Annotated in this window: 47 protein-coding genes and 5 tRNA genes (1 of these 52 cut by a window edge); 21 read left to right on the top strand and 31 right to left on the bottom strand. The window is 64.0% G+C overall.

The window, feature by feature from the left end:
* Positions 1-141, bottom strand: partial view of a TetR/AcrR family transcriptional regulator gene (locus ACT7DK_RS00735; protein WP_445395350.1) — the 5' end (the start) only. It extends 426 nt beyond the left edge of the window; 141 of the gene's 567 nt are visible here — the first part of the coding sequence; the start codon lies at positions 139-141; its stop codon lies off the left edge, out of view.
* Positions 142-370: 229 nt separating this feature from the next.
* Between ACT7DK_RS00735 and ACT7DK_RS00740 the strand changes: the two genes are divergently transcribed.
* The 5 genes from ACT7DK_RS00740 to ACT7DK_RS00760 all read left to right on the top strand — a co-directional run bounded on the left by ACT7DK_RS00740 (position 371) and on the right by ACT7DK_RS00760 (position 884).
* A tRNA-Arg gene (locus ACT7DK_RS00740) sits at positions 371-447 on the top strand.
* Between the two features lie 21 nt (positions 448-468).
* Positions 469-544, top strand: a tRNA-His gene (locus tag ACT7DK_RS00745).
* A gap of 33 nt (positions 545-577) precedes the next feature.
* Positions 578-663, top strand: a tRNA-Leu gene (locus ACT7DK_RS00750).
* A gap of 17 nt (positions 664-680) precedes the next feature.
* Positions 681-757 (top strand) — tRNA-Pro (locus tag ACT7DK_RS00755).
* A gap of 35 nt (positions 758-792) precedes the next feature.
* Positions 793-884, top strand: a tRNA-OTHER gene (locus tag ACT7DK_RS00760).
* Positions 885-1,050: 166 nt separating this feature from the next.
* On the opposite strand, the gene ACT7DK_RS00765 is transcribed toward ACT7DK_RS00760, so the two are convergent.
* Both ACT7DK_RS00765 and ACT7DK_RS00770 read right to left on the bottom strand, forming a co-directional pair.
* Positions 1,051-1,821, bottom strand: a complete 771-nt coding sequence (locus ACT7DK_RS00765; protein ID WP_445395352.1) for an amidohydrolase — start codon at positions 1,819-1,821, stop codon at positions 1,051-1,053.
* Positions 1,809-2,954, bottom strand: a complete 1,146-nt coding sequence (locus ACT7DK_RS00770; RefSeq protein WP_445395354.1) for a pyridoxal phosphate-dependent aminotransferase — start codon at positions 2,952-2,954, stop codon at positions 1,809-1,811. The genes ACT7DK_RS00765 and ACT7DK_RS00770 overlap by 13 nt, the downstream gene beginning before the upstream one ends.
* A 208-nt stretch (positions 2,955-3,162) precedes the next feature.
* Between ACT7DK_RS00770 and ACT7DK_RS00775 the strand changes: the two genes are divergently transcribed.
* On the top strand, positions 3,163-4,020 hold the full coding sequence (locus tag ACT7DK_RS00775; protein WP_445395356.1) for an IclR family transcriptional regulator: 858 nt from the start codon (positions 3,163-3,165) through the stop codon (positions 4,018-4,020).
* A 71-nt stretch (positions 4,021-4,091) separates the two neighbouring features.
* Here the strand turns inward: ACT7DK_RS00775 and ACT7DK_RS00780 are convergent, their stop codons facing one another.
* From ACT7DK_RS00780 to ACT7DK_RS00825, 10 genes are all read right to left on the bottom strand, one after another.
* The gene (locus tag ACT7DK_RS00780) at positions 4,092-5,330 is read right to left on the bottom strand and encodes a saccharopine dehydrogenase family protein (protein WP_445395358.1); all 1,239 of its coding nucleotides are present in this window, start codon (positions 5,328-5,330) and stop codon (positions 4,092-4,094) included.
* A 52-nt stretch (positions 5,331-5,382) separates the two neighbouring features.
* Positions 5,383-6,486, bottom strand: coding sequence for a carboxynorspermidine decarboxylase (locus ACT7DK_RS00785; protein WP_445395360.1), 1,104 nt, complete (start codon positions 6,484-6,486; stop codon positions 5,383-5,385).
* Between the two features lie 245 nt (positions 6,487-6,731).
* Positions 6,732-8,174 carry a YfcC family protein gene (locus ACT7DK_RS00790; protein WP_445395362.1) on the bottom strand — a complete coding sequence of 481 codons (1,443 nt, stop codon included), beginning with the start codon at positions 8,172-8,174 and terminating at the stop codon, positions 6,732-6,734.
* Positions 8,175-8,910: 736 nt separating this feature from the next.
* Positions 8,911-9,411: an ureidoglycolate lyase gene (locus ACT7DK_RS00795; RefSeq protein ID WP_445395364.1), complete on the bottom strand. Its 501-nt coding sequence runs from the start codon at positions 9,409-9,411 to the stop codon at positions 8,911-8,913.
* A gap of 185 nt (positions 9,412-9,596) precedes the next feature.
* Positions 9,597-10,865, bottom strand: a complete 1,269-nt coding sequence (locus tag ACT7DK_RS00800) for a glycerate kinase type-2 family protein (protein ID WP_445395366.1) — start codon at positions 10,863-10,865, stop codon at positions 9,597-9,599.
* Positions 10,866-11,045: 180 nt separating this feature from the next.
* A complete protein-coding gene (gene glxR, locus ACT7DK_RS00805; RefSeq protein WP_445395368.1) occupies positions 11,046-11,933 on the bottom strand; it encodes a 2-hydroxy-3-oxopropionate reductase in 888 nt (295 codons plus the stop codon).
* 62 nt (positions 11,934-11,995) lie between these two features.
* Complete coding sequence (gene hyi / locus ACT7DK_RS00810) at positions 11,996-12,778, bottom strand: hydroxypyruvate isomerase (RefSeq protein ID WP_445395370.1); 783 nt, start codon at positions 12,776-12,778, stop codon at positions 11,996-11,998.
* 72 nt (positions 12,779-12,850) lie between these two features.
* A complete protein-coding gene (gene gcl, locus ACT7DK_RS00815; protein ID WP_445395372.1) occupies positions 12,851-14,626 on the bottom strand; it encodes a glyoxylate carboligase in 1,776 nt (591 codons plus the stop codon).
* A gap of 457 nt (positions 14,627-15,083) precedes the next feature.
* Positions 15,084-15,665: a TSCPD domain-containing protein gene (locus ACT7DK_RS00820; protein ID WP_445395374.1), complete on the bottom strand. Its 582-nt coding sequence runs from the start codon at positions 15,663-15,665 to the stop codon at positions 15,084-15,086.
* A gap of 11 nt (positions 15,666-15,676) precedes the next feature.
* Positions 15,677-17,833 carry an adenosylcobalamin-dependent ribonucleoside-diphosphate reductase gene (locus ACT7DK_RS00825; RefSeq protein WP_445395376.1) on the bottom strand — a complete coding sequence of 719 codons (2,157 nt, stop codon included), beginning with the start codon at positions 17,831-17,833 and terminating at the stop codon, positions 15,677-15,679.
* A gap of 237 nt (positions 17,834-18,070) precedes the next feature.
* Here ACT7DK_RS00825 and phaP point away from each other — a divergent pair, with 237 nt between their 5' ends.
* Positions 18,071-18,709: a TIGR01841 family phasin gene (phaP, locus tag ACT7DK_RS00830; RefSeq protein WP_445395378.1), complete on the top strand. Its 639-nt coding sequence runs from the start codon at positions 18,071-18,073 to the stop codon at positions 18,707-18,709.
* Between the two features lie 51 nt (positions 18,710-18,760).
* On the opposite strand, the gene phaR is transcribed toward phaP, so the two are convergent.
* Positions 18,761-19,285 (bottom strand): polyhydroxyalkanoate synthesis repressor PhaR, encoded by a 525-nt coding sequence (gene phaR / locus ACT7DK_RS00835; protein ID WP_445395380.1) that lies wholly within the window; start codon positions 19,283-19,285, stop codon positions 18,761-18,763.
* 217 nt (positions 19,286-19,502) lie between these two features.
* The gene (locus ACT7DK_RS00840) at positions 19,503-19,985 is read right to left on the bottom strand and encodes a cupin domain-containing protein (RefSeq protein WP_445395382.1); all 483 of its coding nucleotides are present in this window, start codon (positions 19,983-19,985) and stop codon (positions 19,503-19,505) included.
* Between the two features lie 138 nt (positions 19,986-20,123).
* Here ACT7DK_RS00840 and ACT7DK_RS00845 point away from each other — a divergent pair, with 138 nt between their 5' ends.
* Complete coding sequence (locus ACT7DK_RS00845) at positions 20,124-20,606, top strand: FKBP-type peptidyl-prolyl cis-trans isomerase (RefSeq protein WP_445395384.1); 483 nt, start codon at positions 20,124-20,126, stop codon at positions 20,604-20,606.
* Positions 20,607-20,684: 78 nt separating this feature from the next.
* On the opposite strand, the gene ACT7DK_RS00850 is transcribed toward ACT7DK_RS00845, so the two are convergent.
* The 8 genes from ACT7DK_RS00850 to gorA form a co-directional block, all read right to left on the bottom strand.
* Positions 20,685-20,963 carry a DUF2218 domain-containing protein gene (locus tag ACT7DK_RS00850; protein WP_445395386.1) on the bottom strand — a complete coding sequence of 93 codons (279 nt, stop codon included), beginning with the start codon at positions 20,961-20,963 and terminating at the stop codon, positions 20,685-20,687.
* Positions 20,956-21,753, bottom strand: coding sequence for an ABC transporter ATP-binding protein (locus ACT7DK_RS00855; protein ID WP_445395388.1), 798 nt, complete (start codon positions 21,751-21,753; stop codon positions 20,956-20,958). Before ACT7DK_RS00855 ends, ACT7DK_RS00850 begins: the two co-directional genes overlap by 8 nt.
* A complete protein-coding gene (locus ACT7DK_RS00860; RefSeq protein WP_445395390.1) occupies positions 21,754-22,833 on the bottom strand; it encodes a FecCD family ABC transporter permease in 1,080 nt (359 codons plus the stop codon).
* Positions 22,834-22,836: 3 nt separating this feature from the next.
* Complete coding sequence (locus ACT7DK_RS00865) at positions 22,837-23,979, bottom strand: ABC transporter substrate-binding protein (RefSeq protein WP_445395392.1); 1,143 nt, start codon at positions 23,977-23,979, stop codon at positions 22,837-22,839.
* 57 nt (positions 23,980-24,036) lie between these two features.
* The gene (locus ACT7DK_RS00870; protein WP_445395394.1) at positions 24,037-25,968 is read right to left on the bottom strand and encodes a TonB-dependent receptor domain-containing protein; all 1,932 of its coding nucleotides are present in this window, start codon (positions 25,966-25,968) and stop codon (positions 24,037-24,039) included.
* Positions 25,969-26,061: 93 nt separating this feature from the next.
* Positions 26,062-27,408, bottom strand: a complete 1,347-nt coding sequence (locus tag ACT7DK_RS00875) for a histidine kinase sensor domain-containing protein (RefSeq protein ID WP_445395396.1) — start codon at positions 27,406-27,408, stop codon at positions 26,062-26,064.
* On the bottom strand, positions 27,405-28,097 hold the full coding sequence (locus ACT7DK_RS00880) for a response regulator transcription factor (RefSeq protein ID WP_445395398.1): 693 nt from the start codon (positions 28,095-28,097) through the stop codon (positions 27,405-27,407). The genes ACT7DK_RS00875 and ACT7DK_RS00880 overlap by 4 nt, the downstream gene beginning before the upstream one ends.
* Before the next feature lie 191 nt (positions 28,098-28,288).
* The gene (gene gorA / locus ACT7DK_RS00885; protein WP_445395400.1) at positions 28,289-29,641 is read right to left on the bottom strand and encodes a glutathione-disulfide reductase; all 1,353 of its coding nucleotides are present in this window, start codon (positions 29,639-29,641) and stop codon (positions 28,289-28,291) included.
* Positions 29,642-29,861: 220 nt separating this feature from the next.
* Here gorA and prlC point away from each other — a divergent pair, with 220 nt between their 5' ends.
* The 4 genes from prlC (at position 29,862) to ACT7DK_RS00905 (ending at position 36,124) form a co-directional block, all read left to right on the top strand.
* Positions 29,862-31,904, top strand: coding sequence for an oligopeptidase A (gene prlC, locus ACT7DK_RS00890; RefSeq protein ID WP_445395402.1), 2,043 nt, complete (start codon positions 29,862-29,864; stop codon positions 31,902-31,904).
* 116 nt (positions 31,905-32,020) lie between these two features.
* The gene (locus tag ACT7DK_RS00895) at positions 32,021-34,417 is read left to right on the top strand and encodes a putative bifunctional diguanylate cyclase/phosphodiesterase (RefSeq protein ID WP_445395404.1); all 2,397 of its coding nucleotides are present in this window, start codon (positions 32,021-32,023) and stop codon (positions 34,415-34,417) included.
* Positions 34,386-35,144, top strand: a complete 759-nt coding sequence (locus ACT7DK_RS00900; protein ID WP_445395406.1) for a class I SAM-dependent methyltransferase — start codon at positions 34,386-34,388, stop codon at positions 35,142-35,144. Before ACT7DK_RS00895 ends, ACT7DK_RS00900 begins: the two co-directional genes overlap by 32 nt.
* A 104-nt stretch (positions 35,145-35,248) precedes the next feature.
* A complete protein-coding gene (locus tag ACT7DK_RS00905; RefSeq protein WP_445395408.1) occupies positions 35,249-36,124 on the top strand; it encodes an MBL fold metallo-hydrolase in 876 nt (291 codons plus the stop codon).
* 15 nt (positions 36,125-36,139) lie between these two features.
* Here ACT7DK_RS00905 and ACT7DK_RS00910 read toward each other — a convergent pair whose 3' ends face one another.
* From ACT7DK_RS00910 to ACT7DK_RS00925, 4 genes are all read right to left on the bottom strand, one after another.
* Entirely contained in the window at positions 36,140-38,053 is a 1,914-nt protein-coding gene (locus tag ACT7DK_RS00910) for a methyl-accepting chemotaxis protein (RefSeq protein ID WP_445395410.1), read from the bottom strand.
* A 57-nt stretch (positions 38,054-38,110) separates the two neighbouring features.
* Complete coding sequence (locus tag ACT7DK_RS00915) at positions 38,111-39,112, bottom strand: CobW family GTP-binding protein (protein WP_445395412.1); 1,002 nt, start codon at positions 39,110-39,112, stop codon at positions 38,111-38,113.
* 347 nt (positions 39,113-39,459) lie between these two features.
* Positions 39,460-40,434 (bottom strand): acrylyl-CoA reductase (NADPH), encoded by a 975-nt coding sequence (acuI, locus tag ACT7DK_RS00920; RefSeq protein WP_445395414.1) that lies wholly within the window; start codon positions 40,432-40,434, stop codon positions 39,460-39,462.
* Positions 40,435-40,537: 103 nt separating this feature from the next.
* Positions 40,538-41,401, bottom strand: coding sequence for a carboxylate/amino acid/amine transporter (locus ACT7DK_RS00925; protein WP_445395416.1), 864 nt, complete (start codon positions 41,399-41,401; stop codon positions 40,538-40,540).
* Between the two features lie 465 nt (positions 41,402-41,866).
* On the opposite strand from ACT7DK_RS00925, the gene ACT7DK_RS00930 reads away from it, so the two are divergent.
* Positions 41,867-42,790 (top strand): LysR family transcriptional regulator, encoded by a 924-nt coding sequence (locus ACT7DK_RS00930; RefSeq protein WP_445395418.1) that lies wholly within the window; start codon positions 41,867-41,869, stop codon positions 42,788-42,790.
* A 392-nt stretch (positions 42,791-43,182) separates the two neighbouring features.
* Here ACT7DK_RS00930 and ACT7DK_RS00935 read toward each other — a convergent pair whose 3' ends face one another.
* Positions 43,183-43,623, bottom strand: a complete 441-nt coding sequence (locus ACT7DK_RS00935) for a universal stress protein (RefSeq protein ID WP_094041396.1) — start codon at positions 43,621-43,623, stop codon at positions 43,183-43,185.
* Between the two features lie 136 nt (positions 43,624-43,759).
* Positions 43,760-44,932: a methyltransferase gene (locus ACT7DK_RS00940; RefSeq protein ID WP_445395421.1), complete on the bottom strand. Its 1,173-nt coding sequence runs from the start codon at positions 44,930-44,932 to the stop codon at positions 43,760-43,762.
* Between the two features lie 95 nt (positions 44,933-45,027).
* Between ACT7DK_RS00940 and ACT7DK_RS00945 the strand changes: the two genes are divergently transcribed.
* Complete coding sequence (locus tag ACT7DK_RS00945) at positions 45,028-46,200, top strand: NAD(P)/FAD-dependent oxidoreductase (RefSeq protein WP_445395423.1); 1,173 nt, start codon at positions 45,028-45,030, stop codon at positions 46,198-46,200.
* A 136-nt stretch (positions 46,201-46,336) separates the two neighbouring features.
* On the opposite strand, the gene ACT7DK_RS00950 is transcribed toward ACT7DK_RS00945, so the two are convergent.
* Together ACT7DK_RS00950 and ACT7DK_RS00955 are read right to left on the bottom strand one after the other, a co-directional pair.
* Positions 46,337-47,493, bottom strand: a protein-coding gene (locus tag ACT7DK_RS00950; RefSeq protein WP_445395425.1) for an IS3 family transposase whose coding sequence is annotated in 2 segments (ribosomal slippage) — positions 46,337-47,226 and positions 47,226-47,493 — 1,158 coding nt in all. Because the reading frame shifts where the segments join, the coding sequence is not laid out codon by codon here.
* A 73-nt stretch (positions 47,494-47,566) separates the two neighbouring features.
* The gene (locus ACT7DK_RS00955) at positions 47,567-47,830 is read right to left on the bottom strand and encodes a transposase (protein ID WP_001446199.1); all 264 of its coding nucleotides are present in this window, start codon (positions 47,828-47,830) and stop codon (positions 47,567-47,569) included.
* Between the two features lie 504 nt (positions 47,831-48,334).
* On the opposite strand from ACT7DK_RS00955, the gene ACT7DK_RS00960 reads away from it, so the two are divergent.
* The 7 genes from ACT7DK_RS00960 to ACT7DK_RS00990 all read left to right on the top strand — a co-directional run bounded on the left by ACT7DK_RS00960 (position 48,335) and on the right by ACT7DK_RS00990 (position 56,860).
* Positions 48,335-48,616, top strand: a complete 282-nt coding sequence (locus ACT7DK_RS00960; protein ID WP_049420578.1) for a helix-turn-helix domain-containing protein — start codon at positions 48,335-48,337, stop codon at positions 48,614-48,616.
* A gap of 35 nt (positions 48,617-48,651) precedes the next feature.
* Entirely contained in the window at positions 48,652-49,221 is a 570-nt protein-coding gene (locus ACT7DK_RS00965) for an Hsp20/alpha crystallin family protein (protein WP_445395430.1), read from the top strand.
* 95 nt (positions 49,222-49,316) lie between these two features.
* The gene (clpK, locus tag ACT7DK_RS00970; protein WP_445395432.1) at positions 49,317-52,166 is read left to right on the top strand and encodes a heat shock survival AAA family ATPase ClpK; all 2,850 of its coding nucleotides are present in this window, start codon (positions 49,317-49,319) and stop codon (positions 52,164-52,166) included.
* 17 nt (positions 52,167-52,183) lie between these two features.
* Complete coding sequence (locus tag ACT7DK_RS00975; RefSeq protein ID WP_445395434.1) at positions 52,184-52,633, top strand: hypothetical protein; 450 nt, start codon at positions 52,184-52,186, stop codon at positions 52,631-52,633.
* The gene (locus ACT7DK_RS00980; RefSeq protein ID WP_445395436.1) at positions 52,630-55,233 is read left to right on the top strand and encodes an EAL domain-containing protein; all 2,604 of its coding nucleotides are present in this window, start codon (positions 52,630-52,632) and stop codon (positions 55,231-55,233) included. The genes ACT7DK_RS00975 and ACT7DK_RS00980 overlap by 4 nt, the downstream gene beginning before the upstream one ends.
* 219 nt (positions 55,234-55,452) lie before the next feature.
* Entirely contained in the window at positions 55,453-55,917 is a 465-nt protein-coding gene (locus tag ACT7DK_RS00985; protein WP_445402243.1) for a phosphate-starvation-inducible PsiE family protein, read from the top strand.
* Complete coding sequence (locus ACT7DK_RS00990) at positions 55,895-56,860, top strand: zinc metalloprotease HtpX (protein ID WP_445395438.1); 966 nt, start codon at positions 55,895-55,897, stop codon at positions 56,858-56,860. Before ACT7DK_RS00985 ends, ACT7DK_RS00990 begins: the two co-directional genes overlap by 23 nt.
* Positions 56,861-56,956 lie beyond the last annotated feature (96 nt).

Consider the following 56,956-nt stretch of genomic DNA (forward strand, 5'->3'; position numbering starts at 1 on the left):
CTTGCTGGCGAAGTAGCGATAGATGGTGCCGGTGGCCACCTCGGCGTGCTTGGCCACCAGGTGCATCGACATGCCCTGGAATCCGTAGTGGGCGATCAGGGTCTCTGCCGCATTCAGTATGCGTTCACGTTTATCCGACATAAGGTTCAGGATTGTCCGGTTCCGTTTGCTCATGAATGAACGTTCATTCATTTTGGGGGATTGTAGGTCTTTCCCGCCATAAGTCAATTGCTCCGCCTTGGGCCTTGCGCAAGTTTAGCCAAAAAAAGCAGCACTCTGATGACAAAAGCGGCAGGTGATACTTTATTATAAAAAAATGCTGGACAAGGCAGGGGGGAGAATCTTAGTATTCGCTCCGTCCAAATACAGAGCGCCCGTAGCTCAGCTGGATAGAGCGCTGCCCTCCGGAGGCAGAGGTCACAGGTTCGAATCCTGTCGGGCGCGCCATCTGGTAATGGACAAAATGTGGTGACCGTAGCTCAGTTGGTAGAGTCCCGGATTGTGATTCCGGTTGTCGCGGGTTCGAGCCCCGTCGGTCACCCCAGTTTCAGGCCAAGGCCTGGAAGCAGTAAACAATGCGAGGGTGGCGGAATTGGTAGACGCGCTAGCTTCAGGTGTTAGTGTCCTTCGGACGTGGGGGTTCAAGTCCCCCCCTTCGCACCACTGCTTCACAAACAACACGGCGTTTAGCGCAGCCTGGTAGCGCATCTGGTTTGGGACCAGAGGGTCGCAGGTTCGAATCCTGCAACGCCGACCATTATTGAGCCGACTTTAAGTCGGTTTTTTTGTTTCCGGCGTTTAGCGCAGCCTGGTAGCGCATCCGTGTTTTGAATATGAGCGGGACCGGAGGGTTTTCTCAGGTTCGAATCCTGCAACGCCGACCATTATTGAGCCGACTTTAAGTCGGTTTTTTTGTTTCCGGCGCCGCCAAGAATAAAACGAGGCCGCAACCGACGCTGTCGGTTGCGGCCTTTGTCGTTATGGGCGCGCCCGGCGACCGGGCTTCCCGGCCTGGGCCCGGCTCTCTTGCCATCCATCGCCTCAGCGGCGCTACTCGAGCCGGAAGTCGTCCGCGTCCATCCAGGCCGGAAAGCGCTCCCGGTAGTCGCGCAACTCGGCCAGGCTGAGGCCGGCCTGCAACACGGCGGCCTGGTGGTCGCCGGCCTTGTCCAGCACCTCGCCCTGGGGGGAGAGGATCAGGCTGTTGCCGCTGTAGCTCAGGCCGTTGGGATCCTGGCCGACCCGGTTGCAGCCGGCCACGAAGGCCTGGTTCTCGATGGCGCGGGCGGTAAGCAGGGCGGTCCAGTGCCGGGCCCGGGGCGCCGGCCAGTTGGCCACATAGAGCGCCAGATCGTAGTCGTTGCGGTTGCGCGACCACACCGGAAAGCGCAGGTCGTAGCAGACTTGCGGCAGTATCCGAAAGCCCTTCCATTCCACTATCACCCTGTCCTTGCCCGGCCGGTAGAGCTCGTGCTCGCCGGCCATGCGGAACAGGTGGCGCTTGTCGTAGCGATGCACCCGGCGGTGGGGATCCACCAGCAGGAAGCGGTTGACCGCCCCCTGGCCGGTAGCGAGCGCCACGCTGCCGCCGATCATGGCCTGCAGCCGCTGGGCGTGATCGTGCAGCCAGTCGATCACCTCCTCTTCCGGCAGGGCATGGCGGGGGGCGTCCATGGCGAAGCCGGTGGTGAACATCTCCGGCAGCAGGATCAGATCCTGGCCGTGCAGCTCGGCCAGCAGCTCGTCGAAATGGGCCAGGTTGGCCGGGCCGTCGTGCCAGTGCAGGGGCTGCTGCAGCAGGCTGAGGTTCAGAGTCGGCATAGGCGGGCTCCCGCTTCGTCCAGGGTATCGTCTTGCTTAGCAAAGCATAGCCGAACCAGCTTGTGGGGGAAGGGGCCGGCGCAGAACACCGACAGCGGGATGGCGGCCACCCCGGCGTGCTCGGTCAGCCAGCGGGCGAAGGCCAGATCGTCCAGCTCGCTGATGGCGCCGTAGTCCACCAGCAGGAAGTAGGTGCCGAGGCTCGGCAGCACCTTGAAACGGCTGCCCGCCAGCGCCCGGGCGAAGCGGTCCCGCTTCGCCCGGTAGAAGTCCGGCAACTGCCGCCAGTGTTCGGGATCGGCCTCGAGCATGTCCGCCAGGGCCAGCTGGGCCGGGGTGTTGACCGAGAAGGTAAGGTACTGGTGCACCTTGCGCAGCTCCTCGGTGAGGGCCGGCGGCGCTATGGCGTAGCCGACCTTCCAGCCGGTCATGTGATAGGTCTTGCCGAAGGAGGAGACGGCGATGGCCCGTTCCCGCAGGTTGGGGTGATGCAGCACGCCGAGGTGGCCGGCCGGGGTAAAGCAGATGTGTTCGTAGACCTCGTCGCTCAGCACGAAGATGTCGTGATCGGCGATGGCCTGCCACAGCTGGTTGAAGTCGTCCGCCTGCCAGGCGGTGGCGGTGGGGTTGTGGGGCGTGTTGACGATCACCAGCCGGGTGCGCGGGCTCAGGTTCGCCCGGAACTGCGCCCAGTCGGGCCGGAACCCGGGCGGGCTGAGCGGCAGCCGCACCAGGCTGCCGCCGGCCAGGGTCACCGCCGGGGCGTAGCTGTCGTAGCTGGGATCGAAGCACACCACCTCGTCGCCGGGGCGTACCAGGGCGGTGATGGCGGCGTAGAGCGCCTCGGTGGCGCCGGCGGTGATGGTGATCTCCCGCTCCGGATGAGGCTCCAGGCCGTGCTGCAGCCGGACCTTGGCGGCGATGGCCCGGCGCAGGGCCGGGACGCCGGCCATGGGGGCGTACTGGTTGGCGCCGCTCGCCACATGGTGGGCCAGCCGCTCCTTCAGGTAGGCGGGGCCGTCGAAGTCGGGAAAGCCCTGGGACAGGTTGATGGCGCCATGTTCGGCGGCGAGGGCGCTCATCCGGGTGAAAATGGTGATGCCCAGGTCGGGCAGTTTGCTGTCCGGGATCATGGAGTACTCCTTGTCGGCTGATGACGGCAATATAGCAGAGCCGTCCCATTTGGCAATCGAGACGTTTGGATGGCTATGTCCTTGCTGCAGTGCGGAAAAAAGCGCAGGGGCGGGGCGTGATCCTGCCGCCATAACCGGGTCATCGGCGCGACTTGGCGGCGAATTCACCCTACAATAGCGCCAGGTCTCTGTATTCCGCGGGTTTCCCATGGCTGAAGAAATAAAGAACAAAAAACCGAAAACCACCAAGCAAAGCAGCGCCACCCAGGTGCAGTCCCTGTCCCGCGCCCTGTTGCTGCTGGAGCGGCTGGCCGCTTCCGGCATGGGCATGTCGCTGACCGAAGTGGCCGGCAGCCTGGGGCTGGCGCCCTCCACCGCCCACCGCCTGCTCAACAGCCTGCGCAGCCATGAGTTCGTCGACGTGGACGAGGCCCAGGGGCTGTGGAGCATCGGCGTCAACGCCTTTTCCATCGGCAACGCCTACCTCAAGAAGCGGGACTTCATCGCCCAGGCCCGGCCCTTCATGAAACGGCTGGTGGCGGAAACCGGCGAAACCTCCAACCTGGCGATACTGGAGAAAAACAGCGTGGTCTATGTGGGCCAGGTGGAATCGCCCCAGACCATGCGCATGGTGGTCTCGCTCGGCAGCCGTTCGCCGCTGCACGCCTCCGGCGTGGGCAAGGCGCTGCTGTCGGTGATGCCGCGTAAGGAGGCCCTGGAGATCATCCGCAAGACCGGCATGGCCTCCTTCACCGATCACACCATCACCACCCCCAGTCAGTTCGAGCAGGAGCTGAACAAGATCAGCCAGCAGGGCTACTCCCTGGACGACGAGGAGCAGTTCGAAGGCCTGCGCTGCATCGCCGCCAATATCTACAACGAGTACGGCGAGGCGGTGGCCGCCATTTCCATTTCGGGGCCGGCGGTGCGGGTGAAGTGGGAACGTATTCCCATGCTCAGCGCCCTGGTGATGGACGCCGCCCGGGAAGTGACCAAGGCCATCGGCGGCCGGGCGCCGGAAACCAGCCGGCAGCCGGCAGCCGGCAGCCGGAGGGTGCAGGGGTAAATTCGACCCCGGGGGAGCGCAAACAAAAAAGGCCAGTCCGCAGACTGGCCTTTTGCATGGGTAAACCGGGCTCAGAAACTCAGCGGCCGGTCGCCCTGTTCGTCCTTGATCCGGGTCGGCAGGCCCATTTCGTTGAGCAGGTTGATGAAGGGCTTGGGATCCAGCTCTTCCACGTTGGCCATGTGCTTCACGTCCCACTCGCCGGTGGCGATCAGCAGGGCGGCGGCCACCGGCGGCACGCCGGCGGTGTAGGAGATGCCCTGGCTGCCCACTTCGGCATAGGCCTCGGCGTGGTCGGCCACGTTGTAGATGAACACTTCCTTGTCCTTGCCGTCCTTCTTGCCCTTCACCTGGTCACCGATGCAGGTCTTGCCGCTGTAGGTGGGCGCCAGGGAGGCGGGATCCGGCAGCACGGCCTTGACCACCTTGAGCGGTACCACTTCCAGGCCCTCGGCGGTGGTTACCGGCTGCTCGGACAGCAGCCCCAGGTTCTTCAGCACGGTGAACACATTGATATAGTGCTCGCCGAAGCCCATCCAGAAGCGCACGTTGGGCACGCCCAGGGTCTGGGACAGGGAATGCACCTCGTCGTGGCCGGTCATGTAGCTGGTCTGGCTGCCCACCACCGGCAGATCGTCGGTACGCTTCACCTCGAACATCCGGTTCTGCACCCACTCGCTGTTCTGCCAGGACCACACCCGGCCGGTGAACTCGCGGAAGTTGATCTCCGGATCGAAGTTGGTGGCAAAGTAGCGACCGTGGCTGCCGGCGTTGATGTCGATGATGTCGATGGAGTCGACGCTGTCGAAATACTCCTTCACGGCCACGGCGGCATAGGCGTTGACCACGCCCGGATCGAAGCCCACGCCCAGGATGGCGGTGATGCCCTTGTCGGCGCAGATGGCCTTGCGCTTCCATTCGTAGTTGGCATACCAGGGCGGATTTTCGCAGATCTTGGCCGGATCCTCGTGGATGGCGGTGTCGAGGTAGGCGGCGCCGGTTTCGATACAGGCCTGCAGCACCGACATATTGACGAAAGCCGATCCGACATTGATCACCAGTTGCGACTGTGTTTTGTCAATCAATGCCTTGGTGGCTGCGATGTCGAGCGCATCCAGGGCATGGGCTTGCAATTCACCGGCAACCTTGAGGCTGCCCTTTTCCCGCACGCTGTCGACGATTTTCTGGCATTTCTCGACAGTACGCGAAGCGATATGGATGTTCCCCAGCACGTCGTTATGCTGCGCACACTTGTGCGCGACCACCTGGGCGACACCTCCGGCACCAATAATCAGAACGTTTTTCTTCATTTTTTTCCTCTAACCGCCTCCTTGAAAGGCTTTGTTGTGGTTACTCCATGCCTCAGGAGAGGCTGTTTACAAAATCGTCGAAACCGAATTCACGCACCAGCTCCACGCTGCCGTCGAGTTGGCGCACGGCAATGGCGGGCATGTTCACGCCATTGAACCAGTTTTTCTTTACCATTGTGTAACCGGCGGCGTCGATGAACGACAGCCGGTCGCCTACCTTCAATTCGTGGTCGAACCTGAACTCGCCGAAGATGTCCCCGGCCAGGCAGGACTTGCCGCACACCATGTATTCATGGGGGCCGTCGCAGGGTTCCATCTTGGCGGGCTGGCGGTAGATCAGCAGGTCGAGCATGTGCGCCTCGATGGAGCTGTCCACTATCGCCAGCTGCTTGCCGTTGTAGAGGGTGTCGAGCACCGTCACCTCGAGCGAACTGCTGAGGGTGATGGCCGCTTCGCCGGGCTCCAGGTAGAGCTGTACGCCGTAGCGCTCGGCAAAGGCCTTGAGCCGGGCGCAGAACCGGTCGAGCGGGTAGCCTTCGCCGGTGAAGTGGATGCCGCCGCCCAGGCTGACCCAAGTTATCCGGGGTTGCGCCAGCAGGGTGCCGAATTTCTCCTCGATCTGGCCCAGCATCTGGTCGAACAGGGCGAAGTCGCTGTTCTCGCAGTTGTTGTGGATCATAAAGCCGGAGATGCGATCGAGTACCTGTTCGACCTTGGCCGCGTCCCATTCGCCCAGGCGGCTGAAGGGGCGGGAGGGGTCGGCGATCAGGAACTCGGAGCTGGACACGCCCGGGTTGAGTCGCAGGCCGCGTACCTGGTTGGCGGAGACCGCCTCGAAGCGCTCGAGCTGGCCGATGGAGTTGAAGATGATCTTGTCGGAGTGGGCCAGCACTTCCTCGATTTCGTCGTCGGCATAGGCCACGCTGTAGGCATGGGTTTCGCCGCCGAACTTGAGCTTGCCGAGCTTGACTTCGTTGAGGGAGGAAGAGGTGGTGCCGTCCATGTACTGGCTCATCAGGTCGAACACCGACCAGGTGGCGAAGCATTTCAGGGCCAGCAGCGCCTTGGCGCCGGAGTGTTCGCGCACATAGGCAATTTTTTCCATGTTGCGCAGCAGTTTGCTTTTGTCGATGAGATAGTACGGTGTCTTGATCACCTCAGTCATACCCCCTTAGAGCCTGTCAACCACCCGGCGATGGGCCGGGAAATTTCAAAGCGCGTGATTATAGAGGAAAGGTGGTGGCGCTTCGAGCAAAAAGTGTGGCCGGCAGCGGGGGAATCTGGCCAGACTGTGAGCAGGATCCGGATAAATGGCCGGTTGGTCCCTGCCGGGCCGGAGGCTCAACCAGGAAAGGCCTCCCGCGGGAGGCCCTTGTTATGCCCGGTGTCAACCGGCGGGGCTCAGCCCACCCACTGGGTGATCTGGGCGAAGATCAGGAAGCCCATGGCGATGGCGATCCAGATGGCGAACAGGGGCAGGAAGAACTTGACCCATTTGTTCCAGGTCACGCCGGCCAGGGCCAGGGTGGCCATGAAGTAGCCGGAGGTGGGGTAGAGGATGTTGCCCAGGCCGTCGCCCAGCTGGTAGGCCAGCACCGCGGTCTGCCGGGTGACGCCCACCAGGTCGGACAGGGGGGCCATGATCGGCATGGTCACCAGCGCCTGGCCGCTGCCCGAGGGGATCACGAAGTTGAAGCCGAGCTGGGCAAAGAACATGCCGATGGCGGAGAAGATGGCCGGGAAACCGCCCACCAGGTTGCCCAGGCCGTACACCAGGGTATCCATGATCTGGCCTTCTTCCAGCACCACCGCCACGGCGCGGGCGATGCCGCAGATCATGGCGCCCACCAGCACGTCGCGGAAGCCTTCGTTGAAGCCTTCGCAGATCTCCTCGGTCTTGAGGCCGGCGATCAGACCGACCACCACGCCCATGATCACGAACAGCCCGGCCATTTCCATCATGAACCAGCCCTGGGTCAGCACGCCCCACACCAGGGTGGCGAAGAAGGCGAAGGTGGCAAAGGCGGCCCACTTCTGGCGCGGGGTGGCGGTCAGCACGCCTTCGTCGTTGCCGTGCTGGTAGCGGTGGCGCTTGTCTGCTTCCTTGGCGTCGCCGTTCATCAGGCTCAGCGCCGGGTTGTTGCGCACCTTGAGCGCGTAACGGGTGACGTAGAAGATGCCGGCCAGCAGGATGGCGGCAAAGGCCAGCACCCGCAGCCAGAGGCCGGAATAGACCGGCAGGTCGGCCAGTTGCTGGCCCAGGCCGGTGTTGATGGGGTTGAGCACCCCGGCGGTAAAGCCGGCGGTGGTGGCGCACAGGGCCACGGCGGCGGCGGTGACCGAGTCGAAGCGCAGGGCGATCATCAGCGGCAGTATCACCGGCACATAGACCAGGGCCAGCTCCTGGGTGCCGATCAGGGTGGCGATCACCGCGAAGGTGGTCATCAGCACCGGTATGATGACGATGCTGTTGTGGGCGAAGCGGCGGGTCAGCTTGTCGACCCCGATCTCGATGATGCCGGTCCGGCGCAGCACCATGAACATGCCACCGATGATAAAGGTGAAGAACACCACGGCCCCGGCGTCCATCAGGCCTTTGGGAATGGCCAGCATAAAGTCGACCGGGCCGACCGGGTTGGATTCGATCACCTGGTAGGAGTTGGGATCTATGGTGGTGCGGCCGTTGGGGCCGGGTACCCGGTCATACTGGCCGGCCGGCACTATGTAGGTGAGTACGGCGGCGATGGCGCTGAACACGAACAGGATGACGTAGATGTGCGGCATCTCGAACGACTTCTTTTTCTTTTCCACGGTGTCGGCGGAAAACTGATTGGCTTTAGACATGGGCTCCATGACCTCTCCCTTCATTACATCAACTGAGTTAAGTCCATTTACGCTGGGCGGCGTAGTTTTTTAAAAGGTCGCCTGCACCGTTTTGTATGTAAAACGGGGCTGGTTTCTTGTTGGTGGCTGGCCTCGAGGCTATTAATAACCTTTTCTTAACATCGGATCAATATATTTTGGAAGTTGTTTCCATCTTGCGGAATTGTTGCTTTTGCCATGTGGGTTAATGGATTTTCTCCATTTTTCGGAGTGAGGCGAGTGGCCTTTGGGGATTAACATGTCTTTGTTTTTAAATGAAAATTAATTTATTTATATGATATATATGGTGTTTTTATCATTTAGAACTTTATATTTAATTGTTGTATCAATTAATGTTCTATATATTGTTTTTTCTACTCATGTTTGTTGTTTTTTATTTTGTTGATCCTTGTCATCAACATTGGCTTTTTTCTGTTTATTCGAAGTTATTATTTATTTTGGAATTTAAATTTCTCGTGGGTATATTTATTTTTATGTGAAGCGGATCCTGCAACGCTGGATCCCATCCATCCGGTGGACGTTCTGCTGGGCAGCACCCGGTCGCTGCCGGTAGTGATCTACTATTCGGAACAGCCATGTAATCAAGACGGCGGGGACCAGGGCGCGGCCTGTGGCTAAGGTCATACAAAAGGGGAAGAGGAGGGCGCAAACAGAAAACCCGCCTTCGTCGGCGGGTTTGGTCACGGCATGGCGGGGGTCAGTCCGATACCACCTCGAGCAGGCCCGGGGGCAGCGGGTGCAGGTCGCAGTTGTCGCCCGGACCGACCCGGTCGACGATCAGAAAACGTTGCCGCCCGCCGAGGGAGACGACGGGGTGATGCCAGGTATCGGTATGGTAGTTCACGCCCTGGCGGCCGTTGGAGACAAAGGCCCGGATGGCCTCCGGCCCCGGCGCCGGACCCCGCGGTGCCACCAGGATCAGGAAGGGCCTGTCGTCGAGTGGAATAAAGGCCTGGCTGCCCCTGGGGTGCTTCTCCATCAGGGTCACCGCCAGGGGCAGGGCGTAGGGCTCCACGTCCACCAGGCTGATGGCGACCCGGGCGTCGTCACCGAGCGCCTCGGCCCGGGCGATGTCGTGGTAGCGCAGGGCCTGGCCGTCGTTGATATAGAACTGGTGCTGCTGCTCCGCCTCTATCACCTCGCCGAAGGGGGCGAAGGCGGCGGCGGTCAGCGGCTGGGCTCGGAGTCGCAAGGTCATGAGTGCCTCCTTGCCGACAGGGCCCGGGGTGGAATAACGGCAAGGCGAAGCCCGCCGGCCGGGCCTGGGCGCCGGCTGGATATCTGCGTGATGGTCATCTTGGTGTTCTCGTTTTTGGTCGGTGAGGGTGGCCACCGGCCCCGGGGCCGGTGGCGGGTTTTCTTATTGTTGTTATCGGGTTCGGGTTATTCCGGCAGCACCAGAATGGCCCGGAAGTCGTTGACGTTGGTGCGGGTGGGGCCGGTTTCCACCAGCACACCCAGCTGGGAGAAGAAGCCGTAGCTGTCGTTGTCCGCCAGGTAGTCTTCCGCCTTGAGCCCGGCCGCTTCGGCCTGCTGGTACAGCTCGGGGGTGAGATAGGCGCCGGCGTTGTCCTCGACCCCGTCGATGCCGTCGGTGTCGGCGGCCAGGGCGTAGACACCCTTCAGGCCCTTCAGTTCGTTGAACAGGCTCAGCATAAACTCGCTGTTGCGCCCGCCGCGGCCGTTGCCCTTGATGGTGACCGTGGTTTCGCCGCCGGACAGGATCACGCAAGGGGCCGAGATGGGCTGGCCGCACTTCCGGATCTGTTTGGCGATGGCGGCGTGTACCTTGGCCACTTCCCGGGACTCGCCCTCGATGCAGTCACCCAGCACCAGGGGGGTGATGTCGTGGGACATGGCCACGTCGGCGGCCGCGTCCAGCGCATCCTGGGGGGTGGCGATCATATGGAACTCGGCCCGGCTCAGGCGCTCGTCCCCCGGTTTGACGGTCTCGGACTCGGGGCTCTGCAGCCAGGCGCGCACATGGGGCGCCACCTCGATGCCGTAGCTGTCGAGGATGGCCAGGGCCTGGGCCGAGGTGGTGGGGTCCGCCACGGTGGGGCCGGAGGCGATGACGGTCGGCTCGTCGCCGGGTACGTCGGAGATGCCGAGGGCGATCAGCCGGGCCGGGTAGGTAGCGGCGGCCAGGCGGCCCCCCTTGATGGCGGACAGGTGCTTGCGCACGCAGTTCATCTCGTCGATGGCCGCACCGGACTTGAGCAGGGCCTTGTTGATGGCCTGTTTGTCGGACAGGGTCAGGCCCGGGGCCGGCAGGCTCAGCAGGGAGGAGCCGCCGCCGGACAGCAGGCAGATCACCAGATCGCCCTCGCCCAGGCCGGACACCAGTTCCAGCATGCGGCGGCCGACCCGCTCGCCGGCGTCATCCGGTACCGGGTGGGCGGCTTCGATGATGTCGATGCGTTCACAGGGGGCGCCGTGATCGTAGCGGGTCACCACCAGGCCGGAGAGTTCTCCTTCCCAGATGGCGTCCAGCTCGGCGGCCATGGAGGCGGCGGCCTTGCCGGCACCGATGACAACGGCTTTTTGACGAGTATCCTTCGGCAGGTATTCGGCCAGGTTGCCCTTGGGCAGGGCGGCGGCCACGGCGCTGTCGAACAACTGCTGTAACAACTCCTTGGGTTGGATATCCATTGCAAATACTCCTGAAAAAACGGCTGTCTTTACATTTTTATAAGTGTCGGGGTGGGGCGACACGAAGGCAACCAGGATCTAACACAAAGCCCCCTGAGTGAAAGTCTGTGTTTGCCGACGCCCGCCCCGGTTTTGACCGGACCGCGGCTGAAGCCAAAAAGCTGCGGTCCGGTAAAAGGGTTACTCGCCCCGGATGTTGTGGTTGGCCAGGTGCTCCAGCGCCTTGACCAGACCGGAGTGGTCCCAGTTGGAGCCGCCCAGGGCGGCACAGGTGTTGAACAACTCCTGGGCGCTGGCGGTGTTGGGCAGGGCTACACCCAGCTCACGGGCGCCGCTCAGGGCCAGGTTCAGGTCCTTCTGGTGCAGGGAGATACGGAAGCCCGGGTTGAAGGTACCCTTGACCATGCGCTCGCCGTGCACTTCCAGGATCTTGGAGGAGGCGAAACCACCCATCAGCGCCTCGCGTACCTTGGCCGGGTTGGCACCGGCCTTGGAGGCGAACACCAGGGCCTCGGCCACCGCTTCGATGTTCAGCGCCACGATGATCTGGTTGGCCACTTTACAGGTCTGGCCGTCGCCGTTGCCGCCCACCAGGGTGATGTTCTTGCCCATGAGATCGAACAGCGGCTTGATGCGTTCGAAGGTGGCCTCGTCACCGCCGACCATGATACTCAGGGTGGCGTTGATGGCGCCGACTTCACCACCGGACACCGGGGCGTCCAGGTACTGGGCGCCGGTTTCCTTGACGCGCTTGGCAAAGGTTTTGGTGGCGATGGGGGAGATGGAGGACATGTCCACCACTACCTTGCCCGCGCTCAGGCCGTCGGCCACGCCGTTGGCATCGAACAGCACGGATTCCACCTGGGGGGTGTCGGGCACCATGATGATGATGACTTCGGCCGCTTCGGCCACCGCCTTGGGATTGGCCAGGGCGATGCCGTTGTCACCCAGCAGATCGGCCGGGGCGGGCATGAAGTGCTCGGAGAAGTACAGGGTATGACCCGCTTTTTGCAGGTTTTGGGCCATGGGCTTGCCCATGATGCCGGTACCGATAAAACCTATTTTCATGTTCATTTCCTCTTGGCTTGGGGCGCCGCAAAGCCGGCGCCGGGGGCGATCAATTCAGCGTTTCAGACGATGCCGTGGGTCTTCAACCAGCCGAGGCCGGCTTCGGTGGTGGTGGCCGGCTTGTACTCGGCGCCCACCCAGCCCTGGTAGCCCACCTTGTCCAGGAAGGCGAAGATGTTGTGGTAGTTCAGCTCGCCGGTGCCAGGCTCATGGCGACCCGGGTTGTCGGCCAGCTGGATGTGGTTGATGATGCTCAGGTTTTTCTCGATGGTCGGGATGATGTCCCCTTCCATGATCTGCATGTGATAGATGTCGTACTGGAACGCGAGGTTGTCGGAGCCGACCTGCTCGATGATGTCCAGTGCCTGCTTGCTGTTGTTCAGGAAGAAGCCGGGGATGTCGCGGGTGTTGATCGCCTCGGCGATCAGCTTGATGCCCGCTTCCTTCAGTTTCTCGGCGGCGTACTTCAGGTTGGCGACGAAGGTGGCCTCGGCCTGCTCGGCGGATACGCCGGCGGGCGGGATACCGGCCAGGCAGTTGACCTGCTTGTTGCCCAGCACCTTGGCGTAGGCGATGGCCTGGTCCACGCCGGCCTTGAACTCTTCAACCCGGCTCGGGTCGACGGCAATGCCGCGGCTGCCCGCGGCCCAATCGCCGGCCGGCAGATTGAACAGCACCTGCTCCAGGCCGTTCTGGTCCAGCCTGGCCTTGATTTCTTCGGCCGGGAAGTCATAGGGGAACAGGTATTCCACACCCTTGAAGCCGGCCTTGGCGGCGGCCTCGAAGCGGTCCAGGAAGTCGACCTCGGTAAACAGCATCGACAGGTTGGCGGCTAATTTCGGCATTGCGATGTCCTTATGTTCAGTTGGGGGACACATTCAGCATGGGCCCGGCCTGGAGGCCGGGCCGCATCGCTGTCAGTCGAGCAGGGAGATGGCGGTGGGGGCGTCGGCACCCTTCTCGGCCAGCTCTTCGAACTCGTTGATGGCGTCGATTTCCACACCCATGGCGATGTTGGTCACCCGCTCCAGGATCACTTCCACCACCACCGGCACCTGGTGCTCGGCCATCAGCGCCTTGGCCTGTTCGAAGGCGGGGGCGATGTCTTCCGGCTTGAAGACCCGGATGGCCTTACAGCCCAGACCCTCGACCACGGCCTTGTGATCCACACCGTACTCACCCAGCTCCGGTGCGTTGATGTTCTCGAACGACAGCTGGACGCAGTAGTCCATGTCGAAGCCGCGCTGGGACTGGCGGATCAGCCCCAGGTAGGAGTTGTTCACCAGCACGTGGATGTAGGGCAGTTTGAACTGAGCACCCACCGCCAGCTCTTCGATCATGAACTGGAAGTCGTAGTCACCGGACAGGGCAACCACCTGGCGGCCCGGCTCGGCGGCGCATACACCCAGGGCGGCCGGAATGGTCCAGCCCAGGGGGCCGGCCTGACCGCAGTTGATCCAGTTGCGCGCCTTGTACACGTGCAGGAACTGGGCGGCGGCGATCTGGGACAGACCGATGGTGGACACATAGGTGGTGTCGCGGCCGAAGGCCTTGTTCATCTCCTCGTATACCCGCTGCGGCTTGACCGGGGTGTTGTCGAAGTGGGTCTTGCGCTGCAGGGTGCGCTTGCGCTCCTGGCACTCGGAAACCCAGGCACTGCGATCTTTCAGCTTGCCGGCGGCTTTCCATTCCTTGGCCACTTCCACGAACAGCTTCAGCGCTTCGCCGGCGTCGGACACGATGCCGAGATCCGGGCCGAACACCCGGCCGATCTGGGTCGGCTCGATGTCCACGTGCACGAACTTGCGGCCCTTGGTGTAGACGTCGACCGAACCGGTGTGGCGGTTGGCCCAGCGGTTGCCGATGCCGATCACGAAGTCGGAAGCCAGCAGGGTGGCGTTGCCGTAGCGGTGTGAGGTCTGCAGGCCGCACATGCCGGCCATCAGCTCGTGGTCGTCCGGAATGGTGCCCCAGCCCATCAGGGTCGGGATCACCGGCACGCCCAGCACCTCGGCGAATTCGGTGAGCAGATCGGAGGCATCGGCGTTGATCACGCCGCCACCGGAAACGATCAGCGGCTTGTCGGCGGCGTTCAGCATGGTCAGGGCCTTTTCAACCTGGATGCGGGTAGCGGCCGGCTTGTACGGGGTCAGCGGCTGGTAGGCTTCCGGATCGAACTCGATCTCGGCCATCTGCACGTCGAAGGGCAGGTCGATCAGCACCGGGCCGGGACGGCCGGAGCGCATGATGTGGAACGCCTGCTGGAAGGTACCGGGCACCTGGGCCGGTTCCAGCACGGTGACCGCCCACTTGGCGACCGGCTTGGCGATGGACTCGATGTCCACGGCCTGGAAGTCTTCCTTGTGCATGCGGGCACGGGGTGCCTGACCGGTGATGCACAGGATCGGAATGGAGTCGGCGGAGGCCGAGTACAGGCCGGTGATCATGTCGGTACCGGCGGGGCCGGAGGTGCCGATGCAGACCCCGATGTTGCCCGGGTTGGCGCGGGTATAGCCTTCGGCCATGTGGGAGGCACCCTCGACGTGACGGGCCAGCACGTGGCTGATGGAGCCGAGACCCCGCAGCGCGGCGTAGAAGGGGTTGATGGCGGCGCCGGGAACACCAAAGGCTTTGGTCACACCTTCCAGTTCCAGGATTTTAGCGGCTGCTTCGATTGCTTTCATTTTAGCCATAGTCGGTATCCATTCATCTGAGGTGCGCTCGGCACCGTTGTTGGTTGTCCATGGGGGTTGGTCCGCAGCACCGCTTGGTGAGGGCGGTTAACATCTGCGCAACCCATAGGCTGATAATACAAAAAAAAATGTGACGATCAACATATTTTTGGAAATCAATTTTGCATTGTGGAAAATGCACTTGCGTTCCGCTCTGTTGTATCGCCACGTTTATTGTGTTTAATGTTTTGTTTTTTATGGTTTTTTATGTTTTATTCCAATACGCCGTAAAATGCCCACCAACGTCTTACATAAAATGGAAACAGTTTCCTTTTATGCGCACGAGTGTTGCCCGTCTATCCCCGGGGGATGGCGAGCGGCGCGGAGCGATAACAATAGTATTACGAACACAGTGTTAGATACAAGATTGCACCAAAAATTGTGAACAATTTTGTTTGTGAAGCCGTGGCTCCCGCCGTCAGCCGCAGCGGGAGTCGCCGCAGTTCAGGCAGGTGAGGCAGCCGTCGACCATCACGGCCGCCCGGGTCAGGCACTTGCGGCACAGCCGGGCGCCGGCGGGGAAACCGGCCGTGTCCCCGGTTTGCTCCGTTGCCGGCTCCGTTGCCGGGGTGATGGTGGCCAGGTGGCGCTCGATGACATCGGCGATCTCGGCCACCAGGGAGGGCATGTAGCGTCCGCCCGGCCTGAAGTAGCCGCCCTGGGGATCGAACACGGAGCGCAGTTCATCCACGATAAAGCGGATATCGCCGCCCCGGCGGAACACCGCCGAGATCAGCAGGGTCAGCGCCACCACCCACTGGTAGTGCTCCATGTTGCGGGAGTTGATGAAGATCTCGTAGGGGCGGCGTTGCCGGTCGTCGCCCTCGTCCGGCACCAGATCGTTGATGGTGACGTAAAGGGCGTGCTCGAGCAGGGGGGTCTTGATCTTGTAGGTGGTACCCCGCAGCGTCTCGGGGCGGGCCGCCGGCTCGGGCAGGGGGCCGGCGGACCGGGATGCCAGCACCTCACAGCCGATGATTTTCCGCTCTATCTTGCGCATGGGTCACCCGTTCACAGCCTGCCGTAGTAGCCTTCCTTGAGGGCGTCGTACAGGTTGGCGGCGCTGTGCACTTCGCCCTCGTATTCCACCTGCTCGTCGCCCCTCGCCTCAACCGTGCTGCCGTCGTCCAGCAGGAAGCGATAGCGGGTGGCGGTCAGATCCCGGTCCCGCACCAGCACGCCCTGGAAAATGGCGGGATTGAAGCGGAAGGTGGTGCAGCCCTTGAGTCCCTGGCGGCAGGCCAGGAGGTAGAGCTCCTCGAACCGCTCGAAGGGACAATCGGTGGGCACGTTGACGGTTTTGGAGATGGAGGAGTCGACCCAGCGCTGGGCGGCGGCCTGCATCGCCACATGCTGCTCGGGGCTGACGTCGTCGGCGGTGACGAAATGGGCGGGTAGCGCCCGGGCCGGATCCGGGCTGCCGGGCAGGGTATCCGGATTGATCAGCCGGCGGTAGGCCAGCAGCTCGAAGGAAAACACTTCCACCCGCTCCTTGCTCTTGCGGCCGGGCCGGATGAGGTTGCGGCTGTAATGGTGGGCGAAGCTCGGCTCTATGCCGCTGCTGGCGTTGTTGGCCAGCGACAGGGAGAGGGTGCCGGTGGGCGCGATGGAGCTATGGTGGGTAAAACGAGCCCCGGTACGGGCCAGGTCCGCCACCAGCTCCGGCTCCTGCTCCGCCAGTCGCTGCAGGTAACGGCTGTAGCGGGCGTGCAGTATCCGCCCCGGTAACTTGTCGCCGGGGTGGTGGCCGTCGTTCAGCAGTTCAGGACGCAGCCGCAGCAGCGCCGGGGTGAGCTCGAAGTCCCGCAACAGCAGGGGCGCCGGTCCCTTCTCCCGGGCCAGCTCCAGCCCGGTGTGCCAGCCGGTGAGGGCCAGCTCCCGGGTGACCCGCTCGGTGAAGGCGACGGCCTCGGCCGAGCCGTAGCGCAGCCCCAGCAGGGCGAGGGCCGAGCCCAGGCCCAGGTAGCCCATGCCGTGGCGGCGCTTGTCGGCCAGCTCCCGGCGCTGTTCGGCCAAGGGCAGGCCGCTGATTTCCACCACGTTGTCCAGCAGACGGGTAAAGACCGCCACCACCCGGCGAAAGCGATCCCAGCCGAAGCGGGCCGCCGGGGTGAAGGGGGCTTCCACGAAACGGGTGAGGTCGACCGAGCCCAGCAGGCAGCTGCCGTAGGGAGGAAGAGGCTGCTCACCGCAGGGATTGGTCGCGCGTATGGTTTCGCAGAACCAGTTGTTGTTCAGCTCGTTGACCCTGTCGATCAGGATAAAGCCCGGCTCGGCATGGTCGTAGGTGGCGCGCATGATCTGCCGCCACAGGGTGCGCGCCTCGAGCCGCCGGTAGATCCTGTGGGCCACCCGTTGCCGGTCGTCCTCCAGGTAGCCCTGGCCGAGCGGGCCGGCGCCCCAACGGATCTGATCCGGGTCGGCGGTGTCCAGCCGGTCCCGCGCCACCTCGGCCGGGGTGACCGGAAACAGCAGCGGCCAGTCCTTGCCTTGTTGCACCGCGTCGAGGAAGTCCCCGGTGATCAACAGGGACAGGTTGAACTGGCGCAACCGGCCCGGTTCGCGCTTGGCGTGGATAAAGTCGAGCACATCCGGGTGGGCGATATCGAAAGTGGCCATTTGTGCGCCGCGTCGTCCGCCGGCAGAGGAGATGGTGAAACACATCCTGTCGTAGATCTCCATGAACGACAGCGGCCCCGAGGTGCTGGCCCCGGCGCCGGCCACGGGGGCGTTGCGCGGGCGCAGGGTGGAAAACTCGTAGCCGATGCCGCAGCCGGCCTTGAGGGTGAGCCCGGCTTGGTGCAGCTTGCCCAGGATGTCGTCCATCGAATCGGCGATGGTGCCGGAGACGGTGCAGTTGATGGTGGAGGTGCCCGGCCGGTAAGCCTGGGCGCCGGCATTGGAAAGAATACGGCCGGCGGGCAGGGCGCCCTGCTCCATCGCCCACAGGAAACGCTTGTACCAGGTTTTGCGCAGGGCCGGCGTGGTCTCGCCATCGGCCAGGGCCCGGGCGACCCGGCTGAAGGTGGCGTGCACATCCTGGTCGATCGGTTCGCCCCTGTCGTTCTTCAGCCGGTATTTGCCCTCCCAGATGTCGAGGGCGGCGGGCTGATAGTCGACCCGGGGACGCCGGGGAACGGCGGTACTCATGGGCGGCGGCTCTGTCATACGGGGATCACATTTATTCAGTATTGATCCATTTTGCCGCTGCGGCCCCGGTTGATACGGGAAAAGGCCAGGAGAAGCATCAGGGCACAGGAAATTGTGCGCCGCACAAAAAAGATCTTGTAAATGTTTTTTGTGCGGTGCAATAATGACCATGCGCGCCGAAAACCTTAGTGTGATGATGATTTCTTTGTTGGCGTGCAGGGCCGATGCCTTCCCATTTTTCAGGAGACGCTAACTATGTCATTGTTCAATTTCGAAAAGCTGCAAAGTGCCCAACAAGCCAACCTGGCCCAGGTGCAGGGTCTGACCGGCAGCCTGTTCGCCAGCGTGGAAAAGCTGGGCCAGCTGCAGTCCAAAGCCGTTGCCGAGCTGAGCGCCGCCCAGTTCGACTACGTCGGCAAGCTGCTGGCGGTACGGGATCCCAAGGCTTTCTTCGAACTGCAAACCGCCTTCTTCAGCCCCACCGCCCTGCTGGATCGCCAACTGGCGTTCAACAAGGAACTGCTTGCCCTGGTGACCGACGCCCAGCAGGAAGTGAGCAAGTTTGGCGAGCAGCAGATTGCCGCCGGCAGCAAGCAGGTAGACGAGTGGGTCGAGCAGTTCGCCAGCAGCGTGCCCGCAGCCGCAGAGCCGGCGGTCACCGCCCTGAAGAGCGCGGTCAGCAGCGCCAACGAAGCCTATGAAAGCGCCCAGAAAGCCGCCAAGGACGCCGCCGAGATCGCCGACAAGGCCCTGAAGCAGGCTGCGGAAAGCTCCGAGAAAGCCGCCAAGCAAGTGGCCGAAGCGGCCGAGAAAGGCATCAATGCCGTGGCCGCCGTCGCCACCAACACCGCGACCGCCGCCGCCAAGACCACCCGCGCGGCCAAGGCCAGCTAACTAAACAACAAATAACAACAACGAGTTGTTATCTCGTTTGGGACGATAAGGTTATTCCTTATCGTCTTTTTTTTGATTCTGCTTGTTGTCGCTGTCCCCGGGAAAGGAGCCGAACAGGCCGAACATGTTCTGGGTGTTGAGGTAGAGCTGGCGAGACTGCTCCACATATTGGCGCATCAGTTCCTGCATCATGGGCACCTGGCTATGCATGAACTCGGTCCAGGCCTTGGAAGACTGCATGCCGGCCTGGGTCTGGATATCGATCACCGACTGGATGCTCTCTTCCAGATAACTGCCCAGCACGCCCTGGAAGGGGCCGTAGAAACGGATGATGTTCTTCAGCATGTCGCTGGAGAAGATGGGATCGCCGTCGCTCTCCGCCTCCTGGATGATCTGCAATAGTATGCTGCGGGTGATGTCTTCCCCGGTCTTGGCGTCCACCACCTGGAAGGGCTCTTCTTCCTGCACCAGCCGGCGGATGTCGGCCAGGGTGACGTGGCTGCTGGTGTGGCTGTCGTACAGGCGGCGGTTGGGGTATTTCTTGATAATGCGAACACTATCCTGTGGTTTGGACATGCGGCACTGGCTCTCGGCTGGCTTCGGGGTTCGGGCAGTGTATCCCAATCACCGGCCGTGCTCAATTTGGCGGCCGGACGGGGAATCATCCCGGGCTGGCGTGGAATGGGGGCACGCAGGGTGGCCCCTTGTCGGCCCCGTGGGCGGGTGGTGAGGATATTCGTGTTGTGAACGGGTTCAGGCCCGGACCGGTTCCGGGCGGACCTGAGGCCATGGGTTATTGGCGCGGATCATCGGCCGGATTGACATAGTTCAGCTGCCAGGGGCCGACCGAGGTCAGTTGGACCACCGTCTCGCCCTCGGCCAGGGCGTAGTGGCGCATGCCCGGGGGCATGGCGGTGTAGCTGCCGGCCGCCAGGCGCTGTGCGTTTTCCTTGGCGTGGCCGTCATCCATGCCCAGGTAGACGATGCCGCTGAGCACCGTGACCCTTTCCACGCCGGGGTGCCAGTGCAGCGGGATCAGGTAGCCGTCGGGCAGCTTGAGGCGCATGGTAAAGATCCCGGCTTCGGCCGGGTTGCCTTCCAGCACCGCGAACTGGGCCCCGGCGGGCACCGAGGCCGGACCGGGCTGCCATGCGATCTGCTCGGGCGGGTAAAGCAGGTGTTGCTCGGGGCCCTGGTCCGGGATGTCGGCGGCCAGGGCCAGTGCCGGCAGGGCGATGCCAAGCAGCAGGCCGTTCCATCTTGGTTGCTTCTTCATGATATTATCCTCCCTTCTCCGGGTGTGGTCGGATGGCCGCGCCCTGTCTTAAGCCTACTACATGGGGCATCGAAGGACTTTGGGCTGCCGTTGCGCCCGCACGACCATCGGTGTTCCTTTTTTCAGACGAGGATAAAGATGCAAGTTGCCGACAACACCGTAGTGCAGTTCAACTACATCTTGAAGGGCGAGAATGGCGAGGTGCTGGAAAGCAACGCCGGCCAGTCGCCGCTGGCCTACCTGCACGGCCACCGCAACATGATGACGGGGGTGGAAAAGGCCCTGGCCGGCAAGGAAGCCGGTGAGCGGTTCAGCGTGACCCTGCCGGCCGCCGAGACCTACGGCGAGCGCAAGGACGGCCTGACCCAGCGGGTGCCGGTCAAGCACCTCACCGGCGCCAGCCGCTGGCGGCCGGGCATGACCGCGGTGGTGCACACCGACCAGGGCCACCGCCAGGTGACCATACTGAAAGTCGGCAAGTTCATGGCCGAGGTGGATCTCAACCATCCCCTGGCCGGCCGCACCCTGACCTTCGAACTGGAGGTGGTGGCGGTGCGCCCCGCCAGCGAGGAAGAGATCGCCCACGGTCACGCCCACGGCGAGGGTGGCCATCACCACTGAGCGGGCCGCGGCCAGCAAAAAGCCGGACCGGGTCCGGCTTTTTGCGTTTCAGGACCAGGTCAAGGGTGCGGCCCGGCTTTATATCCAGCTCAGCACCAGGCCGTCCCGCACCGCGAAACGGTCGAAATGGGACTTCATGGTGTCGGCCACCGCCGCCAGGTCGGCCGGGGTCGCCGCCGTGCAGCGTACCTCCAGGTGTCCGGCGCCGGCATTCAGCTCGCAGCGGCCCATGGCGAACTGCACCCAGCCTTGCCGATCCTGCCAGTCGGCCTCGACCTTGTGCCGGAAGTGGATGCAGAGTTTCTTGATGTAGCCTTCTCCGTGCGGAGTGGCGATGCGCGCCAGGCAGTCAGCCATGGGGTTCTCCTTGTGAGGGTTGAAAAGCGGGCATGGCGCTGTCGCACAGCACCATGGGCAGGCCACGGGAGCAGCGCTCGACCCGGGCTTCCACGCCGTAGGCGGTGCGCAGCACGGCCGGGGTCAGCACGTCCCGGGCCGGGCCCTGGGCGAGCAGGCCGCCCCCGGCCAGTACCCAGAGTTCGTCGCAAAAACGCAGCGCCAGGTTGATGTCGTGAATGGCCACCAGGGCGATGTTGCCCTGGCTGCGGGTGACCTCCCGCACGCACTCCAGCACGTTCAGCTGCCAGTGCAGGTCCAGGGCGCTGGTGGGTTCGTCGAGCAGCAGCAGGCGGGGCTGACGCACCAGCACCTGGGCCAGGCCAATCATCTGGCGCTGGCCGCCCGAGAGCTGATCCAGCCGGCGCAGGGCCAGGTCGCTTATCCCCAGGCGATCGAACACCCGCTGGATCTCCGCCTCCAGGCGGGGGCGGGGCAGGCCGCCGTGCACCGCGCGACAGGCGCTGTAGACGGTCTCGTAGGCCAGCAGCGAGGTGGGCTGCGGCAGGCTTTGGGGCAGGTAACCGGGTGCCTTGGCCGGGCGCCGCCCGGCCAGGGGCTGGCCATCCAGCATGATGCGGCCATGGCTCGGCAACAGGCCGGCGATGCTTTTCAGCAGGGTGGACTTGCCGGCACCGTTGCGGCCGATCACCCCCACCAGGGAGCCGGGGGACGTCGGCCGCATGTTCAGCCCCGAGAGGATGGGACGGCGGCGGTAGCCGACGCCGAGATCCTGTATCTGCAGTGACATCTATGATTGCTCCCGTCCGCGGCTGATGATGAGGGCGATAAACAGGGGAATGCCGACCAGGGCGGTGACCATGCCCACCGGCAACAGTATGCCCGGCACCAGGGTTTTGCTGGCGATGGATGACAACGACAGCAACAGGGCGCCGGCCAGGGCGCTGCCGGGCAGCAGCAGGCGATGATCCTCGCCCAGCAACAGGCGGGCGATGTGGGGCCCCACCAGGCCGATAAAGCCGATTTCGCCGACAAAGGCCATGGCGGTGGCGGTCAGCAGGCTGACCCGCAGCAACACCAGCAGGCGCAGCCGTTCCACGCGGATGCCCAGGCTTCTGGCCTGCTCCTCGCCGCTGCGCAGCGTGGTCATGGCCCAGGCCTGGGACAGGGAAAAGGGCAGGCAGAGCAGGAAGACCAGGGTGACGATGCCCACCTGCTCCAGGTTGGCCCGGGCTAGGCTGCCCATGGTCCAGAACACGATCTGCTGCAAGGAATCGAAGTCGGCCACAAACTGCAGCAGTCCCACCAGGGCGTTGAAGCCGAACAGCAGGGCGATGCCGAACAGCACCACCGTATGGACGCCGGTGCCGAAACTGCGTGACAGCAGCAGGATCAGCAGGGCGGCGCCGGCGGCGAACAGGAAGGCCATCAGCGGCAGGGTCATCGCCATGGGCAGGCCGAGCAGGCTTATCTTGAAGACGATGGCGGTGGAGGCGCCCAGGGTGGCGGCGGCGCCCACCCCCAGGGTGTAGGGGCTGGCGAGGGGATTGTTGAGCACCGTCTGCATTTCCGCGCCGGCCAGGCCCAGGCTGGCGCCGACCGCCAGCGCCATCAGGGCATAGGGCAGGCGCACTTCGTGGATGATGACGCGGGTGCTGGCGTCCAGTGCTTCGGGGTGCCACAGGCCCTCCAGCACGGCAAGGGGGCCGAGGGGGGCCGGGCCGGTGGCGATGTCGAACACGAAGGCGATGACCAGGGCGATGGCCAGGGCGAGCAGCAGCGCCAGGCGTCGCCAGATAAAACGTTGATAACGCAGGGCCAGGGACGCGTGGTGCGGCTCCGGCAGGGGGAGGGAAGTGCTGTGGTTCATGGCTCAGAGTCCGGTCCAGTAGGTGCCGTCCAGCGGGATCGGCTGAAAACGCTCGTACAGGGTGGCCAGGGTCCGGTCCGGATCCAGCTCGGCGAAGGTGTCAGGGTAGAGCCATTTGGCAAAGGCCTGCACGGCGGCGATGTTCAGCGGCGAATTGTAGAAGTGATGCCAGATGGCATAGGCCCGCTGTTCCTGCACCGCCTCCAGCTGGGCCAGGCCGGGGGAAGACAGCACCCGGCGTAGGCTGGTCCTGGCCTCGTCCGCGGAGATGCCGGCACCCAGGGCGATGAACTGCGGGTCCGACTGCAGGGTATCGGGAGAGCCGATGGCGGTGGCGATGTACACCCTGGGCTGGGCCATCAGCAGGTGTTCCAGGTTGAAGATGCCGGCCACGCCGGGCACGCTGTCGCTGGCGATGTTGTCGCCGTTCAGCGCCGACAGGAAAGATCCCATCATGCCCTTGGTCATGGTTTCGCAGCAGGCATCCTGCAGCCCGACCCGGCTGTGCAGGAATACGGTGGGTGCCGGGGCCTGGCCGCGACGGGCCAGGCCATTCCTTACCCGCGCCAGCTCCTGCCGGTAGAAATCCACGAAGGCCTGCGCTTGTTCTTCCCGATCCAGCAACTGTCCCAGCAGCGCCATGCTGCGCGGGGTATTGGCCAGGGGATCCTGGCGGAAATCGATGAACACCACGGTCACGCCGGCCAGCTCGAGCCGGCGGATCAATTCGGCATCCCGGGCGGAGGGGCCGTGGCCTTCGAGCCCGAACAGGGCCAGGTTGGCGCCCAGGCCCAGCGCCTGCTCGATGCTGAAGCTGTCGGCGCTGCTGCGACCGAGGCGGGGGATCTTTGCCAGCTCGGGAAAGGCCTGCAGGTACTGACGGTAGCCGGCCGGATCGGCCAGTTCGAAGTCGGGCATGATCCCCGCCAGCCGTGTGGTGAGCCGTTCGCCTTCCAGTATGGCCAGTGCCGGCAGGTAGCGACCTTCGCCGAGGATGATGCCGGTCACCCGTTCGGGCAGCGTGACCTGGCGTCCGGCCAGGTCGGTCAGGGTCCCGGCCAGGGCCGGCAGGGCCGGCAGCAGAAACAGCAAGGCGCCGGCAAGGCGGCGCACGCAGGAAAGTTTTTTAATAAGAGGGATAATCATTGCTTTTCCCGTTTATGTAATCGTGACAGGGGGGAGCTTTAGCTCCCCCCTGAACCATCAGAACTTGTAGCTCGCACTGAGGCGAATATCCCGGCCGGCCTCGGGCAGGCCGGCCGCCACGTCACCGTAAACCGCATAGCTGGCATGATCCTGATACTGCCTGTCGAGCAGGTTCTGCACGGTCACGGCCAGGGTCAACTGATCGCCGGCCAGCGGACGCCAGCGGGCGTAGATGTCATGCACGCCGTAGCCGGGCTTCTCGGTATATCCGGGAGCCAGATCGGTCAGGCGCTCCCGGAAGGTGCCGCTCCAGCCCAGATCCACGCTGTCGATCGGGCGGAAGTCCAGGTAGGCCACCCAGGTGTCGCCCACGCTGGTGCCGAGGGTCCAGTTGTCGTCGTTCAGCGGTACGCCGTCGAGCTCGGGGCGGCTCTGGCTGTAATTCACGCCGGCGCTGACCTGGCTCCAGTCGTAACCAATGCCGACATTGAAGCCCTTGGTTTTCAGATCGCCGACGTTGCCGAGTACGGCGCGGGAAACCTGGCCCACCACGCCTTCTATCTCGGTGACAAAGGCCTCGGCGCTCATATGCAGGCCGCCGTTGCGGTAGTTCACACCCAGCTCGTAGTTGTCGGCAACTTCCTTGGTGCGATCGGCGGCGTTGGTATAGTAGTCGAGTACGAACAGCTCCTTGACCTGAGTGCCGCGCATGGCGCGGGCCCAGCCGCCGTGCAGGGTCAGCTCGTCGGTGATATCCAGGCTGAAGCCCAGGTTGGGGCTGAAGCCGGATTCGCTGAATTGCTGGTTGAGCTGTTCATCGTCCAGTTCATACCAGTCGTAACGGGCGCCGGCGCTCAGCAGCAGGCGGTCGGTGGCCTGGAAGTGTTCCTGCAGGTAAAAGCCGGTGACGCTGCCGGTTTCACGGGCTGTACCGGTGGTAACCAACTTGCCTTCGTCATGACGATGGTCCACGCCGTAGGTCAGGCTGTGGTCGCCCAACTGACTGGTGTTGCGCAGATCGCCGCCGTAGCTTTCCTGTGAACCGAGCACGGTGCCAAAGGGGCCTTCGATATGCTCGAGCGAGGCCTCCGTGTTGTACAGGGTCACTTCCAGATCGACCAGGTCGTTGCTGGTGGCGTCAAAGCCGTATTTGCCGGTGATGGTTTCCCGGATCATTTCCTGGTCAAACACCGGGTTGCGGACGCTGGGTATCCAGTGCGGGCGGTGCTTGCGGAAAGCCTCGTCCTGGTTGCGCTCATAGCTCAGGGTCAGTTTTTGCTCTTCGGTGAGCTGGCCCACCACCTTGGCAAAGCCGGTCAGTACATCGGATTCGGTGAAGGGCTGAGTGTTGCCGTCGCCGTCCTTGTAGTCGCCCAGCTCGGTCTTGGTCAGGGTGGCCAGGGCGCTCCAGTCGTCGGTCAGGTGGCCGTAGACGCTGCCGGAAGTTCTGTAGCCGTCGGTATTGCTGAAGTAGCCGGCCTGCAGCATGGCGCCCACGCGCTGGCCGGGACGCAGCAGATCGGAAGGATCCTTGGTGACAAAGCGAATGGCGCCGCCCAGGGCGCCCGGACCATTGGTGGCCTCGCCGGCACCGGCGGAGACTTCCACCTGTTTGAGCAGCTCGGGAGAAATGGACAGGCGACTCTGGTGATGGAAGATATTACCGGACTGGGTAGCACCGTCCACGGTCACGTTGAGCAGGGTGTCCTCGATGCCGCGCACGTAAATTTTCTGGGTTACCGGCGATGAGCCGCCGCCCACCGCCACTTCGGGGGTCTTGGAGAAGATGTCGGCGGCGTCGGTGGCCTGGGTTTTCTCCAGGGTATCCTGGCCGATCAGCACATCGGTGTCCGGAGCGGTGCGGCTGTCGGTGACGTTCACCGTATCCAGCTGCGTGATTGGCGCGGCAGCCAGGGGAGTGGAGACTATGCCGGAGATGGCCAGGGCCAGCAGGGCGGGCCGGCGGGCGGGGGTATTACTGCTATGCACGTCGTCAACCTCTTCAAATAAGAATTATTATCAAATGATTAGGGTTCGTATTCTTGTTTGGGCTTTCGACAAAGTGAAGCGGTTTTACATTTGTTACGTCTTGCCGTCGCGTGGCAGCCAGAGCGTCATGCGCAGGCCTCCCTCGGGTCTGTTGCTGGCATGCACCCGGCCGCCGGCCGCTTCCAACTGGCGCCGGGCCAGGGCCAATCCCAGGCCGAAGCCGCCGGCCTGGCCCTGGCGGGCGCCATCGAGCCGGAAGAAGGGCAGGAAGATGTCGTTCAGATGTGCCTCGGGCACCCCGGGTCCCTGGTCGTCGATATGGAGCCGGTAGCCGGTTCCGTCCGGCGTCAACGCCAGGGAGACCCGGCCTCCCGGCGGCGTGTGGTGCAGGGCGTTGCGCAGCATGTTCTCGATGGCCTGACCCAGGGCCCGCTGGCTGCTGCCCGTCAGTGGTGCCTGCCTGGGCAGGCTGGCGCAGATGTCGTGCCCGGGAAACTCGAAGCGGGCGTCGTCGATCAGGCTGTCGAGCAGGTCGATCAGATCCAGGTCGTCGCCGTTCAGCCGGGGGCGCTCGTTCTCCAACCAGGCTAGGGTCAGGGTATCCTCCACCAGCCGGCGCATCAGCTCGCCGTCGCGGCGGATGCGCGCCAGCGCCTCGGCCTTGTCCGGTGCCTGTTCGGCCCAGTCCACCGCCATCTCGATGCGGGTCAGGGGCGTGCGCAGTTCGTGGGACAGATCGGCGATGAGGTGGCGCTGATTCTGGAGCAGACGGCCGGTGCGCTCGGCCATACGGTCGAAGGTGTCGGCCAGGCGCGCCAGTTCGTCGTTGCGCTTGCCGAGAGCGGCCCGCACCCGTACCTGGTGATCGCCCTCGCTGAAGCGGCGGGTGGCCTTCTCCAGCTGGCGCAGCGGCGACATCAGGTGGCGGTAGAGCACCAGGCTCAGCAGCACCAGCAGCAACAGCGGCAGGGCGATTTGCAGCAGCACCCGGGTGTGGGGCTGGTAGCCGCCCGGACGCATGTGCTGGGGCAACTGGATCAGAAAGTGGACGTGGCGGTCATGGAAGGGGATTTCCATGATGGGGTTTTCGGCGAAATAGAGGTGGATTTTCCACTCCACGCTGCGGCCCAGCCCAAACCCCTCCCAGAACCGTTGGCCGATGATGCCGGCCACCGGCTCCAGCCGGGAGCGCACCACCGCCGCCCAGGTGTGCTCCCGTTGCTGCAGTTGTTCGAGCCAGGTCGCCAGGGCCTGTGCGTCGCCGGCCAGGTAGAGGCGCTCGGCCTCGGCGCCGTAGTCCAGCAGCGTCTTCCGGTGTTTGGGGGCGATGAAGCTCATGCTGTGCTCGGTGTGGTCCACCAGGTAGCCGAGCAGCCAGAACAGGGCCACGGTGCCGAAGGCGATGGTGGCGCACAGCTTCCACAGCAGGCGGCGGTTCATCGGAACAGGTATCCGGTGCCGTGGACCGTCTGCAGGTGATCGCTCGCCATGCCGGCCTCCGTCAGCTTGCGCCGCACCCGGCTCAGGTGCATGTCGAGGCTGCGGTCGTAGCGGCTGAACTCGCGCTCCAGCACCTGCTGGTAGAGCAGGGGTTTGCTCAACACCTCGCCTCTGTGCCGGACCAGCATCCACAGCAGCTTGAACTGGAGGGGGGTCAGGGTGATGGGCTGCTGCCGGAAGCTGGCCTGCTGCCGCATCCGGTTCAGGAGCAGCCCCTGATGCTGTATCTCGGGGGGATCCGCCGGGGGTGCCATCTTGCCCATGGCCCGGCGCAGCAGGGCCTCGATGCGCAGCGCCAGTTCGGTAAAGCTGAACGGCTTGGCCAGGTAGTCGTCGGCGCCCTGGCTGAAGCCCTGGATCCGCTCTTCTTCCGCTCCGCAGGCGGTCAGCATGATCACCGGTGTCTGCTGGCGCTGGCGCAACAGTTTGAGCAACGACAGGCCGCTGCGCCCGGGCAGCAGCACGTCCAGCAGGATCAGATCGAAGGGCGCGGCCAGGGCGGTGAGCAGTCCCTGTTCGCCATCGTGGCACTGGCTGATGTCATAGCCCCGGTGGTGCAGCAATTCGGCGAGCTGGTCGTTGAGGGCGACGTCGTCTTCGATGATCAGTATGCGGGCGGCGCTGAGCATGGGCAGTAAACCAGGAAAGAAAATACGAATGGTTATCGATTATATTGTTTTCTTCGGATTGGTAAACAGCGGCCGGGCCCTAAGTCACGAAGGCGGATGCGGGGAGTGGTGGCTGGGTCTGGAGGGATGGGTGGTGTTCACGACAAAAATAAGGCCGGATTGAACTCCGGCCTGGTTCACTGCAACCTCGCTCAGCGCATGGTGACGAACTCTTCCGCCGCCGTCGGGTGGATGGCCACGCAGGCGTCGAAGTCGGCCTTGGTGGCGCCCATCTTCACCGCCACCGCGAAGCCCTGCAGGATCTCGTCCATGCCAAAGCCGATGCCGTGAATGCCCACCACTTTTTCATCTTCGCCCGCGCACACCAGCTTCATCTTGCAGGGCTGGCGGTGCCGGGTCACGGCGGTGTACATGGCGGTGAAGGAGGAGGTATACACCTTGACCCGATCGTCGCCGTACTGGGCCCGGGCCTGGGGCTCGGTCAGGCCCATGGTGCCGATGGGCGGGTGGCTGAACACCACGGTGGGCACCAGATCGTAATCCATCCTGGCCTCGGGCTTGTTGTTGAACAGCCGCTCGGACAACTGCCGTCCGGCCTTCACCGCCACCGGCGTCAGCTCCACATAGCCGATGTTGTCGCCCACCGCGTACACGCCCGGGGCCGTGGTGTTCTGGTACTCGTCCACCTTGATGTAGCCGTGCTGGTCCACCGACACGCCGGCGGCCTCCAGGTTCAAGCCCTTGGTCAGCGGGCGGCGGCCGATGGCCCAGATCAGGCAGTCCACGGTGAGCGACCCGCCGTTTTCCAGGTGCAGGGTCAGGCTGCCGTCGGCCTGTTTTTCCACGCTTTTCGGAATGGAATGGGTGTGCAGGGTGGGGCCGTCGGCGGCCATCACCTCCACCAGGGTGTCGGTGAGCAGGGGGTCGAAGCTGCGCAACGGCGCCTGCTTGCGCACCAGCAGGTGGGTCTCGGAACCGAGTGCGTTCAGCACCCCGGCCAGCTCCACCGCGATGTAGCCGGCACCGACCACCGCCACCCGTCTGGGCTGCTCGGTCAGTGCGAAGAAGCCGTTGGAGTCGATGCCGTGCTCGGCCCCCGGAATATGGGGGATGATGGGTTCGCCGCCGGTGGCGATCAGGATATGGTCGGCGCTGTAGTGCTCGCCGTTCACCTCGACGGTGTGGGCGTCCCTGAAGCGGGCGAAGCCCTTGATCACCGTCACCTTGTTATTGCCCAGTACCCGGTCGTAGGACTGGTGGATGCGGCCGATATAGGCCTGGCGGCTTTCCACCAGCCGGGCCCAGTCGTGGCCCTTGAGCTCCAGGTCGAAGCCGTAATCGGCGGCGTAGAGCTTGACTGCCTCGGCGACCTGGGCGCCGTGCCACATCACCTTCTTCGGTACGCAGCCGACGTTGACGCAGGTGCCACCCAGATCCTTGGCTTCAATCAGCGCCACTTTCTTGCCGTACATGGCGGCCCGGTTGGCGGAGGCGATGCCGCCGCTGCCGCCGCCGATGGCGATATAGTCGAAGTGTTGTGCCATATGTCTGCTCCGTGGTGGAATGGGGGTCAATTAACACTGTTGGCCGATTGTACACCAAGTTTTGACCGGTTATCTGGTCAGTAGTTGAGCACTCCGGCGGTCAATCAGGAGACAGGATCAGGAAAAGCTTGAACATTGGCGCCGCCGTCATCATGTTAGGGGTATTCCCTCACCGCCCGCGGGCGGGGCGACGGCCAAAACAATCAAGAGGTACAGGACCATGACGAATCCGCTACTTACCATGGACGGCCTGCCGCCGTTCAGCCAGATCAAGCCGGAGCACATCAGGCCGGCGGTGGAGCATGCCATTGCGGATTGCAAGAAGCGGGTGGAAACGGTGCTGGCGCGCCACGAGGAGTTCACCTGGGACAACCTGGTGGCGCCGCTGGAGGAAGTGAACGATCACCTGAGCCGGATCTGGTCGCCCATCGGCCACCTGAACGGGGTGATGAACAGCGAGGCGCTGCGCCAGGCCTATGAGTCCTGCCTGCCGCTGCTGTCCGAGTACCACACCTGGATGGGCCAGCATGAGGGGCTGTTCGACGCCTACCGGAGCCTGGCCGACCGGGACGATTTCAAGAAGCTGAGCCTGGCCCAGCAGAAGGAAGTGGACAACACCCTGCGCGACTTCCGGCTGTCGGGCATCGCCCTGGAAGCGGAGCAGAAACAGCGCTTCGGGGCCATCCAGTCCCGGCTGTCGGAGCTGGCTTCCACCTTCTCCAACCGGGTGCTGGACGCCACCCAGGCCTGGATCAAGCACATCACCGACAAGGCACGGCTGGCCGGCCTGCCCGAGTCCGCCCTGGCGGCGGCCGAGGCCCAGGCCAAGGCCCGGGAGCTGGACGGCTGGGTATTCACCCTCGACATTCCCTCCTACCTGCCGGTGATGATGTACGCCGACGATGCCGCCCTGCGCGAGGAGCTGTACCGGGCCTATTGCACCCGGGCCTCGGATCAGGGCCCCAAGGCCGGCGAGTTTGACAACACCGCGGTGATCGAGGAAATCCTGGCGCTCAAGCAGGAGCTGGCCGAGCTGCTGGGTTACGACAACTATGCCCAGGTCTCCCTGGCCACCAAGATGGCCCGGAGCGAGCAGCAGGTGCTGGAGTTCCTCGACCAGCTGGCCAGCCGCTCCCGTCCCCAGGGCGAGGCCGAGCTGGCCGAGCTCACCGCCTTCGCCCGCGAACAGCACGGGGTGGACCGGCTCAACGCCTGGGACATCAGCTACTACGCCGAAAAGCTCAAGCAGCACAAATACACCATCTCCGACGAAGAGCTGCGTCCCTACTTCCCCGAACATCGGGTGGTGCACGGCCTGTTCGAGACCGTGAAACGGCTGTTCGGCATCAAGGTCAAGGAGCGCTTCGGGGTGGAGGTATGGCACCCGGACGTGCGCTTCTTCGATATCTACGACGACGCCGGCGAGCTGCGCGGCAGCTTCTACCTGGATCTGTACGCCCGCGCCAACAAGCGCGGCGGCGCCTGGATGGACGACTGCATCGGCCGCCGCTACCGGGAGGACGGCAGCCTGCAGAAGCCGGTGGCCTACCTCACCTGCAACTTCAACGGCCCGGTGGGCGATGCGCCAGCCCTGTTCACCCACAACGAGGTGCTGACCCTGTTCCACGAGTTCGGCCACGGCATCCACCATATGCTGACCCGGGTGGACGTGGCCGGGGTGGCCGGCATCAACGGCGTGGCCTGGGACGCGGTAGAACTGCCCAGCCAGTTCCTGGAAAACTGGTGCTGGCAGCCCGAGGCGCTGGCCTTTATCTCCGGTCACTACCAGAGCGGCGAACCGCTGCCGGCGGACATGCTGGAGCGGATGCTGGCGGCGCGCAACTTCCACTCGGCGCTGATGATGCTGCGCCAGCTGGAGTTCGCCCTGTTCGACTTCCGCCTGCATATGGCCAGGGACGGCGCCCGCCCCGGGCGGGTGCAGGAAATACTGAACCAGGTGCGCAGCACGGTATCGGTGCTGCCGCCGCCCGAGTTCAACCGCTTCCAGCACAGCTTCTCCCACATCTTCGCCGGCGGTTACGCGGCGGGTTACTACAGCTACAAGTGGGCCGAGGTGCTGTCCAGCGACGCCTTCGCCCGCTTCGAGGAGGAAGGGGTGTTTTCGGCCAGGGTGGGCCGCGACTTCCTGCACGCGGTGCTGGAGCAGGGCGGCTCGAAAGAGCCGATGGAGCTGTTCAAGCAGTTCCGCGGCCGGGAGCCGAACATCGATGCCCTGCTGCGCCACTCGGGCATCGCCGCCTAGGGTGGTGCGGAATAAAAGGTGGCCGAGGCCACCTTTTTTGTGCCCGCCGCTGGCCAGGCCCCGGCCGGATAAGGTATACACGGGGCTGGCACGGGCTCTCGGATAACATCGACAATATGGAAAGCAAGGTCGCATCATGGTTTAACCTCTGGTGCCTGGATCAACTGGTTGAACAACAGGTGGCCGACGGCGCCCTGTTGTGCCGGTTGCAGGGGGAGGTGTGGCAGCCGGTGCTGGCCGCCGGCATCGCCCTGCCCGAGGCGGCCCTGCAGGGACTGCGCAAGGAGCGGCAGCCGCTGCGCCATCGCCAATGCCGCGCCCTGCAGGCGGGGTCGGGCTACTTCCTGTCCCTGGCTCCCTGTTATCCGGGCTATGGCCTCTTGCTCCTGTGGCAGCGCCGGGACCGCCGGCTGCCGGCAACCTCCTGGCTCCGGCTGTTTCGCGCCATCTTCAGCCAGCACGACCGGGCCCGTATCGCCACCCGCTCACCGGCCCTGCTCAACCACCTGCCGCTGCCGCTGCTCAAGCTGAGTCCGACCGGCACCATCCTCTGGAGCAACCACCGGCTGCAGCAGAGCCTGGGCTTTACCCCCGCCGAGCTGGAGGGCCGGTCGGTCAGCTGCCTGACCCATGCCGCCGACTGGCCCGACACCCTGCGCCTTTACCAGCGCCTGGGTCAGGAGCCGGGCCAGGGCATGGCCACCCTGGAAAAACGTTACCTGCACAAGAGCGGCCAGGTGTTCTGGGGGTGCATGCACCTGGCCCTGGTGCCCGATGAGCAGGGCAGGCCCGACCATCTCATCGGCCTGCTGGCGGGCCTGGAGCCGCAACGCCAGGACGAGATCGGGTTTCAAACCAGCCAGATCCTGGAGCAGTTTCGTCCGGAAGGGCTGATGATCTGTGATGCCAGCACCCGCATCCTGGCGGTGAACCCGGCCTTCGAGCGCATCACCGGCTACACCGCCTGCGAGGTGATCGGCCGTTTCCCGTCGATGCTGAAGTCGGGCATGCACGACAGGGAATTCTACCAGGCCATGAACGCTGCACTGCGGGAGCGGGGCTGCTGGCAGGGCGAGGTGTGGAACCGGCGCAAGAACGGTCAGGTGTATCCGGAGTTCCTCAGAATCAGCACCCTGCGGCAGCGGGGGCGCGTCCGCCAGTACCTGGCGGTGTTCAGTGATATCAGCCACGTCAAGCCGGCTGAGCAGCGGCAACTGGCGGAGGAGGACGGCCTGACCGGCCTGGCCAACCGGGCCAGCTTCCACCGCCGTCTGAGCCAGTACTGCCGGCGGCGGGAGCCCTTCGCGCTGATGATCCTGGATATCAACAACTTCCGGCTGTTCAACAACGCCATGAACCACAGGGTGGGGGATCGGGTGCTGCGCGAGGTGGCGGTCAGGCTGCAGAGCCGGCTGCGCGGCGGCGACTTCCTGGCCCGTATCGGCAGCGACGAGTTCGCGGTGCTGGTGCCCGGCATAGTGCAGCACCGCCAGGCGCGCATCTTCGGCAAGCACCTGCTGGGCGCACTCAAGCGGCCGCTGCACCTGGCCGAACAGCACCTCTACGTGGACGCCACCCTGGGCGGGGCGCTCTGGCCCGGTACCGAGGAGGAGGACGCCGAGAGCCTGCTGCAGCAGGCGGAGCAGGCGCTGTTCGACGCCAAGCAGAAGAAGCAGCCGCTGGCCCTGTACGACAGCCAGCTCAACCGCTTCCAGAGCCGCCGGCTGCGGCTGCAGCACGAGCTGGTGGAGGCCATCAAGCAGGGCGGCCTCAGCCTGCACTACCAGCCCATCGTCGCCGCCGAGACCGGCGGCATCACCAAGCTGGAGGCGCTGGTACGCTGGCAACACCCCGGCCTGGGCTACATCTCCCCGGCGGAGTTCGTGCCGGTGGCGGAGGAGTGCGGCATGGTGCAGGCCCTGGGCGACTGGGTGCTGAACCGGGCCTGTGCCGACCTGCGCCGGTTGCACCAGGCCGGCTATGCCCTGGACATGGCCATCAATCGTTCCAGCCTGGAGTTCCAGAGCCTGGGGCTGGACGGCGGCGAATGGCTGTCGGTGATCCAGCAGCACGGCCTGTCGCCCCGGCACATCATCTTCGAGATCACCGAGTCCCTGTTCATGCAGGGCAACGAGCAGCACCTGGAGCGGATCCGCGCCCTGCGCGAGGCGGGTTGCCGCATCGCCATCGACGATTTCGGCACCGGCTATTCGGCGCTCAACTACCTGCGCGCCTTTCCCATCGACCTGGTCAAGATCGACAAGAGCTTTATCGACCACCTGCCCGGCAACCGGCGTGACGGCCTGCTGCTGGAGGGCATACTGCGGATCATCGGCGACCTGGGCATGTCGGTGGTGATCGAAGGGATGGAAACCGAGGCCCAGGCGGCGTATCTTGCCGCCCAGCCCTGTCATTACCTGCAGGGCTACCTGATCGCCCGGCCCCTGGCCATTCGTGAATTGCTGCCTTTTTTGGAGTCCTATGGCGGACACTCAGTACCCGATACAGATTGAAGTGGAAGACCCCGCCCTGGCGGACGAGGCCGGACAGCTGGCCCGGCGCCTGGCCGGGGTAACGGCGCCGGCGCCCTTCGCCCTGGTGTTCACCCGGGGCCGGCTGGAGCTTCGCAAGCTGGATGAGCCCAGGCTCGGCGCCATCCATGTGGATTTTGTGGAAGGAGCCGTGGCGCACCGGCGCAAGTTCGGCGGCGGCCGGGGCCAGAGCATCGCCAAGGCGGTGGGGCTCAAGCACGGCCACAACCCGAGCGTGGTGGACGGCACCGCCGGCCTGGGGCGGGACGCCTTCGTGCTGGCCTCGCTGGGCTGTGTGGTGACCCTGTGCGAACGCCATCCGGTGGTGCACGCCCTGCTCGCCGACGGCCTGCGCCGGGCGGCACAGGATCCGGAAATCGGCGGCTGGGTCGCCGAGCGGCTGCGGCTGCTGCCCTTCGGCCGGGGCCTGGCGGACATCACCGACGCCCCGGATGTGGTCTACCTGGATCCCATGTTCCCCCACAAGAGAAAGTCGGCGCTGGTGAAGAAGGAGATGCGGGTGTTCCACTCCCTGGTGGGCCCGGACGAAGACGCCGATGCCCTGCTGCCCCGGGCGCTGAACCTGGCCCGCGCCCGGGTGGTGGTGAAACGGCCCGATTACGCCGGCTTCCTCGACGGGGTCACGCCTTCGGCGCAGATCGAGAGCAAAAACAACCGCTTCGACCTCTATGTAAAAGAAGCGCTGTAAGCCGGCTGCCGGGCGGGCCGGCGTCGATGACGATGCGCGAGGAAGTATGCATTAAATTAGTTTATACTAATTTAAATCGGCTCCCGCCATCGGAGGACAACAGCATGACTCAGCACGGCGCCCCGCTCGTCAAGGCCTTCCTGGACCAGGACAGCGAAACCTTCAGCTATGTGGTGTACGACCGCCCCGGCGGCCAGGCGGTGGTGATCGATCCGGTGCTGGACTTCGACTACAAGTCGGGCCGCACCCGTACCGACACGGCGCAACAACTGGTGGACTTCGTCCGGGAGCAGGGGCTGACCCTGCACTGGATACTGGAAACCCACGCCCACGCGGACCACCTGTCGGCGGCCCCCTTTATCCGCGAGCAGCTGGGCGGCAGGATCGGCATCGGCGAACATATCCGGGAGGTGCAGGCGATCTTCCGCCAGGTGTTCGATCTGGAGCAGGAATTCCTGCCCGATGGCAGCCAGTTCGATCGTCTGTTTGCCGACGGCGACGCCTTCGAGGTGGGTGGACTCCGCTTTCGGGTGATGCACACCCCCGGCCACACCCCGGCGGATCTGGCCTATATCATCAACGAACAGGCGGTCTTCGTCGGCGATACCCTGTTTATGCCGGACGTGGGCACCGCCCGTTGCGACTTTCCCGGCGGCAGCGCGAGCCGGCTGTACCGCTCCATCCATCGGCTGCTGGCGCTGCCCGAGGAGACCGCCATCTACATCTGCCACGATTACCCCAGGCCGGGGCGGGAGCACCAGTGCCTGACCACGGTCGGCGCGCAGCGCCGGCACAATATCCATGTGCACGACGGCGTCGGGGAGGCGGAGTTCGTGACGATGCGCGATGAGCGGGACGCCACCCTGGCCATGCCCCGGCTGATCCTGCCGGCCATCCAGGTCAATATCCGCGCCGGCCGCCTGCCGCCGCCGGACGAGCGGGGCAAGGTCTACCTGAAGATTCCCATCAACCAGCTGTAGCCGCCTGGGGGCGGTTCAGGCCTGCTGCAGCATGGCGGTGATGGTGCCGGCCTGGTTGCGGATGCGCGTCACCACCTGGCCGGCCCGGGCCGACACCTCGGTGGACTGGCCTTTCAGTTCGTCCATCAGCCCCATGAAGCGGCCCAGTTCGGCGGCCTGGCTGTCGGCATGGCCGGCGCCCCGCTCCGCCACCGTGGTGGTGGCCTGGGAGGTGGCGCGCACCTGCTCGGTCACCTCCATCAGGGTCTGGGCCTGATCGTGCTGGGTGGCGGCGGCCTGCATCATCTTGCTGATGGTCAGGTTGAGTTCGTCGCTGGCCAGGCGCAGCCGCTCCATGATGCCGCCGATCTCGGTGAGCGAGCCCTGGGTATTGCCGGACAGCTTGCGCACCTCGTCCGCCACCACCGCGAATCCCCGTCCGTGCTCCCCGGCCCGGGCCGCCTCGATGGCCGCATTGAGCGCCAGCAGGTTGGTCTGCTCGGCGATCTGCTGGATCACTCCGATGATGGCGGAGGCGTCGCCGACCGAGCGGACCAGGCTGTCCAGGGCCTGGCGGCCGGTTTCGGCGGCCTGCTGGCTCTGCTCGGCGGTGTACACCAATTGCTCTACCCTTTCCCGGCTGACCCCCATGGCCTGCAGGTTGTCGCGGGCGGTGGCAGCGATGTCGTCGGTGGCCTGGCGCATCTGCTGGGCAAGGTGGTTGAGCTCGTTGACCATGTCGACGCTGCCGCTCATGGTCTGGTCGGTGGTCTGGGTATGGCGCTGGATATCCAGCACCTCTTCGATCATCTGCTCCAGGGCCTGGGACACGTGCTGCAGCTGCTCGGCCCGGCCGTGCTGCTGTTGCTGCAGGCTTTCGATCAGGCCGTTGAAGCTGGTGGCGATCTGGCCCAGCTCGCTGTTGGGGTGGGTCACCGGCAGGGTGGCGAGCTGGCCGTCCTGTACCAGCTGGCGGAAGGCGTTGCGCAGCAGGCGCAGGCGGTTGACCACCAGCACTCGCTGGAACAGGTAGCTGAGCAGGGCGAACAGCAGCAGGGTGGCGCACAGGGCCAGCAGCAACAGGGCCAGTTGCCGGTATTCCTGCACGCGGGCCGCTTCCTGCCTGGCCACCAGCAAATCCAGTTGTTGCTCAATGTCGTTCAGGCTGGCGCCCAGGGCGTCCGAGGCCTGGCCGCGCAGCGCCAGGGTATCCTGGGTGTTGCCCAGCTCCTTGGGATAGCGGCCGAGCAGGCTGTGCACTTCCCGGCGGGGGGCGTCGCCCAGCTCCACCGGCTTGGGTTTGCGCAGGGCGAATTCGTCGACTTCCTGCTCCTGGTAGATGCCCAGCAGGGGCAGTGCCTGGAGCCGGGCGGACAGTTTGGTCAGCTCGTTCAGCTGGAAGTCCAGGGCCTCACGAAGCTGGGGGTTGTTGTCGCCGATATAGCCCTGGCGCAGGTGGATAAGGCGGGGCAGGGCGGCCAGCATTTCCCCCACCAGGGCCTGGTAGCGGGGGGCCAGGCTGTGGGGGCTGTCGGCGTAGCGGGCCAGGGCCCGGAGCTGGTCGGCCAGCTCCTGCTCGGCGTGTTGCAGCAGGTGCTGGCTGTTGCCGGAGAGCTTGCCCGCCTCGCGGAAGTCGTGGGTCAGTTGCTGATAGAGGCGAGCCACCGCCTGTTGCGCCGGCTCGCCGCCGGCATGGTGGCCGAGGGCGGTTTCCATCGCCTGCAGCTGGTGCTCGGCCTCGGTCATCAGGCTGGTGTCACCGCTCGCCAGGTAGGCGGAGATGGTGCGGTAGAGGGAGATATTGGCATCCCGTCGCAGCTGCTCCAGGCTGGCGCGGGTCGCTTCCCCCTGCTGCAGGCGCAGGTCCCCCAGGTAGAAGGCGCCAGCCAGCAGCAGCGCCAGGGCGATCAGCAGCAGCGAAGACAACATCGAAAACAGCGAAACTTTCATCGGCCAGACCCCAACGTATCCTTGTGGCCGGCAGACTAAGACAATCTCGTGACAGTTTTATGACGAGGGCAGAGATAGTACCGTCTGCATCAGCCGCTGGTGCAGCGGCTGGGCCGCCAGGGGAGCGGGGTCGATCAGCTCCAGGCGGCCTTCCCGCTGGGGGGCGATGCGATAGACGCTGAGCCGGCCGTCCACCTTGTTGAAGGCGCGCCAGCCGTCTTCCCCCCGCAGCACCGCCTTCAGCCGCGCCACCTCGAGTTCGGCGCAAAACGCCTCGACCGCCGCCTGGTCGAACACCACCTCGTCGAGAAAGCGCCAGCCGATGGAGAAATGGTCCTGGCCGTGGTTGCTGTAGCGGCGCCAGGGCTGGCCGCGGCTGAGGCGGGGGCCCTGGTCGGCGATCAGCGGCCGGGGGGCGTTGTCTTCATGGGCCCGGGGATGGGCCGCCCGGCGGTCCGGGTTGTGTTCGCCCTGCAGCCAGGCCGGGTCCAGTTGGCCCTGGCAGACCTCCACCAGCGCCTGCTTGGGCGGCCGGTAGCCGTCCAGGCCCCGGCGCAGGGCCTCGAGCTCGGCCGTGCTGCACAGGTCCGTCTTGTTGGCCACCAGTATGTCCGCCAGGGCCAGCTGGTCCTGGTAGGTGTCGTGCTCCCGGTAGCGTGGATCGGCCCACTGGCGCGGGTCCACCAGGCAGAAGGCGGGGCCCAATCGTAGTGCCTCCCGGTAGTGCTCGTTGGTGAGGATGTCGAGGATGCGGCTGGGGTGGCCCAGGCCGCTCGGCTCGATCAGCAGGCGATCGGGCCTGGCCTTGTGCAGCAGGGCGTTGAGCCCGATCTGGAAGGGCAGGCCGGACACGCAGCACAGGCAGCCGCCGGGCACTTCCTTGATGGTGGCGCCCTGATCGCTGAGCAGGGCGCCGTCTATGCCCACCTCGCCGAACTCGTTGACCAGGATGGCCCAGCGCTCCTGCTCCGGCTTGTGGGCCAGCAGGTGGCGCAGCAGGGTGGTCTTGCCGCTGCCGAGAAAGCCCATGACGAGGTGGGTGGTGACGGGAGTGCTCATGAGTGGGTCCGGGAAAAGGTTTTGTTATCTTATAACATATATTGGCAAGGGCGGGTAAGGGCCGGTGCCTTCCTTAAACCAACCGCCTTGGCACAACGGTGGATAGGCGCGTCGTACAGACGGCGGAAAACTTCAGGCTGAACTAAACAGGCAACGTCTATACCAGAAAGGAAGACAAAGGGTCCGCTCCGGCCGACCGTCACATGCCAGGGACGGTATGTGCGAGCGAACAGGGATGTATTTACAGCGTGTCGGCGGAGTGGGCCCTTTGGCTGACTTATTAAGGTGTTCAGACGACGATGTCAATAAACTGAACGGCGGGCGTGCCCGCCGTGGGAACAAATGCCTCAGGGCTGGATCACCACCCGGCCCCTGAGCTTGCCGGCCAGCAGATCCCGGGCCGCCGCTATACTCTGCTCCAGGGTCAGCACCTGGGCCTGGTCTTCGAAGTCGAGCGGCAGGCGTTCCTGCAGCCGCTGCCAGGCTTCGATGCGCCTGGCCTTGGGCATATAGACCGAGTTGATGCCGAGCAGCTGCACCCCGCGCAGGATAAAGGGCATGACGGTGGTGTTGAGGGCCACGCCGCCGGCCAGGCCGCAGGCGGCCACGGCGCCGTCCATCCTGGTCTGGCTCAGGATCCTGGCCAGGGTGCGGCCGCCCACGGTGTCCACGGCGCCGGCCCAGCGCTGGGTTTCCAGCGGCGCCGGCTCGGCGTCCAGCTCGGCACGGGGGATGATGGCGGCCGCGCCCAGGGAGGTCAGCCAGTCGCCGTGCTCGGGCCGGCCGGTGGAGGCATGCACCTCGAAGCCGGCACCGGCCAGCAGCCGCACCGCCACCGAGCCCACGCCGCCGGTGGCGCCGGTGACCAGCACCGGACCCTGATCGGGGGTGATGCCCGCATGCTCCAGCGCCATCAGGCTGAGCATGGCGGTAAAGCCGGCGGTGCCGATGGCCATGGCCCGCTTGGCGCTCATGCCCGGCGGCAGGGGGATCAGCCAGTCCCCCTTGGCGCTGGCCTTCTCCGCCAGGCCGCCCCAGTACTGTTCGCCCACGCCCCAGCCGGTGAGCAGCACCTCGTCGCCGATGCGGTAGTCCGGGTGATCCGAGGCCAGCACGGTGCCGGCGTAGTCGATGCCGGGCACCATGGGCCACTGGCGCACTATCTTGCCCTTGCCGGTGATGGCCAGGGCGTCCTTGTAGTTGAGGGTGGAGTAGTCGACCTTCACCAGCACGTCGCCGGTGGTGAGCTGGTGCTCGTTCAGCCGTTGCAGGCGGGCTTGGGTTTGTTTGCCGGATTCTTCTAATAGTAGGGCGGTAAACATGGTGTTCTCCTCGGCACTGTTTCCTATGACCCAGTGTAAGGAGGCCGGTGCGGATTGCCATGGCCGGCACCGGCTAAATTGCGATTTTGTGACCCCGGCGCCATCAGGCCCGGGCGGCCTCCGGGGTTTTGATCCAGGCTTCGTTGAGCCAGAGCGAGGCGATGATGATGACTCCGCCCAGGCCGAGCCGCAGCAGGTCCGCCTCCCGGTTCCAGATCAGCAGGTTGACCAGCAGGCCGGCGGGCACCAGGGCGTTGTTCATGATCGCCAGGGCGCCGGCATTGACCAGGGTGGCGCCCTTGTTCCACAGGAAATAGCCCAGGCCCGAGGCGCCCAGGCCCAGCCACAGCAGTATGCCCCACTGCAGGCCGGTGGCGGGGTAGCGGCCGCTGCCGAGCCACAGCCAGGCCGGCACCGCCACCAGCAGGGCGCCCAGGTAGAAATAGCCGAACAGCCGGTGCTGGGGCGGGTGTTGCGGATGGCGCTCCATCAGTACCTTGTAGCCGACCTGGCCGAGGGCGAAGCAGAGGTTGGCGCCCTGCACCACCGCGAAACCGAGCAGATAGGCGTTGGTGATGCCGTCGAAGCGGATCACCAGGGCGCCCAGCACCGCCAGGGCGGCGGTGAGCAGGTAGCCGGGGTTGAAGCGCCGGTTGAGCAGATCGTAGATCAGGGTGACGTAGATGGGCGTGAGCACGGTGAAGATCAGCACCTCGGGCACCGTCAGCAACAGGAACGACTGGTAATAGAAGAGGTACATGATGCCGAGCTGCACGGCGCCGCAACCCATCAGCCCCAGCGCCAGCCGCGCCGGCAGGCGCCGGGAGAGGAAGGGCAGGAACAGCAGGGCGGCCAGGGCCACGCGGCTCAGCACCGAGAAGTAGCTGTCCACGGCGCCGGCCAGGTAAACGCCGATCAGGCTGAAGGAAAAGGCCCACAGCAGGGTGACAAAGACCAGATAGGACATGGGTGAATTTTCGTCATTGGTAAAGATGGGGCGCTATGATGGCGCAAAGCCGGGGGCCGATCCAGCCGCGGGCCCATAAAAAAAGCCGGCGCAATGCACCGGCCCGGGACCAACATCAGGTTTGTCATAAAGGAGAGAATGACGTCCCCAAACAAAGTGGTTCAACACCACACGCAGAACTCTTGGGCATAGCGCCCGAAAAGGTTGTCAGCGTGGCAACCCGTGCCGCCCGACCCCGAACATTCCGTTTTTGTCGCCATACCGGCATTACCTCGAATAACCCCGGTATCACGACAGACAGGCAGTACCCCCCATGATGCCACCATGCCCAGAACCCTGTTCGGCCAGGCCGCCGGATGAAACAACTCCACCACGCCGACGATTAACTTGTCTGTGGCGCACATTCTATGGTCAGATAATCCATGTAAGAAATGAATTATCACCATGAATGTATGGTCAATATCGATGGATAACCTTTACCAGCGCTTGGATCTGAACCTGTTGCGGGTGTTCGACGTGTTGATGCAGAGCCGCAACGTTACCCGGGCGGCGGAGCAGCTGAACCTGTCCCAGTCCACCGTCAGCCACGCCCTGGCGCGGCTGCGCCTGGCCCTGGACGACCCCCTGTTCGTGATGGCCCGCAAGGAGATGCGCCCCACGGGGCGGGCCCTGGCGCTGGCGGCGCCGGTGCGGCAGGCCCTGGCCCTGCTGGAGCAGGGGGTACGCCAGTCGGCGGGATTCGAGCCCGACTCCTCCACCCGTACCTTCCGCCTGGCGGTGCCGTCCTCCATCGAGCACGGTGCCGTGCCCCAGCTGGTGGAGCTGCTGCACCGGCGGGCGCCGGCCTGCCGGCTGGCCATCAGCGAGCTGGTCGACTCCGACTACGAAGACAGCCTGGCCCGGGGCGGCCTGGATCTGGTGGTGGGCTTTGCCGGCGCCGGCCACCTGTCCCCGCGGCTGTTGCGCGAACCCTGGTTCGACAACCCCATGGTGTGCCTGTCGGCGCGGGGCAGTGGCCTGCCCGGGGTGCTGTCGGCCGCCGAACTGGTGGCCTGGAGCCATGTGTCCACCTCCACCTGGGGACACAACCAGACCCTGGTGGAGCACTGGCTGAAGGAGCAGGGGCTGGAACGCCATATCGCCGTCTGGGTGCCGAGCTTCGAGGCGCTGCCCAAGCTGCTGGCCACCGGTCGCTACCTGGCCATGGTGCCCGAGCTGATCGCCCGGGATTTCTGCCATTACTACCCGTTGCAGAGCCACCGCCTGGACCAGCCGTTGTACAGCACCTATGTGCTGGCCCAGCATCCGCTGACCGAGTTCGATCCGGCGCTGGTCTGGTTCCGGCAACTGCTGCGGGAGGTGGGAGAGAGCTTGTGCCGGGTGGCGTGAGGGCCTCGGCTTGATGACAACCTCGCCTGTTGCACTGGCAGGAGTCGGCCAAAGGGCCAACTCCGCCGACACGCGACAAAATATGACACTCGCTGTTTCGGCCTGCTGCGAACATTCACTGGATGTTCGGTCAGGCCGGAACCGCTCGTCACGGCGAGCAAGCTCGCCCCCTGTAGGCTCGCACATGCCAAATGTCGCGGAAACCGTCGGTATCGCCGCGCTGCGACTTGCCACTGGCAACTCGGTCGCGCCGATACCTTCGGTGCAAGGCGCTTCGCACCCCCTGGCATGTGACGGTCGGCGGAGCCGTTCCCTTTGTCCGCCTGTACTGGTTCAGGTGTTGCCTGTTTAGGTAAGCCGAAGGTTTGTCAGCAGCCAACCGCTCTTGGGGCTTATTCCTTGGGCAGGGGCACCACCAGCATGTCGCAGGGCACGGTGTTCATCAGTTGGCGGGCGGAGGAGGTGAGCAGGCTCCAGAAGCTCTGTTCGTGGCCGCAGACCAGCAGGTCGATCTGGTTCTGCTCCACCGCCTCGTTCACTTTCAGCGCCAGATCGCCGCAGATCACCAGCTTTTTCTCGATGGGGTAGCCCAGATCGCCCAGGTATTCCTCCAGCCGCTGCTTGGCGTCGGCCACCACCTGATCCTGGATATTGTCGATATCGATGTCGATCATCTCGGTGTAGAGATCCTTGAGATCCACATCCACATGGATGACGGACAGCTTGGCCTGGTTGGCGCGGGCCCGATCCACCGCCTTGGCGATCACCTTGCGGTTTTTCTCGGTCATGTCGACCGCCGCCAGTATGTGTTTGTACTGATAGGGTTCTGTCATGGCATTTCTCCTTTTTCCCAAGTCTATCAATCCATTAGCCGTTAAACCGTGAGCCGGGCGGAAGTTTAGCATCGCGCCTGATGCCAGCAGCATAGGCCAGGACGGGCGGCCGGGACAAGGTGGCCGGGGCGCTATTTCAGCCCCGGCTGGCCTGGATCAAATAACGGCGGGGGCTGTTGGCCGGTTCGGTAAAGGTGCCCAGGCGCACCCGGTAGCCCTGCTCTTCGAGGAACAGGGCCCGGTCCAGCAGCAGCCACAGCTCCAGCGGGTAGCGGTAGAGGTGGCGCACCAGCTCGATGCGCTGGACCATCAGCCGGCGCGGCTCGGCCCGGGTCAGCCAGTGCTCGCCGTTAAGGTGGGCGGGGGCGCGGATCCCCTTCTGCCCGCAGGCCCAGCGGACGAAGTCGGCGAAATCGCCGCTCAGCAGCTGCTTGGGGAAGGAGGGCAGCGGCAGGTATTCATTTTGCCCCCTCAGCGCCCGTTGCAGCTCGTCGAAGGCCAGCCGCCAGCTCAGCTCGATGCGGCGCAGCCGGCGCACCCGTTCGCCGCCGGTCACCTGCTGCTGCAGCGGCAGCCGCAGATCCTGGCGGTCCAGCCCGAGATCCCGGGCCCGGCCGGCGGCGGACAGCGGCCGGTAGCGCTCGCCCTCGATCAGGTGGTAGCAGCAGGGAGAGAGCGCCAGCGTCCGGGTGCCGGCGGCGGCCGCATGGCGCAAAAAGCGCAGGTGCAGCTCACCGCAGGCGTGCAGGGCCAGGGCCTGCTGCTCGGCAGCGAAGAGCCCGGCGGCGGTTTCGGCCAGGGCATCGGCGCAGATAAAGCGGTGATCGAGCCCGAGCCGGTCGGCCAGTTGCTCGCCCTGGCAGCACAGATCCGGGTTCCATTCGAGGCTGGTGACCGGCCGCGCCGACTGCTGGGCCAGCAGCCGGCCGAGGTGGCCCTTGCCGGCGCACCACTCCAGTATGGGATGATTTCCACTGATATTGGCGGCAAAATCCTTGATCTGCGTCCATTTCCGCCCGGGGATACCGTTGCTCCAGCGCGGGGTGGCGTAGTCGGCGGCCCGCTCCAGCGCCGGGAGCCGCGGCCGGTTGAGGGCGACGGCGTCCGGCCGCCACTCGGCCAGGCAGGCCAGGGCGGTGGCCGGATCGGCTTCCAGCGCCTCCAGCCGGGCCTCGTCCATCGCTTCGAGCAGGGGAGTGAGTTCCGGCCAGGGCAGGGAATCGCAGGCAAAGGGATAGCGCTGCCAGTCGCCGCGGGTGCGGTGCAGCAGGGTGCTCAGGGTGTCGAAAAGGCCGGCCAGGTCGCTCATGGTTGCGGATTATAGCGCCGAGCCCGGCGCCGTGATAGCGGGGGCGGGACCGGGGCGCTAGAATAGCGCCTTTGTGTCGACGAGAGGGGAAGCCCATGCAGGCCTGGGATGTGATTGTGATCGGCGCCGGTGCCGCCGGCCTGATGTGTGCCGCCGAGGCGGGCAAGCGGGGGCGCCGGGTGCTGGTACTGGATCACGGCAAGCGTATCGGCCGCAAGATACTGATGTCCGGCGGTGGCCGTTGCAACTTCACCAACTACCATGTAGAGCCCAAGGCGTTCCTCTGCGCCAACCCCCATTTTGTCAAGTCGGCCCTGGCCCGCTATACCCAGTGGGACTTTATCGCCCTGGTGGACAAGCACCGTATCGGCTACCACGAAAAGACCCTGGGCCAGCTGTTCTGCGACGATTCGGCACAGAACATCGTCGATATACTGGTGAAAGAGTGCGATCAGGCTGGCGTCAGCATCCGCCTGCGGGCCGAGATCCTGGAGGTGGACCGGCTGGGCGAGGGCTTTACGGTCGCCACCCACGACGAAGCCTACAGCTGCCATTCCCTGGTGGTGGCCACCGGCGGCCTGTCCATGCCCAAGATCGGCGCCTCCCCCTTCGGCTACAAGCTGGCGGAGCAGTTCGGCTTGCGCGTACTGCCCACCCGGGCCGGCCTGGTGCCCTTTACCCTGCAGCCGGAAGACAAGCAAAGCCTGGAGCCCCTGGCCGGGGTGAGCCTGCCGGTGGTGGCCGAGAGCGAGGACGGCACCCGCTTCGCCGAAAGCCTGCTGTTCACCCACAGGGGCCTGTCCGGCCCGGCGGTGCTGCAGATCTCCTCCTACTGGCAACCCGGCGAGCGGGTCTGCTTCGAGCTGCTGCCCGCCGGCCGGCTGGCCGAGGGAGTGGCGGACAGCCCCAACCAGGAACTGAAGACCTGGCTCGGCCGCCAACTGCCCAAACGGCTGGTGGAGGCGCTGCTGGCGCGGGAAGGGCTGGTGAACAAGCCGCTCAAGCAATACACCCCGAGGGAGCTGGCGGCGATAGAGGAAAGGCTGACGGCCTGGTCGCTGAAGCCCGGCGGCACCGAGGGCTACCGCACCGCCGAGGTGACCCTGGGCGGGGTGGACACCCACGAGCTCTCCTCCAAGACCATGATGGCCAACAAGGTGCCCAACCTCTATTTCGTGGGCGAGGTGATGGACGTCACCGGCTGGCTGGGCGGCTACAACTTCCAGTGGGCCTGGAGCTCCGGCTGGGTGGCCGGCCAGGTGGTGTGATGTGTGCACTGACAATAAAGTTTGTACACTAGACAAAAAGTTTGTACACAAGCTCTATTTGTGACAATAAAGTTCGTACACTGTTCTATACTTAGCTCCAGGAAAGTGATCTGGCAACAGTTTTCCGGACACATTCTCAAGCAACTGCTCGCAGCTCTGATTCATAGCCCAATGGACTCATGTAGTCATTGCTGGAATGCAGCCGCACCCGGTTATAAAACACTTCGATATACTCGAAGATGGCCTGCTTCGTTTCTTCCCGCGTCGTAAAGTCCTCGTGATAGATCAGCTCGGTCTTCAGCGTGTGGAAGAAGCTCTCTGACGGGGCGTTATCCCAACAGTTTCCCTTCCGGCTCATGCTGCATTTGAAGTCATGCTGCTTGAGCAAGCGCTGGAAGCTATCTGAAGCATACTGACTGCCCCGGTCGCTATGAACCAGTAACCCGGCAGCTGGTCTGCGTTTCCAGATCGCCATGCTCAGCGCATCGCTCACCAGAGACGCCGGCATTCGGCTACCCATCGACCAGCCCACCACCGCCCGTGAGCAGAGGTCGATAAAGACCGCCAGATAGAGCCATCCCTCCCGTGTCGGGATATAAGTGATATCCCCCACATAGGCCTGATCCGGCTTTTCTGCCGAGAAATGTCGTGCCAGAAGGTTCGGCGCGACCGGCTTGTCATGCTTCGAGTTGGTGGTGGCCTTGAACTTCCGCTGCGTCTTGCATGCCAGCCCTTCTTCTTTCATCAGTCGGGCAACCCGGCGGCGACTGACGGCCTCACCGTCTCCCGTCAGCTTCTTCTGAATGCGCCGCGTCCCATAGGTTGCTCGGCCTTCTTCATGGTGTTTACGGATCTTCGCCTTCAACGCCTTCTCCTGCTGTTTTCGCGGGCTGGGCGGCCTGGACCGCCACTCATAATAGCCACTGCGAGATACTTCAAACACACGGCACATCAGGGCAGTGCTGAACTGACCCTGATTGGCGTCGATGAAGGCATACCTTAGCGAGATTCTTTGGCGAAGAAGGCGGCCGCCTTTTTTAACAGCTCTCGCTCTTCCTTGAGTCGGGCGTTCTCCCGGCGGAGCTGCTTCAACTCTTCATAGAGGTGCTGCTCGCCCACTTTACCATCGCCCTTGGTGCTCTGCTGGCGGTGGTACTTGGCGATCCAGGTATGTAACGTATTAACGTTAACCTCCAGCTCCCTGGCGGTCTGGTTGACGGATTGCTCGGACTCCACCGCCAGCTTGACTGCGGCTTCTTTAAACTCAGCGGTATAGGCTTTCTTCTGACTCATGATACACACCTTCTCTGGGCAGGTGATCTTACCTGCGTCTGTGTGTCCGGGGAACTATAGCCACTTCACATTATTACGGGCCGACTGGATCAAACTCATGATCGCAGCAGCGCACTTGAGCATGCGATCCCGCGCCGAGCATTTGAGAAGGCAACGGGATGAACGCTGGCTGGATAGCCGTGGTTTTCTGGGTATGCAGCCGAATCCATTTGTGGACGAGGTTGGCATTGAGGCTGTATCCCAAGGCGATGTTTGCGATGGAGGCACCGGGTTCAGAACACTCCTGAATGACCTGGGCCTTGAAAGATTTGCTGTAGGTACGGCGCTGAGGGGGCATGGAAAATCCGCTTGATGGGCCATGGCCTTCGGCGGCGGTGTCGGGAAGGTGTGTTGGCCGGACGGATACTGTTGAACTACGTTTGTCTGGGGCAACGGAAGTGTTTCGGCCCGACTCTGGAACGCGATCCGCAGCGACGACTGGGCAATTCCGCACGTTGGCCTGAGCAGCCTCGGGGAAATCGTCGGCTGGGCGCGCCCAGACGAGTTTCCGCCAAGGAACATGCAGACGACAAGGGGCTGCGGGCACTCGGCTACAACGTGAGGATCGGTGTTTGATCTGCGGCTGCCCGCAGCACTTGCAGGTTCCCGATCAAACCTTTGCCTATCGCCGGATCGGACTGCCCCAGCACACCCTCTCTGGAAATTTGAGTCACATCAATCGGCCAGCAGGTCGCTGGATATTGACTCTTGACTTTCGGCATGTTAGGCGCAATACCTTGCAAAGTCTTGCAAGAATTTCCTCGAGCGAGGCCGCGTGACGACGGAACTTGTGGGGGGTGTTATGACAGCGCGCCAGCAGGCGATCTTCACACTCGACGAGTTGGCTGCCTACTTGAAAGTCGGCAAGCGGACGCTTTACCGGCTCGCCGCGCACGGGGAGATTCCGGCCTTCAAGGTCGGCGGGACGTGGCGGTTTCGTCAAAGTGAAATCGATCGATGGATCAATGATCAGATCCAGGCAGGCAGAAAGAAGGAGGTGATACGCACAGATGAGCAGCCAAAGTCAGCGGAACACTCCGTTTCGTCTGGGCGCGCTGTCCGTCGCCGCAGGCAAACGGAGTGAGCGAGAGTCTTCAATTTTTCTTCTGGAGGTGTGACATGGACATTGATTTCAAGAAATTGGCTCCCTGGAACTGGTTCAAGAAGGAGCAGGAAGAACAACAGAGCACCGCCTCACTCTCGGTGCAGCGCAATGACCTGCCGGCGGCGGGTGGGCCCGTCAGCCCCATCCTGCAATTGCATCGCGAAATCGATCGCCTGTTCGATGATGCGTTCCGGGGTTTCGGTTTCCCGGCACTGGCCATGCCACGCTGGCCGTCGGACTGGCCAGGCATGCTGAAGCCGGCGCTGGACATTCAGGAAACCGACAAGCAGTACACGATCGCCCTGGAAGTACCCGGCGTCGAGGAAAAGGACATTCAGATCACGCTCGATAACGATGTGTTGCTGGTGCGCGGTGAAAAGCGTCAGGAGCAGGAAAGCAAAGACGGCGGTTTCCACCGGGTGGAGCGCTCCTACGGCAGCTTTCAGCGCGCTCTGAACCTGCCGGCCGATGCCAACCAGGACACGATCAAGGCCGCTTTCAAGAACGGCGTGCTCACGATCACGATGGACAAGCGCGAGGCCAGTGCCCCCAAGCAGGGCCGCTCGATCCCGATCAACGGCTGACGTCGATCGGCTCGTCCTCCGAAAAAACCAGATGAAGGTCGAGGCGCCGTGACCTTCGGCGTCTCGTCAAATCAGTCCTCTCAAGGAGTATCAGCATGGCCAGAAAACAATGCCAAGTCTGCGGCCAGCCCGCCACGGTGCGAGTGGAGGCCAATCTCAATGGTCGCCACAGCACCATGCTGTTGTGTGACGATCACTATCGCCAACTGGTGCGCCAGCAAAAGCGCACCGTCTCACCGCTGGAAGCCTTGTTCGGCTCGCGCAGCGGGCTGTTCGAAGACTTCCTTGGCAGCGACTTCTTCCGCATCGGTGACGTCGCACCGTCCATGGCGGCTGATGCCGACGAAGTGGTCGATGCGTCTTTCGGCGAATCCGCTCCCGCAACGGCGGGCACGGCGCGCCGCCGCGGCAGTGGGCTCGCCAGCCGTATCAGCGAACAGTCCGAGGCTTTGTTGCAGGAGGCCGCCAAACATGCCGCCGAATTTGGCCGCCCTGAAGTCGATACCGAACACCTGCTGTTGGCGCTCGTCGACAGCGACGTGGTGAAGACCATCCTGGGGCAGTTCAAGATCAAGGTCGATGACCTCAAGCGGCAGATCGAATCCGAAGCCAAGCGTGGCGACAAGCCGTTCGAGGGCGAAATCGGCGTGGCGCCCCGCGTCAAGGACGCGCTCAGCCGCGCTTTCGTGGCATCCAACGAACTCAGCCACTCCTATGTCGGCCCGGAGCATTTCCTGATCGGGCTGGCCGAGGAAGGCGAAGGCTTGGCCGCCAACCTGCTGCGCCGTTACGGCCTCACGCCGCAGGCGCTGCGTCAACAGGTGAGCAAGGTGGTCGGTAAGGGGGCCGAGGACGGTCGCGCTGAGGCGCCGACCAACACACCTGAGCTCGACAAGTACTCGCGTGACCTCACCAAAATGGCGCGCGAGGGCAAGCTCGATCCGGTCATCGGCCGTGCGCAGGAGATCGAGACCACCATCGAGGTGCTGGCCCGGCGCAAGAAAAACAACCCGGTGTTGATCGGTGAGCCCGGCGTCGGCAAGACCGCCATTGTCGAAGGACTGGCGCAGCGGATGGTCGCCGGCGAAGTGCCCGAGACGCTGCGCGACAAGCGTCTGGTCGAACTCAACATCAACGCCATGGTGGCAGGCGCCAAGTACCGCGGCGAGTTCGAGGAGCGCGTGCAGAAGGTGCTCAAGGAAGTGACCGAGCACCAGGGCGAGCTGATTCTCTTCATCGACGAGGTGCACACCATCGTCGGTGCAGGCCAGGGTGGCGGTGAAGGCGGGCTGGACGTCGCCAACGTGTTCAAGCCGATGATGGCGCGCGGCGAACTGAACCTGATCGGCGCCACCACGCTCAACGAGTATCAGAAGTACATCGAGAAGGACGCCGCGCTGGAGCGCCGCTTCCAGCCGGTGATGGTGCCCGAGCCGACGGTAGCGCAGACCATGATGATTTTGCGCGGCCTGCGCGACACCTTCGAGGCGCACCACAAGGTCAGCATCACCGAGGATGCGATCATCGCCGCCGCCGAGTTGTCCGACCGCTACATCACCGCGCGCTTTTTGCCTGACAAGGCCATCGACCTGCTCGACCAGGCGGCCGCACGCGTGAAGCTGTCGGCCACGGCCCGCCCGGTGGCGGTGCAAGAGCTGGAGGCCGAACTGCACCAGCTGCGGCGTGAGCAGGACTATGTGGCCTCGCGCAAGCAGTACGACAAGGCCGCCGAGCTGGGCAAGCGCATCGAGGCCAAGGAGACTGAGCTCAAGAAGCTCGTCGAGGAATGGGAACGCGAGCGCGCCTCGGGCAGCGCCGAAGTCAAGGCCGAGCATGTCGCGCAGATCGTCTCGCGCCTGACCGGCATTCCGGTCAACGAGCTGACGGTGGAAGAACGCGAGAAGCTGCTGCATCTGGAGCAGCGGCTGCACGAGCGCCTGGTGGGCCAGGACGAAGCGGTGCGCGCGGTGGCCGATGCCGTGCGGTTGTCGCGCGCGGGGCTGCGCGAGGGCAGCAAGCCGGTTGCTACTTTCCTGTTCCTTGGGCCGACCGGCGTGGGCAAGACCGAACTCGCCAAGGCGCTGGCCGAGTCGATCTATGGTGATGAAGGTGCGCTGCTGCGCATCGACATGTCCGAGTACGGGGAACGCCATACCGTGGCACGCCTGGTGGGCGCGCCTCCGGGTTATGTGGGCTATGACGAGGGGGGGCAGCTCACCGAGAAAGTGCGGCGCAAACCCTACAGCGTGTTGTTGCTCGATGAGATCGAAAAAGCGCACCCCGACGTCTACAACATCCTGCTGCAGGTATTCGACGACGGGCGGCTCACCGACGGCAAGGGCCGGGTGGTGGATTTCACCAATACCATCATCATCGCCACCTCGAACCTGGGCTCGGACATCATCCAGCGTCGGCTGAAGGCCCGTGGCGCCGCCGGCGAGGAATACGAGAAGACCAAGTCCGAGGTGATGGACGTGCTGCGCGGACACTTCCGCCCCGAGTTCCTCAACCGCATCGACGAGATCATCGTCTTCCATGCGCTGGGCAAGGAGGAGATCCGCCATATCGTCGGCCTGCAGCTCGATCGTGTGGCCCGCAACGCCGCCAGCCAGGGCGTGACGCTGACCTTCGATCAGACCTTGATCGATCACTTCGCGGAGGAAGGCTACAAGCCCGAGTTCGGCGCGCGTGAGCTCAAGCGGCTGATCCGCAGCGAGCTGGAGACGGCACTGGCGCGCGAGATGCTGGGTGGCGGTATCGGCAAGGGCGATCACGCCAGCGCCCGCTGGGACGACAAGGCCGAACGGGTGGTCTTCGAGCGCCAGGAGCCACCCGCGAAGCCGGCCGAACCTGAAAAGCCCGATGCCGCGAACGTGGCCGAGACGTCGCCTGGCGACACGAGCAAGCCTGCGCGCAAGAAGAAGCCGGCGGGCGGCGAATCTTGAGTCATGAGGAGGCTGTCGTGCCCGACCCCAGCGGGCTGACATGGGCAGCCACCCTCGTGTCGCTCGCGGTCGCTGTCCCCACGGCGGGGCACGCGGTCATCTACAAGCGTGACCCTCGATCGGCCACGCTGTGGGTACTGCTGATCGCCTTGTTGCCGCTTGCCGGTCTGGCCCACCTGGTGGAACGCGCCATCGACAAGCGGTACAGCGTCGCCTTGGCCTCGTACATCTTCGACAGCCAAGCCATCCGTGACATCGTGATGGATGTGTTTGATCGTGCATACCGAATTCTCGAAATTAACCGAGAAGTGCTGGAGCGGTGCGCGCGCGAACTGCTCGCACGGGAAACGCTGGATGAATACAGCATCCGGCAGCTGACGCAAGGGCTACAGCTCGAATCCCCATGTCACAGCGGCCCAGCTGCCGGAGCCATTACTTCCTCTGTGTCCCAAGGAGCCACCTCATGAGTGACAGCATTCATATCGTCTGCCCACGCTGCCAATCCATCAGTCGCGTGCCAGCCAACAAGTTGGCGGAGAAGCCCAATTGCGGGCGGTGCCAGCACCCGCTGTTCACCGGAGAACCCATCGAGCTGACCACAGCGACGGTAGAGGACATCACCGATCTCAAGAGGGTCGAGCAGGCGCTGAACGCTATGCGCCGACAGCGAGAAGAGTTGGCCAGCCACGTTCCCGGTATGCTTTACCAATACCGTCTTCGTCCGGACGGCAGCTCGCACTTCCCTTATGCCAGCGCGAAGATACAGGAAATATACGGGGTTGCACCGGAGGATGTTGTCGAAGATGCCACTCCGGTGTTAGCGGCGCTCCATCCTGAAGACCGCGACCGTGTGCATGAAACCATACAGGTGTCGGGGCAGTCACTCGCGCTTTGGCATGACGAGTACCGGGTGCAGTTTCCAGACGGTCGGGTGATCTGGGTCGAAGGCGAGGCGTCGCCTGAAACCATGCCTGATGGGAGCATCCTCTGGCACGGCTATGTCCATGATGTCACCTCACGCAGAAGATCCGCGGAAGAGCTTCGCCTTGCGGCTAAAGTTTTTGAGCACGCAGGAGAGGGCATCCTCGTTACGGACGCTCAAGGCCACATTGTCAACGTCAATCGGGCGTTTTCCGTGATCACTGGTTATGCGCGTGAGGAAGTAATGGGTCAGACACCTCGTCTGCTCGAGTCCGATCGCTATGACGATGAGTTCTATCAGACCGTTTGGCAGGCTCTGCGTGAGCACGACTATTGGCACGGAGAGCTCTGGTGCCGACGCAAGAACGGCAGTCAGTTTGCCGCGCTGCTGACAATCAGTGCAGTGCCGGATATGCGGGGCAATATCGAGCATTACGCAGCCATGTTCTCCGACATCACGGCGCTGAAGGAGAACCAGCAACAGCTTGAACGCGTTGCTCATTACGACCTGCTCACCGGCTTGCCCAATCGACTATTACTTGGAGACCGCCTTAAGCAGGCCATTCGTCAGACACGTCGGCGTGGCATGCACCTGGCGGTTGTCTTCATCGATCTGGATGGATTCAAGAAGGTCAACGACCAGCACGGCCACGCAGTCGGCGACAAATTGCTGTCCGTCCTGTCCAGGCGTATGACGCAGGTGTTGCGCGAAGACGATACCTTGGCCCGTCTTGGTGGTGATGAGTTTGTCGCTATTCTGGTCGACCTGCCGGATATTTCCGTCAGCGTACCGATTCTCGAGCGCCTGATCGAGGTGGCTGTACAGCCCGTACCGATTGGTGACGCACTGTGCGAGGTGAGCGCGAGTATCGGTGTGAGCTACTACCCGCAAGGCGAAGATATCGACGCCGACCAACTGCTGCGGCAGGCAAATCAGGCTATGTATCGTGCCAAGCAAACCGGCAAGAATCGATATCACGTTTTCGATACGGAGAAGGATCGTACGCTGCGCACCCGTCACGAAGGATTGGACAGCATAGAGAAGGCACTTGCCAATGGGCAGTTTCTGCTTTATTTCCAACCCAAGGTCAACATGCGCACCGGTGAGGTGCTGGGCGCCGAAGCCTTGATCCGCTGGCAACATCCGACGCGTGGTTTGTTATCTCCTGCCTCCTTCATACCCATCATTGAGAACCATCCGCTCGGGATTGACGTGGGGGAATGGACCATCGAGGCCGCGCTGACCCAGATCGAAGTTTGGCGCAAGGCCGGCCTTCATGTCCCGATCAGCGTGAATATCGGTGCGCGGCACTTGCTGCAACCGGACTTCATCATGCATCTACGGGGTATGTTGTCACGACATCCCGGCGCCCAGCCGCAAGACCTTGAACTGGAAATCCTCGAAACCAGCGCCGTGGAGGACTTCGTTCAAGTGTCTCAGTTGATGGCACAGTGCGAGAGGATGGGGTTGCGTTTTGCCCTCGACGATTTCGGCAGCGGCTATTCATCGCTGGCCTATCTGAAGCGCCTGCCCGCGCACCTGCTCAAGATCGACCAGGGTTTTATACGCGACATGCTCGAGGATCCGGACGATATCGCCATCCTGGATGCGCTACTGGCACTGGCAAGGTCGTTTGGCAGGAACTGCATCGCGGAGGGAGTCGAATCCATTCGGCATGGTGAAATGCTGCTGCGTATGGGATGCGAGTGGGGCCAGGGTTATGCCATCGGGCATCCGATGCCGGCGCATGAATTCGAGCAATGGCTACACACCTGGCAGGTACCCTTATCCTGGAAGGGATTCAAGCCTGACAGTCGCTCCGCGCTGCCCGTGCCGTTCACATACGCCGACCACCGGGTCTGGATTTCCCAGATGATCGACTATCTGTCAGGTAAGACCCAAGTGCCGCCTCAACCCGAAGCACTCCAATACTGGCGGGATCAAAGTGGCCGCCCTACGTTCTTCGGCAAGGATCCTGATGACCAGGTCGATGTCCTGCATCAGAGCATCCAGCAGTTAGCGCACACCCTGAGTGAAATGAAAAATGCCGGCCGTGTCGAGGCATTGAGGGCTGGCATCGACAAGTTGCAACATTTGCAGGCGGAGCTGCTGGGATTGCTGCCGCCAGACCAGAAGCCGGCTTGATGCCATGCACGGGACAAAGGGTTGACGTGCAAGAGGCTGATCCACCCATCGGTGGTGCCACGGGCGCGCAGGACATTATTCGCTGGGTGGCTTCGCAATTGCCTCGGCAATCCAGGTGTAATCGGGTCGTCTTCTCGCACTCCCCGTTCCATTAACGTTTCATTGAAAGAGAGAGCAACGCTTATGCATAAAGAACCTGGCCACACGACCCTTGAAGAGATGCGCTCCCAGTGGCGGTTGATGACGTTTTACGAGCGCTTCGAGCAGGTTATCGCCCTCGCTCTGTCGGCGGTCATTGCCGTCATCATCGTGGTGTCGCTGTTCCAGCTCATCGCCATCGTCTTCACGCTGCTGGTCCTCGATGCCTTCAATCCCATGGACCACAAGGTATTCCAGAGCGTGTTTGGCATGATCATGACGCTTTTGATCGCGATGGAGTTCAAGCATTCCATCGTGCGCGTGGCGCTGCGTCGGGACAGCATCATCCAGGTCAAGACCGTGATCCTCATCGCTCTGATCGCGCTGGCGCGCAAGTTCGTGATCCTTGACCCCGAGGTGAGCCCCGCAAAGATCGCCGCGCTGGCAGGCGCTACGCTGGCTCTGGGTGCGACCTACTGGCTGCTGCGCATGCGCGATGACCGTGCCGCCGAGACCTCTGAGCATGACCCATCATCATCCCAGTGACCCGCGCGCGGCGTTGTTGCAACACCGCTGGCGCAACCGCCTGCAGACCGGGCTGTTGGTCCTGACCCTGGTCGGGATCGCAGCCGCTGCGGGGAGTCTGTTGTTCGGGGAAAGCGGCCTGTGGCTCGCGCTGCTTGCCGTTGCTGGCGCGCTGCTGCTGGAGCCGACAGCCGCGTCGGCGCTGACCTTGCGCCTGTACCGCGCACGGGCTTTGCGCCCGCACGAAGCCCCGGAAATTTGGGCTCTGTTGCGCGAGCTGTCCGCCCGTGCCGGTTTGCCCGCCACGCCGGTGCCGCACTACGTGCCCAGTGCCGTCGTCAACGCCTTCGCCACCGGCTCCAAGCAGCATGCATCGATCGCCCTCACCGATGGCCTGCTGCGCAACCTGAGTTCGCGCGAACTGGCGGGTGTGCTCGCGCACGAGGTCGCGCACATCGCTAATGAGGATCTGCGTGTCATGGGGCTGGCGGATTCCGTCAGTCGCCTCACGAGCCTGCTGGCGATGGTCGGACAGATCGCTATTGTGTTCAGCTTGCCCGCACTGCTGGCCGGCGCGGTGGCGGTCAATTGGCCTGGACTGCTTCTGCTGATCGCCTCGCCCCAGTTGGCCTTGCTCGCACAGCTCGGCCTGTCTCGCGTGCGTGAGTTCGACGCTGATCGCCTCGCGGCGGAACTGACCGGCGACCCGCAAGGGCTGGCGTCCGCGCTGGCGAAAATCGAGCGGGTCAGTCGCTCCTGGCGTGCCTGGCTGCGGCCGGGATGGGGCAATCCCGAGCCTTCCTGGTTGCGCACCCATCCGGCAACGCAAGATCGTATCTCACGCCTGCTGGCGTTGGCGCCTGGACCAGCAACAGCCTTGCCGTTTCACGCGCCCCATTTCTTGCCGGAATCCGCTGTGACGCCGCGCCCGCCGCGCTGGCGCCCGAGCGGGCTATGGCGCTGATTGTCTATCACCAGGAGACTTCTCATGGCCTACCCTGACCCGTACCCACGCCCCGCACCGGATCCCTTCATCCGGCGCTGGCTCGTCATCACTGCG

The organism is Zobellella sp. An-6, assembly GCF_052487945.1.

Excerpts from the sequence above, each read along its gene's own strand:
- ACT7DK_RS00765 (WP_445395352.1), bottom strand. The coding sequence starts at position 1,821 with ATGCCGACTCTGAACCTCAGCCTGCTGCAGCAGCCCCTGCACTGGCAC.
- ACT7DK_RS00770 (WP_445395354.1), bottom strand. The coding sequence starts at position 2,954 with ATGATCCCGGACAGCAAACTGCCCGACCTGGGCATCACCATTTTCACC.
- ACT7DK_RS00775 (WP_445395356.1), top strand. The coding sequence starts at position 3,163 with ATGGCTGAAGAAATAAAGAACAAAAAACCGAAAACCACCAAGCAAAGC.
- ACT7DK_RS00780 (WP_445395358.1), bottom strand. The coding sequence starts at position 5,330 with ATGAAGAAAAACGTTCTGATTATTGGTGCCGGAGGTGTCGCCCAGGTG.
- ACT7DK_RS00790 (WP_445395362.1), bottom strand. The coding sequence starts at position 8,174 with ATGTCTAAAGCCAATCAGTTTTCCGCCGACACCGTGGAAAAGAAAAAG.
- ACT7DK_RS00795 (WP_445395364.1), bottom strand. The coding sequence starts at position 9,411 with ATGACCTTGCGACTCCGAGCCCAGCCGCTGACCGCCGCCGCCTTCGCC.
- ACT7DK_RS00800 (WP_445395366.1), bottom strand. The coding sequence starts at position 10,865 with ATGGATATCCAACCCAAGGAGTTGTTACAGCAGTTGTTCGACAGCGCC.
- glxR (WP_445395368.1), bottom strand. The coding sequence starts at position 11,933 with ATGAAAATAGGTTTTATCGGTACCGGCATCATGGGCAAGCCCATGGCC.
- hyi (WP_445395370.1), bottom strand. The coding sequence starts at position 12,778 with ATGCCGAAATTAGCCGCCAACCTGTCGATGCTGTTTACCGAGGTCGAC.
- gcl (WP_445395372.1), bottom strand. The coding sequence starts at position 14,626 with ATGGCTAAAATGAAAGCAATCGAAGCAGCCGCTAAAATCCTGGAACTG.
- ACT7DK_RS00820 (WP_445395374.1), bottom strand. The coding sequence starts at position 15,665 with ATGCGCAAGATAGAGCGGAAAATCATCGGCTGTGAGGTGCTGGCATCC.
- ACT7DK_RS00825 (WP_445395376.1), bottom strand. The coding sequence starts at position 17,833 with ATGACAGAGCCGCCGCCCATGAGTACCGCCGTTCCCCGGCGTCCCCGG.
- phaP (WP_445395378.1), top strand. The coding sequence starts at position 18,071 with ATGTCATTGTTCAATTTCGAAAAGCTGCAAAGTGCCCAACAAGCCAAC.
- phaR (WP_445395380.1), bottom strand. The coding sequence starts at position 19,285 with ATGTCCAAACCACAGGATAGTGTTCGCATTATCAAGAAATACCCCAAC.
- ACT7DK_RS00840 (WP_445395382.1), bottom strand. The coding sequence starts at position 19,985 with ATGAAGAAGCAACCAAGATGGAACGGCCTGCTGCTTGGCATCGCCCTG.
- ACT7DK_RS00845 (WP_445395384.1), top strand. The coding sequence starts at position 20,124 with ATGCAAGTTGCCGACAACACCGTAGTGCAGTTCAACTACATCTTGAAG.
- ACT7DK_RS00850 (WP_445395386.1), bottom strand. The coding sequence starts at position 20,963 with ATGGCTGACTGCCTGGCGCGCATCGCCACTCCGCACGGAGAAGGCTAC.
- ACT7DK_RS00855 (WP_445395388.1), bottom strand. The coding sequence starts at position 21,753 with ATGTCACTGCAGATACAGGATCTCGGCGTCGGCTACCGCCGCCGTCCC.
- ACT7DK_RS00860 (WP_445395390.1), bottom strand. The coding sequence starts at position 22,833 with ATGAACCACAGCACTTCCCTCCCCCTGCCGGAGCCGCACCACGCGTCC.
- ACT7DK_RS00865 (WP_445395392.1), bottom strand. The coding sequence starts at position 23,979 with ATGATTATCCCTCTTATTAAAAAACTTTCCTGCGTGCGCCGCCTTGCC.
- ACT7DK_RS00875 (WP_445395396.1), bottom strand. The coding sequence starts at position 27,408 with ATGAACCGCCGCCTGCTGTGGAAGCTGTGCGCCACCATCGCCTTCGGC.
- ACT7DK_RS00880 (WP_445395398.1), bottom strand. The coding sequence starts at position 28,097 with ATGCTCAGCGCCGCCCGCATACTGATCATCGAAGACGACGTCGCCCTC.
- gorA (WP_445395400.1), bottom strand. The coding sequence starts at position 29,641 with ATGGCACAACACTTCGACTATATCGCCATCGGCGGCGGCAGCGGCGGC.
- prlC (WP_445395402.1), top strand. The coding sequence starts at position 29,862 with ATGACGAATCCGCTACTTACCATGGACGGCCTGCCGCCGTTCAGCCAG.
- ACT7DK_RS00895 (WP_445395404.1), top strand. The coding sequence starts at position 32,021 with ATGGAAAGCAAGGTCGCATCATGGTTTAACCTCTGGTGCCTGGATCAA.
- ACT7DK_RS00900 (WP_445395406.1), top strand. The coding sequence starts at position 34,386 with ATGGCGGACACTCAGTACCCGATACAGATTGAAGTGGAAGACCCCGCC.
- ACT7DK_RS00905 (WP_445395408.1), top strand. The coding sequence starts at position 35,249 with ATGACTCAGCACGGCGCCCCGCTCGTCAAGGCCTTCCTGGACCAGGAC.
- ACT7DK_RS00910 (WP_445395410.1), bottom strand. The coding sequence starts at position 38,053 with ATGAAAGTTTCGCTGTTTTCGATGTTGTCTTCGCTGCTGCTGATCGCC.
- ACT7DK_RS00915 (WP_445395412.1), bottom strand. The coding sequence starts at position 39,112 with ATGAGCACTCCCGTCACCACCCACCTCGTCATGGGCTTTCTCGGCAGC.
- acuI (WP_445395414.1), bottom strand. The coding sequence starts at position 40,434 with ATGTTTACCGCCCTACTATTAGAAGAATCCGGCAAACAAACCCAAGCC.
- ACT7DK_RS00925 (WP_445395416.1), bottom strand. The coding sequence starts at position 41,401 with ATGTCCTATCTGGTCTTTGTCACCCTGCTGTGGGCCTTTTCCTTCAGC.
- ACT7DK_RS00930 (WP_445395418.1), top strand. The coding sequence starts at position 41,867 with ATGGATAACCTTTACCAGCGCTTGGATCTGAACCTGTTGCGGGTGTTC.
- ACT7DK_RS00935 (WP_094041396.1), bottom strand. The coding sequence starts at position 43,623 with ATGACAGAACCCTATCAGTACAAACACATACTGGCGGCGGTCGACATG.
- ACT7DK_RS00940 (WP_445395421.1), bottom strand. The coding sequence starts at position 44,932 with ATGAGCGACCTGGCCGGCCTTTTCGACACCCTGAGCACCCTGCTGCAC.
- ACT7DK_RS00945 (WP_445395423.1), top strand. The coding sequence starts at position 45,028 with ATGCAGGCCTGGGATGTGATTGTGATCGGCGCCGGTGCCGCCGGCCTG.
- ACT7DK_RS00955 (WP_001446199.1), bottom strand. The coding sequence starts at position 47,830 with ATGCCCCCTCAGCGCCGTACCTACAGCAAATCTTTCAAGGCCCAGGTC.
- ACT7DK_RS00960 (WP_049420578.1), top strand. The coding sequence starts at position 48,335 with ATGACAGCGCGCCAGCAGGCGATCTTCACACTCGACGAGTTGGCTGCC.
- ACT7DK_RS00965 (WP_445395430.1), top strand. The coding sequence starts at position 48,652 with ATGGACATTGATTTCAAGAAATTGGCTCCCTGGAACTGGTTCAAGAAG.
- clpK (WP_445395432.1), top strand. The coding sequence starts at position 49,317 with ATGGCCAGAAAACAATGCCAAGTCTGCGGCCAGCCCGCCACGGTGCGA.
- ACT7DK_RS00980 (WP_445395436.1), top strand. The coding sequence starts at position 52,630 with ATGAGTGACAGCATTCATATCGTCTGCCCACGCTGCCAATCCATCAGT.
- ACT7DK_RS00985 (WP_445402243.1), top strand. The coding sequence starts at position 55,453 with ATGCGCTCCCAGTGGCGGTTGATGACGTTTTACGAGCGCTTCGAGCAG.
- ACT7DK_RS00990 (WP_445395438.1), top strand. The coding sequence starts at position 55,895 with ATGACCCATCATCATCCCAGTGACCCGCGCGCGGCGTTGTTGCAACAC.